This window comes from Sinosporangium siamense, assembly GCF_016863435.1.
Classification (GTDB): Bacteria; Actinomycetota; Actinomycetes; order Streptosporangiales; family Streptosporangiaceae; genus Sinosporangium; species Sinosporangium siamense.
Genome location: NZ_BOOW01000028.1, coordinates 161,811 through 215,337 on the forward strand (window position 1 = coordinate 161,811; position 53,527 = coordinate 215,337).

66 protein-coding genes and 2 pseudogenes (1 of these 68 running past the window's edge) are annotated in these 53,527 nt (G+C 68.6%); 36 read left to right on the top strand and 32 right to left on the bottom strand.

Going from position 1 to position 53,527, the window contains the following annotated elements:
- Positions 1 to 719: 719 nt before the first annotated feature.
- Positions 720 to 863: a hypothetical protein gene (locus tag Ssi02_RS21730; protein WP_204028444.1), complete on the top strand. Its 144-nt coding sequence runs from the start codon at positions 720 to 722 to the stop codon at positions 861 to 863.
- On the opposite strand, the gene Ssi02_RS21735 is transcribed toward Ssi02_RS21730, so the two are convergent.
- On the bottom strand, positions 856 to 1,470 hold the full coding sequence (locus Ssi02_RS21735) for a TetR/AcrR family transcriptional regulator (protein WP_239129305.1): 615 nt from the start codon (positions 1,468 to 1,470) through the stop codon (positions 856 to 858). The two genes, Ssi02_RS21730 and Ssi02_RS21735, sit on opposite strands and share 8 nt — an antisense overlap.
- A 78-nt stretch (positions 1,471 to 1,548) precedes the next feature.
- On the opposite strand from Ssi02_RS21735, the gene Ssi02_RS21740 reads away from it, so the two are divergent.
- On the top strand, positions 1,549 to 2,574 hold the full coding sequence (locus Ssi02_RS21740) for a saccharopine dehydrogenase family protein (protein ID WP_204028446.1): 1,026 nt from the start codon (positions 1,549 to 1,551) through the stop codon (positions 2,572 to 2,574).
- Positions 2,575 to 2,639: 65 nt separating this feature from the next.
- Here the strand turns inward: Ssi02_RS21740 and Ssi02_RS21745 are convergent, their stop codons facing one another.
- Complete coding sequence (locus tag Ssi02_RS21745) at positions 2,640 to 3,065, bottom strand: hypothetical protein (RefSeq protein ID WP_204028448.1); 426 nt, start codon at positions 3,063 to 3,065, stop codon at positions 2,640 to 2,642.
- Positions 3,066 to 3,145: 80 nt separating this feature from the next.
- Here Ssi02_RS21745 and Ssi02_RS21750 point away from each other — a divergent pair, with 80 nt between their 5' ends.
- Positions 3,146 to 3,268 (top strand): lasso RiPP family leader peptide-containing protein, encoded by a 123-nt coding sequence (locus Ssi02_RS21750; RefSeq protein WP_204028452.1) that lies wholly within the window; start codon positions 3,146 to 3,148, stop codon positions 3,266 to 3,268.
- A 717-nt stretch (positions 3,269 to 3,985) separates the two neighbouring features.
- Here the strand turns inward: Ssi02_RS21750 and Ssi02_RS21755 are convergent.
- Positions 3,986 to 4,774, bottom strand: a complete 789-nt coding sequence (locus tag Ssi02_RS21755; RefSeq protein ID WP_204028454.1) for a 2-keto-4-pentenoate hydratase — start codon at positions 4,772 to 4,774, stop codon at positions 3,986 to 3,988.
- Between the two features lie 159 nt (positions 4,775 to 4,933).
- Between Ssi02_RS21755 and Ssi02_RS21760 the strand changes: the two are divergent.
- A pseudogene (locus tag Ssi02_RS21760) lies at positions 4,934 to 5,344 on the top strand (MFS transporter); the annotation flags it as partial.
- Between the two features lie 96 nt (positions 5,345 to 5,440).
- On the opposite strand, the pseudogene Ssi02_RS39865 reads toward Ssi02_RS21760, so the two are convergent.
- The 6 genes and pseudogenes from Ssi02_RS39865 to Ssi02_RS21785 form a co-directional block, all read right to left on the bottom strand.
- Positions 5,441 to 5,566, bottom strand: a pseudogene (locus Ssi02_RS39865) (ABC transporter ATP-binding protein); the annotation flags it as partial.
- Complete coding sequence (locus tag Ssi02_RS21765; protein WP_204028459.1) at positions 5,563 to 5,706, bottom strand: hypothetical protein; 144 nt, start codon at positions 5,704 to 5,706, stop codon at positions 5,563 to 5,565. The gene Ssi02_RS21765 and the pseudogene Ssi02_RS39865, both read right to left, overlap by 4 nt.
- Before the next feature lie 23 nt (positions 5,707 to 5,729).
- Positions 5,730 to 6,341 (bottom strand): hypothetical protein, encoded by a 612-nt coding sequence (locus Ssi02_RS21770; protein WP_204028461.1) that lies wholly within the window; start codon positions 6,339 to 6,341, stop codon positions 5,730 to 5,732.
- A 399-nt stretch (positions 6,342 to 6,740) separates the two neighbouring features.
- Positions 6,741 to 8,150, bottom strand: coding sequence for an MFS transporter (locus tag Ssi02_RS21775; RefSeq protein WP_204028463.1), 1,410 nt, complete (start codon positions 8,148 to 8,150; stop codon positions 6,741 to 6,743).
- 275 nt (positions 8,151 to 8,425) lie between these two features.
- Positions 8,426 to 8,980 carry a TetR/AcrR family transcriptional regulator gene (locus tag Ssi02_RS21780; RefSeq protein ID WP_239129306.1) on the bottom strand — a complete coding sequence of 185 codons (555 nt, stop codon included), beginning with the start codon at positions 8,978 to 8,980 and terminating at the stop codon, positions 8,426 to 8,428.
- A gap of 67 nt (positions 8,981 to 9,047) precedes the next feature.
- The gene (locus Ssi02_RS21785; protein WP_204028467.1) at positions 9,048 to 10,481 is read right to left on the bottom strand and encodes an amidase; all 1,434 of its coding nucleotides are present in this window, start codon (positions 10,479 to 10,481) and stop codon (positions 9,048 to 9,050) included.
- A gap of 162 nt (positions 10,482 to 10,643) precedes the next feature.
- Here Ssi02_RS21785 and Ssi02_RS21790 point away from each other — a divergent pair, with 162 nt between their 5' ends.
- The gene (locus Ssi02_RS21790) at positions 10,644 to 13,694 is read left to right on the top strand and encodes a Tn3 family transposase (RefSeq protein ID WP_204028473.1); all 3,051 of its coding nucleotides are present in this window, start codon (positions 10,644 to 10,646) and stop codon (positions 13,692 to 13,694) included.
- Positions 13,695 to 13,769: 75 nt separating this feature from the next.
- Here the strand turns inward: Ssi02_RS21790 and Ssi02_RS21795 are convergent, their stop codons facing one another.
- Positions 13,770 to 14,003, bottom strand: a complete 234-nt coding sequence (locus Ssi02_RS21795; protein ID WP_204028474.1) for an MmyB family transcriptional regulator — start codon at positions 14,001 to 14,003, stop codon at positions 13,770 to 13,772.
- A 133-nt stretch (positions 14,004 to 14,136) separates the two neighbouring features.
- Here Ssi02_RS21795 and Ssi02_RS21800 point away from each other — a divergent pair, with 133 nt between their 5' ends.
- The 3 genes from Ssi02_RS21800 to Ssi02_RS21810 all read left to right on the top strand — a co-directional run bounded on the left by Ssi02_RS21800 (position 14,137) and on the right by Ssi02_RS21810 (position 15,595).
- The gene (locus tag Ssi02_RS21800; protein ID WP_204028475.1) at positions 14,137 to 14,616 is read left to right on the top strand and encodes a hypothetical protein; all 480 of its coding nucleotides are present in this window, start codon (positions 14,137 to 14,139) and stop codon (positions 14,614 to 14,616) included.
- Positions 14,617 to 14,972: 356 nt separating this feature from the next.
- Complete coding sequence (locus tag Ssi02_RS21805; RefSeq protein WP_204028476.1) at positions 14,973 to 15,308, top strand: hypothetical protein; 336 nt, start codon at positions 14,973 to 14,975, stop codon at positions 15,306 to 15,308.
- The gene (locus tag Ssi02_RS21810) at positions 15,305 to 15,595 is read left to right on the top strand and encodes a hypothetical protein (protein ID WP_204028478.1); all 291 of its coding nucleotides are present in this window, start codon (positions 15,305 to 15,307) and stop codon (positions 15,593 to 15,595) included. The genes Ssi02_RS21805 and Ssi02_RS21810 overlap by 4 nt, the downstream gene beginning before the upstream one ends.
- Positions 15,596 to 16,156: 561 nt before the next feature.
- Here the strand turns inward: Ssi02_RS21810 and Ssi02_RS21815 are convergent.
- A complete protein-coding gene (locus Ssi02_RS21815; protein WP_204028480.1) occupies positions 16,157 to 16,297 on the bottom strand; it encodes a hypothetical protein in 141 nt (46 codons plus the stop codon).
- Between the two features lie 236 nt (positions 16,298 to 16,533).
- Positions 16,534 to 16,785 carry a hypothetical protein gene (locus tag Ssi02_RS21820; RefSeq protein WP_204028482.1) on the bottom strand — a complete coding sequence of 84 codons (252 nt, stop codon included), beginning with the start codon at positions 16,783 to 16,785 and terminating at the stop codon, positions 16,534 to 16,536.
- Positions 16,786 to 17,009: 224 nt separating this feature from the next.
- Between Ssi02_RS21820 and Ssi02_RS21825 the strand changes: the two genes are divergently transcribed.
- From Ssi02_RS21825 to Ssi02_RS21875, 11 genes are all read left to right on the top strand, one after another.
- A complete protein-coding gene (locus Ssi02_RS21825; RefSeq protein WP_204028484.1) occupies positions 17,010 to 17,522 on the top strand; it encodes a methylated-DNA--[protein]-cysteine S-methyltransferase in 513 nt (170 codons plus the stop codon).
- A 49-nt stretch (positions 17,523 to 17,571) separates the two neighbouring features.
- Positions 17,572 to 18,063 carry an RNA polymerase sigma factor gene (locus Ssi02_RS21830; RefSeq protein ID WP_239129309.1) on the top strand — a complete coding sequence of 164 codons (492 nt, stop codon included), beginning with the start codon at positions 17,572 to 17,574 and terminating at the stop codon, positions 18,061 to 18,063.
- Positions 18,060 to 18,677: a methylated-DNA--[protein]-cysteine S-methyltransferase gene (locus Ssi02_RS21835; RefSeq protein WP_239129310.1), complete on the top strand. Its 618-nt coding sequence runs from the start codon at positions 18,060 to 18,062 to the stop codon at positions 18,675 to 18,677. The genes Ssi02_RS21830 and Ssi02_RS21835 overlap by 4 nt, the downstream gene beginning before the upstream one ends.
- Entirely contained in the window at positions 18,674 to 19,411 is a 738-nt protein-coding gene (locus Ssi02_RS21840; RefSeq protein WP_204028488.1) for a 2OG-Fe(II) oxygenase, read from the top strand. The genes Ssi02_RS21835 and Ssi02_RS21840 overlap by 4 nt, the downstream gene beginning before the upstream one ends.
- Positions 19,408 to 19,698 carry an Ada metal-binding domain-containing protein gene (locus tag Ssi02_RS21845; protein WP_204028490.1) on the top strand — a complete coding sequence of 97 codons (291 nt, stop codon included), beginning with the start codon at positions 19,408 to 19,410 and terminating at the stop codon, positions 19,696 to 19,698. The genes Ssi02_RS21840 and Ssi02_RS21845 overlap by 4 nt, the downstream gene beginning before the upstream one ends.
- 11 nt (positions 19,699 to 19,709) lie before the next feature.
- Complete coding sequence (locus Ssi02_RS21850) at positions 19,710 to 20,210, top strand: type 1 periplasmic-binding domain-containing protein (RefSeq protein WP_204028492.1); 501 nt, start codon at positions 19,710 to 19,712, stop codon at positions 20,208 to 20,210.
- The gene (locus Ssi02_RS21855) at positions 20,207 to 20,878 is read left to right on the top strand and encodes an alpha-ketoglutarate-dependent dioxygenase AlkB family protein (protein ID WP_307825741.1); all 672 of its coding nucleotides are present in this window, start codon (positions 20,207 to 20,209) and stop codon (positions 20,876 to 20,878) included. Before Ssi02_RS21850 ends, Ssi02_RS21855 begins: the two co-directional genes overlap by 4 nt.
- A 4-nt stretch (positions 20,879 to 20,882) precedes the next feature.
- A complete protein-coding gene (locus Ssi02_RS21860; RefSeq protein ID WP_204028494.1) occupies positions 20,883 to 21,506 on the top strand; it encodes a DNA-3-methyladenine glycosylase I in 624 nt (207 codons plus the stop codon).
- Between the two features lie 156 nt (positions 21,507 to 21,662).
- Entirely contained in the window at positions 21,663 to 21,992 is a 330-nt protein-coding gene (locus Ssi02_RS21865) for an AlkA N-terminal domain-containing protein (protein WP_204028497.1), read from the top strand.
- Between the two features lie 567 nt (positions 21,993 to 22,559).
- Positions 22,560 to 23,009 (top strand): ester cyclase, encoded by a 450-nt coding sequence (locus tag Ssi02_RS21870; RefSeq protein ID WP_204028499.1) that lies wholly within the window; start codon positions 22,560 to 22,562, stop codon positions 23,007 to 23,009.
- 300 nt (positions 23,010 to 23,309) lie between these two features.
- A complete protein-coding gene (locus Ssi02_RS21875) occupies positions 23,310 to 24,251 on the top strand; it encodes a tyrosine-type recombinase/integrase (protein WP_204028501.1) in 942 nt (313 codons plus the stop codon).
- A gap of 504 nt (positions 24,252 to 24,755) precedes the next feature.
- On the opposite strand, the gene Ssi02_RS21880 is transcribed toward Ssi02_RS21875, so the two are convergent.
- Complete coding sequence (locus tag Ssi02_RS21880; RefSeq protein WP_204028502.1) at positions 24,756 to 25,934, bottom strand: GDSL-type esterase/lipase family protein; 1,179 nt, start codon at positions 25,932 to 25,934, stop codon at positions 24,756 to 24,758.
- Positions 25,935 to 26,017: 83 nt separating this feature from the next.
- Complete coding sequence (locus Ssi02_RS21885) at positions 26,018 to 26,587, bottom strand: TetR/AcrR family transcriptional regulator (RefSeq protein ID WP_204028591.1); 570 nt, start codon at positions 26,585 to 26,587, stop codon at positions 26,018 to 26,020.
- A 371-nt stretch (positions 26,588 to 26,958) separates the two neighbouring features.
- Between Ssi02_RS21885 and Ssi02_RS21890 the strand changes: the two genes are divergently transcribed.
- Positions 26,959 to 28,122: a coiled-coil domain-containing protein gene (locus Ssi02_RS21890; RefSeq protein ID WP_239129311.1), complete on the top strand. Its 1,164-nt coding sequence runs from the start codon at positions 26,959 to 26,961 to the stop codon at positions 28,120 to 28,122.
- Here the strand turns inward: Ssi02_RS21890 and Ssi02_RS21895 are convergent.
- Positions 28,048 to 28,398 (bottom strand): sigma factor, encoded by a 351-nt coding sequence (locus Ssi02_RS21895; protein ID WP_204028504.1) that lies wholly within the window; start codon positions 28,396 to 28,398, stop codon positions 28,048 to 28,050. The two genes, Ssi02_RS21890 and Ssi02_RS21895, sit on opposite strands and share 75 nt — an antisense overlap.
- 455 nt (positions 28,399 to 28,853) lie before the next feature.
- Here Ssi02_RS21895 and Ssi02_RS21900 point away from each other — a divergent pair, with 455 nt between their 5' ends.
- From Ssi02_RS21900 to Ssi02_RS21915, 4 genes are all read left to right on the top strand, one after another.
- A complete protein-coding gene (locus Ssi02_RS21900) occupies positions 28,854 to 29,096 on the top strand; it encodes a hypothetical protein (protein ID WP_204028505.1) in 243 nt (80 codons plus the stop codon).
- A 139-nt stretch (positions 29,097 to 29,235) separates the two neighbouring features.
- Positions 29,236 to 29,709: a SigE family RNA polymerase sigma factor gene (locus Ssi02_RS21905; protein ID WP_275410730.1), complete on the top strand. Its 474-nt coding sequence runs from the start codon at positions 29,236 to 29,238 to the stop codon at positions 29,707 to 29,709.
- Positions 29,706 to 30,884, top strand: coding sequence for a hypothetical protein (locus Ssi02_RS21910; protein WP_204028506.1), 1,179 nt, complete (start codon positions 29,706 to 29,708; stop codon positions 30,882 to 30,884). Before Ssi02_RS21905 ends, Ssi02_RS21910 begins: the two co-directional genes overlap by 4 nt.
- 262 nt (positions 30,885 to 31,146) lie before the next feature.
- Positions 31,147 to 31,602, top strand: coding sequence for a hypothetical protein (locus tag Ssi02_RS21915; RefSeq protein ID WP_204028507.1), 456 nt, complete (start codon positions 31,147 to 31,149; stop codon positions 31,600 to 31,602).
- A 353-nt stretch (positions 31,603 to 31,955) separates the two neighbouring features.
- Here the strand turns inward: Ssi02_RS21915 and Ssi02_RS21920 are convergent, their stop codons facing one another.
- The 3 genes from Ssi02_RS21920 to Ssi02_RS21930 all read right to left on the bottom strand — a co-directional run bounded on the left by Ssi02_RS21920 (position 31,956) and on the right by Ssi02_RS21930 (position 33,743).
- Complete coding sequence (locus tag Ssi02_RS21920) at positions 31,956 to 32,516, bottom strand: GNAT family N-acetyltransferase (protein ID WP_275410731.1); 561 nt, start codon at positions 32,514 to 32,516, stop codon at positions 31,956 to 31,958.
- Positions 32,517 to 32,761: 245 nt separating this feature from the next.
- On the bottom strand, positions 32,762 to 32,902 hold the full coding sequence (locus Ssi02_RS21925) for a hypothetical protein (protein ID WP_204028511.1): 141 nt from the start codon (positions 32,900 to 32,902) through the stop codon (positions 32,762 to 32,764).
- A 454-nt stretch (positions 32,903 to 33,356) separates the two neighbouring features.
- Positions 33,357 to 33,743 carry a helix-turn-helix domain-containing protein gene (locus Ssi02_RS21930; RefSeq protein WP_239129312.1) on the bottom strand — a complete coding sequence of 129 codons (387 nt, stop codon included), beginning with the start codon at positions 33,741 to 33,743 and terminating at the stop codon, positions 33,357 to 33,359.
- A 191-nt stretch (positions 33,744 to 33,934) separates the two neighbouring features.
- Between Ssi02_RS21930 and Ssi02_RS21935 the strand changes: the two genes are divergently transcribed.
- Positions 33,935 to 34,213 (top strand): Rossmann-fold NAD(P)-binding domain-containing protein, encoded by a 279-nt coding sequence (locus Ssi02_RS21935; protein WP_204028513.1) that lies wholly within the window; start codon positions 33,935 to 33,937, stop codon positions 34,211 to 34,213.
- Positions 34,214 to 34,215: 2 nt separating this feature from the next.
- On the opposite strand, the gene Ssi02_RS21940 is transcribed toward Ssi02_RS21935, so the two are convergent.
- The 3 genes from Ssi02_RS21940 to Ssi02_RS21950 all read right to left on the bottom strand — a co-directional run bounded on the left by Ssi02_RS21940 (position 34,216) and on the right by Ssi02_RS21950 (position 36,409).
- Positions 34,216 to 34,857, bottom strand: coding sequence for a LysE family translocator (locus Ssi02_RS21940; RefSeq protein ID WP_204028515.1), 642 nt, complete (start codon positions 34,855 to 34,857; stop codon positions 34,216 to 34,218).
- Positions 34,858 to 34,923: 66 nt separating this feature from the next.
- Positions 34,924 to 36,027, bottom strand: a complete 1,104-nt coding sequence (gene trpS, locus Ssi02_RS21945; RefSeq protein ID WP_239129314.1) for a tryptophan--tRNA ligase — start codon at positions 36,025 to 36,027, stop codon at positions 34,924 to 34,926.
- 241 nt (positions 36,028 to 36,268) lie between these two features.
- Positions 36,269 to 36,409 (bottom strand): carboxymuconolactone decarboxylase family protein, encoded by a 141-nt coding sequence (locus tag Ssi02_RS21950; RefSeq protein ID WP_204028519.1) that lies wholly within the window; start codon positions 36,407 to 36,409, stop codon positions 36,269 to 36,271.
- Between the two features lie 64 nt (positions 36,410 to 36,473).
- Here Ssi02_RS21950 and Ssi02_RS21955 point away from each other — a divergent pair, with 64 nt between their 5' ends.
- Positions 36,474 to 36,749 (top strand): sigma-70 family RNA polymerase sigma factor family protein, encoded by a 276-nt coding sequence (locus Ssi02_RS21955; RefSeq protein WP_204028521.1) that lies wholly within the window; start codon positions 36,474 to 36,476, stop codon positions 36,747 to 36,749.
- A gap of 3 nt (positions 36,750 to 36,752) precedes the next feature.
- On the opposite strand, the gene Ssi02_RS21960 is transcribed toward Ssi02_RS21955, so the two are convergent.
- The 4 genes from Ssi02_RS21960 to Ssi02_RS21975 form a co-directional block, all read right to left on the bottom strand.
- Positions 36,753 to 37,394 (bottom strand): TetR/AcrR family transcriptional regulator, encoded by a 642-nt coding sequence (locus Ssi02_RS21960; RefSeq protein WP_204028523.1) that lies wholly within the window; start codon positions 37,392 to 37,394, stop codon positions 36,753 to 36,755.
- A 166-nt stretch (positions 37,395 to 37,560) separates the two neighbouring features.
- Entirely contained in the window at positions 37,561 to 37,911 is a 351-nt protein-coding gene (locus Ssi02_RS21965) for a DUF3703 domain-containing protein (RefSeq protein ID WP_204028525.1), read from the bottom strand.
- Positions 37,908 to 38,609: a cation efflux transmembrane domain-containing protein gene (locus tag Ssi02_RS21970; RefSeq protein WP_204028527.1), complete on the bottom strand. Its 702-nt coding sequence runs from the start codon at positions 38,607 to 38,609 to the stop codon at positions 37,908 to 37,910. The genes Ssi02_RS21965 and Ssi02_RS21970 overlap by 4 nt, the downstream gene beginning before the upstream one ends.
- The gene (locus tag Ssi02_RS21975) at positions 38,606 to 38,998 is read right to left on the bottom strand and encodes an ArsR/SmtB family transcription factor (protein WP_204028529.1); all 393 of its coding nucleotides are present in this window, start codon (positions 38,996 to 38,998) and stop codon (positions 38,606 to 38,608) included. Before Ssi02_RS21975 ends, Ssi02_RS21970 begins: the two co-directional genes overlap by 4 nt.
- A 335-nt stretch (positions 38,999 to 39,333) precedes the next feature.
- On the opposite strand from Ssi02_RS21975, the gene Ssi02_RS21980 reads away from it, so the two are divergent.
- Together Ssi02_RS21980 and Ssi02_RS21985 are read left to right on the top strand one after the other, a co-directional pair.
- Complete coding sequence (locus tag Ssi02_RS21980) at positions 39,334 to 39,873, top strand: putative immunity protein (RefSeq protein WP_204028531.1); 540 nt, start codon at positions 39,334 to 39,336, stop codon at positions 39,871 to 39,873.
- Between the two features lie 211 nt (positions 39,874 to 40,084).
- Positions 40,085 to 41,023, top strand: coding sequence for an NAD(P)H-binding protein (locus tag Ssi02_RS21985; protein WP_204028533.1), 939 nt, complete (start codon positions 40,085 to 40,087; stop codon positions 41,021 to 41,023).
- 211 nt (positions 41,024 to 41,234) lie between these two features.
- Here the strand turns inward: Ssi02_RS21985 and Ssi02_RS21990 are convergent, their stop codons facing one another.
- A complete protein-coding gene (locus tag Ssi02_RS21990; protein ID WP_204028535.1) occupies positions 41,235 to 41,588 on the bottom strand; it encodes a beta/gamma crystallin domain-containing protein in 354 nt (117 codons plus the stop codon).
- A gap of 417 nt (positions 41,589 to 42,005) precedes the next feature.
- Between Ssi02_RS21990 and Ssi02_RS21995 the strand changes: the two genes are divergently transcribed.
- From Ssi02_RS21995 to Ssi02_RS22015, 5 genes are all read left to right on the top strand, one after another.
- The gene (locus Ssi02_RS21995; protein ID WP_239129330.1) at positions 42,006 to 43,112 is read left to right on the top strand and encodes a sensor histidine kinase; all 1,107 of its coding nucleotides are present in this window, start codon (positions 42,006 to 42,008) and stop codon (positions 43,110 to 43,112) included.
- Entirely contained in the window at positions 43,109 to 43,759 is a 651-nt protein-coding gene (locus Ssi02_RS22000; protein ID WP_204028539.1) for a response regulator, read from the top strand. The genes Ssi02_RS21995 and Ssi02_RS22000 overlap by 4 nt, the downstream gene beginning before the upstream one ends.
- A gap of 410 nt (positions 43,760 to 44,169) precedes the next feature.
- The gene (locus tag Ssi02_RS22005; protein WP_204028541.1) at positions 44,170 to 45,027 is read left to right on the top strand and encodes a LysR family transcriptional regulator; all 858 of its coding nucleotides are present in this window, start codon (positions 44,170 to 44,172) and stop codon (positions 45,025 to 45,027) included.
- Between the two features lie 227 nt (positions 45,028 to 45,254).
- Positions 45,255 to 46,076, top strand: coding sequence for a nuclear transport factor 2 family protein (locus Ssi02_RS22010; RefSeq protein ID WP_204028543.1), 822 nt, complete (start codon positions 45,255 to 45,257; stop codon positions 46,074 to 46,076).
- 9 nt (positions 46,077 to 46,085) lie between these two features.
- Positions 46,086 to 46,499, top strand: coding sequence for a MarR family winged helix-turn-helix transcriptional regulator (locus Ssi02_RS22015; RefSeq protein WP_204028545.1), 414 nt, complete (start codon positions 46,086 to 46,088; stop codon positions 46,497 to 46,499).
- Positions 46,500 to 46,615: 116 nt separating this feature from the next.
- On the opposite strand, the gene Ssi02_RS22020 is transcribed toward Ssi02_RS22015, so the two are convergent.
- The 3 genes from Ssi02_RS22020 to Ssi02_RS22030 all read right to left on the bottom strand — a co-directional run bounded on the left by Ssi02_RS22020 (position 46,616) and on the right by Ssi02_RS22030 (position 48,838).
- The gene (locus tag Ssi02_RS22020) at positions 46,616 to 47,686 is read right to left on the bottom strand and encodes a lipocalin-like domain-containing protein (protein ID WP_204028547.1); all 1,071 of its coding nucleotides are present in this window, start codon (positions 47,684 to 47,686) and stop codon (positions 46,616 to 46,618) included.
- 476 nt (positions 47,687 to 48,162) lie between these two features.
- Positions 48,163 to 48,369 carry a hypothetical protein gene (locus Ssi02_RS22025; RefSeq protein ID WP_204028549.1) on the bottom strand — a complete coding sequence of 69 codons (207 nt, stop codon included), beginning with the start codon at positions 48,367 to 48,369 and terminating at the stop codon, positions 48,163 to 48,165.
- Positions 48,347 to 48,838, bottom strand: a complete 492-nt coding sequence (locus Ssi02_RS22030) for a DUF899 family protein (protein ID WP_239129332.1) — start codon at positions 48,836 to 48,838, stop codon at positions 48,347 to 48,349. Before Ssi02_RS22030 ends, Ssi02_RS22025 begins: the two co-directional genes overlap by 23 nt.
- Here Ssi02_RS22030 and Ssi02_RS22035 point away from each other — a divergent pair.
- The 3 genes from Ssi02_RS22035 (at position 48,830) to Ssi02_RS22045 (ending at position 51,891) form a co-directional block, all read left to right on the top strand.
- On the top strand, positions 48,830 to 49,267 hold the full coding sequence (locus Ssi02_RS22035; RefSeq protein WP_204028551.1) for a winged helix-turn-helix transcriptional regulator: 438 nt from the start codon (positions 48,830 to 48,832) through the stop codon (positions 49,265 to 49,267). The genes Ssi02_RS22030 and Ssi02_RS22035 overlap by 9 nt on opposite strands.
- Positions 49,268 to 49,779: 512 nt before the next feature.
- A complete protein-coding gene (locus tag Ssi02_RS22040; protein ID WP_204028553.1) occupies positions 49,780 to 50,559 on the top strand; it encodes a FadR/GntR family transcriptional regulator in 780 nt (259 codons plus the stop codon).
- Positions 50,560 to 50,886: 327 nt separating this feature from the next.
- Positions 50,887 to 51,891, top strand: coding sequence for a prolipoprotein diacylglyceryl transferase family protein (locus Ssi02_RS22045; RefSeq protein WP_239129334.1), 1,005 nt, complete (start codon positions 50,887 to 50,889; stop codon positions 51,889 to 51,891).
- Here Ssi02_RS22045 and Ssi02_RS22050 read toward each other — a convergent pair.
- From Ssi02_RS22050 to Ssi02_RS22060, 3 genes are all read right to left on the bottom strand, one after another.
- Positions 51,879 to 52,622, bottom strand: a complete 744-nt coding sequence (locus Ssi02_RS22050; protein ID WP_204028555.1) for a sigma factor — start codon at positions 52,620 to 52,622, stop codon at positions 51,879 to 51,881. The two genes, Ssi02_RS22045 and Ssi02_RS22050, sit on opposite strands and share 13 nt — an antisense overlap.
- Positions 52,619 to 52,900: a YciI family protein gene (locus tag Ssi02_RS22055; protein WP_239129336.1), complete on the bottom strand. Its 282-nt coding sequence runs from the start codon at positions 52,898 to 52,900 to the stop codon at positions 52,619 to 52,621. Before Ssi02_RS22055 ends, Ssi02_RS22050 begins: the two co-directional genes overlap by 4 nt.
- Before the next feature lie 175 nt (positions 52,901 to 53,075).
- Positions 53,076 to 53,527 carry the 3' portion of an SRPBCC family protein gene (locus Ssi02_RS22060; RefSeq protein ID WP_204028557.1) on the bottom strand. It continues 10 nt past the right edge of the window, so 452 of the gene's 462 nt are visible here — the last part of the coding sequence; its start codon lies beyond the right edge, outside the window; its stop codon occupies positions 53,076 to 53,078.

Genomic DNA, 53,527 nt, shown 5'->3' on the forward strand with positions numbered 1-53,527 from the left:
GTGACTTTCCGTTCGGATGCGTCCGGTGAGAGCGTTTTCGCAGGTCACGAATTTGCGTGTGGGCTGGCGGGATTGTGATGTGAGGTCCACCGGGCTGCAGTCTGAGTCGGCCGCTAGCGATTGCTGTTGTCGTGAACGCGCCGCGCGACCGATCAGGGGCGCCGGTAAGAACGCTGTCATAGGCCCCAAACGGCGTTGATCTGGGCCCGGCGCTCGGGTCGGTGTCACCAGACGCAAAGTAGAGCGTCCGAGCTGGTCGGAGGGCCCGGACTGCGGGTGGCCGCAGGAGTGGCTACGGCTGTGGACAACCGGGGCGGGGCAGTGGCCGAATCATGGCGAGGGGATGATCTCGGTCACGCCGTCCACGATCTCACGCCGATCTCACATAATTAGCATTATGTGAGATGAAAATTCGGCTGGAGGAGTCCGAAGCTCGCGATGGAGAGCGACCGAGAGCACCACGAGCCCGACTCCGGCGAGCTCGGCGAGTGAGGGGACCTGCCGGAGCACCACGATGCCGATCACCGTTGCCGTGGCGGGGAGTAGCGCCACCAGCAGCGCGTACGTGGAGCGGGCCATGCACGACCAGGCCGACGCGTCGGCGCGAGGAAGCCGCAGCGGACGCGCCGGCCTGCTCGGTATGAGGAAGTGCCGTCACGCCGAGCGCGGGGCGATCATCGCGAGGAACTCGGCAAGCTCTACCTGGCCACCGTCGGGGATTGTTCTCCCACCGGCTGCTCGGCTACGCCATGTCCGAACACCACGATGCCGCGCTGCCCTGCGCCTCACTGCAGATGGCGGCGGCCACCTGCGGTGCCGAGGTGTATGGGGTGATCTTCCACTCGGAAAGCGGATTCAACTGATCGTCGCAACACCCGCGCCTGCCTGAGCTTCGGCGTCGATGCTGCCGACGGTCAGGTCGGTCAGCGCCGCGATGGCCTCGGCGACGGTGGCCCGCCCCCGGTTCAGCTCCGCGGCGATCGCCTCTGCCGCACCCAGCGCGCCGACGCAGCGCAGCCGGAGGGCTTCCTGCGTGAGCCCGGAGTACGGCCGCAGGGCGGTGGCCATCAGGTCCGTGTAGCCGTCGAGCAGTTTGCGCTCGATCGCCTCCATCTCCTGGTTCCCCTTGAGCGCGGCCGAGATAGCGGTCCACTCGGGCATATCGGTGGCGCACGCGAAGTAGGCGGCGCTCAGGACGCGGGCGATCTCACGGGGGACGGCCGGGGCATCACGCAGGGCCTCCTCCGAGGCGGCCCGGTGCCGCTCGTCGAGCCTCCGGTAGAGCGCGATCAGCAGTCCGGGGCGGGTGCCGAAGTGGTCGTAGACGATCGGCCTGCTCACTCCTGCGGCCTCCGCCAGGCTGAGCAGCGTGAGGCTGTCGGTGCCGTGGGCGCGCACGATCGCCATGGCGGTGTCGAGCAGTTGCTCCCGCCTGGCCGACTTGGACAGGCGAGTCGATCCCGTGGTCATCGTCCTCCCTTGCGTTGCCTCCCAGCATAAGCTACAAAATGTAAGTTACAGAATGTAAGTTAACGAAAGGGCATCACCGTGGAGCACTCCGTACTGATCATGGGCGGATCCGGCCAGGCGGGCGCGGGGACCGCAGCCCTCCTGCGCCGGTGGTACCCGGAGCTGCCGCTGACGATCGCGGGCCGCGATCTCGACCGCGCCCGGCGGGTCGCCGACGAGCTCGGCGGCGCGACAGCCGTGACCATCGATCTGCGGCGAGGCGACCTCGGCCTCCAGGAGACCGACGGCTACTCGGCGGTCGTGGCAACGGTGTGGGACAGCCACCTGAACGGACTGCGTTACGCACAGGACCGCGGCCTGCCGTACGTCAGCATCTCCAGCGGCCTGGTCGACATCGGCCCCGAGGTTGTCGCCGCCGGCTTGCGAGCCGGCGCGGCGCCGATCCTGCTGGCCAGCCACTGGTACGCCGGGCTCGTCGTCCTCGCGGTGCTCGGCCTCGCCAGGGAGTTCGACCGGATCGACACCATCGAGGTCAGCGGCGTGCTGGACGAACAGGACAGCGGCGGGCCCGCGGCCACGGTGGACATGGCACGTCTGCTGGCCGCCACCTCGGCGGGGCACGTCCGCCGCGACGGCGTCTTCAGCTGGGTCAGCGGCCCCGACGCACAGGTGGAGGTCACCAGCGTGGACGGCGCCGTGCTGCCCGGCCAGATCGTCCCCATCCTCGACGTGCCGAGCCTGGCCATCGCGACGGGCGCCCCCAACGTCCGCTTCGCGTTCGCGATCGGTGAATCGGCGGGCAGGCGGCGCGGAGGGCCCGCGTCCACGGAGGTCAAGATCGACCTTGAGGGCGTGGACCGCGCGGGCGCACCACTCAGGACGAGCCGCTACCTCCTCCACCCGGAGGGGCAGCGCCCCCTGACGGCGCTCGGGCTCGCCCTCGGCGTCGAACGGCTGCTCGGCCTGCGCGGCGACCCCGTGCCGCCCGGCCTCCACACCCCCGAGGCGTTGATCGACCCCGCCTACGCGGCCGAGCGGATGGCGGAAATCGGCGCCACCTTCACCGACTCCGCCGATCGAGAATCGCGGGCGGCGCGCCCGTGAGACGACCTGATTCATGATGGCGCTGTCAGGCACGGGTCGCCCCGCCGAGCTCGCGGGTGCGGACGTCACTTGAACCGGCCTCGGGGAACATCGGTACAGCGGTTATCGGTGAGAACGATCATGGTCAGGGCGTCAGGGTGCTGACCCGGGTCTCGTACTCGCGTCGGGCCTTGCGCTGGGAAGGAACCGCAGGGCCCCGGCCGCCGTCGAGCGACTGGCAGCGGGCGAGGAGCCGGCGGTGTACGGCGGAGGCGGCGGTGTACGGCGGAGGCGGCGGTAACGCGCAGGGTGTAACCCTGGCCGCGTCGTACGGTGACGCCCTGGTCGAGTGCGGCCCGTTCGGCGGGCTCCAGTTCGGTGGTGCGGAGGAAGTCTGCGATCTTGCCCGGCATGTCGAGGGTGACCGGTAGCTCCAGGGCTTGGGTGCCCTCCTCGGCGGCGGTACGGTCGGGCAGGAGGTCGGCGACGGCGCTGGCCCACCGTCCGGCCATGCGTGACGGTGTTTCTACAGGCAGTCACCCTGCTGCCTGGGCGCGGGCGACCGCGCCACCCCCGTCACTTGGAGGATGAGATGGATCACCCCACGCCGTCCGGGTATGAGGCCCCGCAGCTGAGCCGCGTCGGCTCGTTCGCGAGCAGCTACAGCAAGGACACCAGCGACGACTCCGACGCCGGCCACTACTACACCAGCTGAACCATGGACACCGCCGAGCAGAGCGCCTGGTTCGTGTCCCTGCCCGATGCGGCCACCACGCGGGCGGCTGGTGACCTGCCGGCCCCGCCTAATGTCCGAACTGATCATGACCGTCTAGCCCGGCGATCACATTAACCCGGGCCTTCTGAGCGTGATCGAGCACGGCGGAACTCCCACACCCGAAAACCGCCTCTCCACTTGCCAAGTGGTTCCTCGCGGAGCAACTGGACCAGAAAACGGTCACCAGGAATCGCGCCGTGGATTCAGGGCTAAGGGTGCGATCTAGAAGGTTCCGCCTCAGTTGCCTCCGCACTTGAGTAACTTGTGACCACACTCGTGATCTTCAGCCAGCGGGCGGTCTCGGTTCAATGCCGGGGCTGCCAGTTGGAGTCCTACTCGCAATCATCCTGTCGGTGAAGCCGGAAGTCCTCGGCGAGATCAGGAAGGGAGTGAGTTCGACTATGAAGATCGCCAAGAAGGTGCACGCTCTCATTTCGATCCGCGCCATCCTGGCGGCTGGAGCGATCGGTAGCTCGCCCGCCTCTAATGATCACGGGCGCTCCTCATAGGTTCCCGGAATCTTCACCCAGTGAGCCGATGTGCCCACGCGGGCACACCAACCTGGTGGGACTCGAGCCACTGTAGAAAGCTTCACGCTAGACCACACGGTTCCTGCTGTCGGCAGGAGCTCAACCAAGCCCGTCAGGCGCGAATCGGTCAGCGGCAGGTCACCATGAGCGCGCCCAGGTGGGCGAACTCGGCGGCGACCGGGCGGCCGGGTTCCAGCGGGACAGCGTCGGTCATCCCGCCGGTGAGGACGATCCAGCCCTCCTCCAGGGCCAGCCCTCGCTCGGCGAGGGAGTTCGCGGCGAGCGCGAGCGCCCGCGCCGGATGGCCCTGCATGGCCGCGCCCGTCGCGGTGTCCACCACCGTCCCCGCCACACTCAGCACGCACGCCTCGAGCGCGAGGTCGAGGCCGGCCGGGTCCACTTCCACGTCACCCACCACGAACTGGGCCGACGACGCGTTGTCGGCGACCACGTCGAGGAGGGTGAACCGGAAGTCGCGGTAGCGGCTGTCGATCACTCCGAGGCCCGCGGACACGCTCCGCACCGCCGCCATCGCCGAGGCAGGGGTGACCCCGGGACCCTCCAACCGCCGACCGAGCGTGAAGACGATCTCGGGCTCCACCCGCGGGTGGATGAGGCGCTCGGTCCGCACGTGCGCGCCGGCGTCGAGCACCATGCCGTCGGTGAGCCAGCCGGTCAGCGGGGCGTCCACGCCCATCCGCCGCTGCTTGGCACGCGAAGTGAGTCCCAGCTTTACGCCGACGATCCTCTCGCCTCCGGCGATTCTGGCCGCCACCAGCTCCGACTGCACCTGGTAGGCGGTGCCGAGGTCCAGGCCGGGCCAGTCCTCGGTGATGGGGTGGCGCGCCGTACGGGTCGACTCCGCCGCGCGCAACTCTTCGACGGCCCGAACGACCGTCCATGTGTTCGTCGTCATGGTGACCAAGGTGGACCGGGACGGCCACGGCTTCGACCTGACGTTCCCGCATACCGGAAATCCGGATAGTTGCGTCCGTCACTATCGGTCCTACGGTCACTCCAACCCGCCGTCGTGCCTTGAGGCGGGAGAAACATCCCAGGCTGGAGGAATCCGTCGATGAACAGACAGGAACTCAAGGTCGTCGGCGCGTCGGCCGTCGGCACGGTGTTCGAGTGGTACGACTTCTTCCTCTACGGCGCGCTCGTCCCCGTGATCGGCAGCAGGTTCTTCAGCGACTACGGCACGGCGGCGCAGACCGTGTTCGCGCTGTTGACCTTCGCCGCCGGGTTCATCGTCCGCCCGATCGGCGCGCTGGTGTTCGCCCGGATCACCGACCTGGTCGGCCGCAAGATCGTGTTCCTGATGACGCTCGTGCTGATGGGCGCCTCGACGGTCGCGGTCGGCTTGCTGCCCACCGCGGACGAGATCGGCATCCTGGCCCCCATCCTGCTGGTGACCTGCCGCATCCTGCAGGGACTCGCGGTCAGCGGCGAGTTCGGCGCGGCGATCACCCACGTCTCGGAGTACGCCCCCGCGCGGCAGCGCGCGTACTTCGTCGGCTGGCTCACCGGCACCACGCAGGCCGGCGAGCGCGTGCGCGAGCGTGGACTTGCCCGAACCCGACTCGCCGACCACCGCCACGATGCGCCCGGCCTCCACCGTCAGGTCGGCGCCGTCCACGGCGGGCCGGCCGCGCCCGTACGGCCCGTAGCGGACGCTTAGGCCACGTACGGCCAGCAGGGGTGTCATCGTGTCTCCGATCGCGTACGCAGTACGTGGCCGAGGTGGTTGACCGCGAGCGCCACCGCGGTGACGACGAGACCGGGCACGGTCGTCAGCCACCAGGCCGAGGCGAGGAAGGGGCGTCCCGCGGCGACCAGCGAGCCCATTCGGGCGCCGGGGACGGGGGCTCCTAGACGGCACCGCCAGGGTCACGGTCGGCAGCACCAGACCGGCGAGCCCGTCCTCGGCCCTGGCGGGGAACAGCGGCAACCTGAACGAGAACGCCGGCAACAGCACCAGCTTGAGCCAGAAGGTCGTGACGGACAGCGACAGGCCGGGCAATGCGCCGAGCGAACGGCGCAGCCACATCCACCGGGTGTGCGCGGCCCACCAGGCGATCAAGAAGCCGAGCGGGAGCGCTGGCGGCAGCGCGCCCGCTCGGGCGGCGTTGAAGCGCAGCATCGCGATGTCGCCGAGCGGGCTGGCCCCGAGCGGGTGGGTCGCACCAGTTGCGCAGGCTCTGCCGAGCCTGCTCGGGATGGGCAGCCAGCAGGGCCTGCAGCCGGGTCAGGTCGCGTTGGTTGAGGATGTCGCGCCGCTCGACTTCGGCCTTCAGCTTCGCCCAGTTGGTGAAACCGTAGTCGCGGGCGATCGCCGGCTGGGCGGCGTTCAGCGTCGGATGCTCGGTGATGGCGGCGAGGCGGGAGGTCGCGGCGTCCTCGCCGGCCTGGGCTGCGCGCAGGAGCTCTGTGGCCTGGCGGCGCAGCTGGGCGAGGTCGGGGCGGTCGGGAAGCTGGGGCATGACATCTCCCTGGCGAGCCGGTGGTCCGCATACCAGGCCGAAAGGAGATCGCCTGTGTGCTGATGGCTGTGCTGCGGTGAGGTGGACTCTGTCCTGCCCGCGGACCCGGAGGCGCCCTCCTGCGCCGTGGGCTCCACCCTAGCCGGGAGCGGCCTGCGGCGCAGGGCGTCAGGCGTGAGGTCGTAGTCGGTGCCGGGCAGGCGGGCGAACTCCGCGGCGACCTCCTGCTCGCTCCACCCGCGTGCGACCTCCGCCGCGATGTACCGGATAACGTGCCGGAGTCGCGCAGCGTTCCGGCGGGACTTTGTCCTGGTCGGCGTGCCGCCATGATCGCTTATACGTGAAAATAGACGATTATCACGTACATGCCTTGCCATCGTGGAGCCCTTCGAGCTCATATCACCGGCTCGTGCCGGTGCGGATGATTTCGCGTGGAATGAGACGTAGGGCGGTCGCGGCTGCCATCAGGCACATGCCGATGGCGATGGCGATGGCTGCGAGGGTGCCCCTGTCGGGGTCTGTCGCGACGACCGCTCCGAGTAGTGCGACCCCGATGACGCCGCCTGTCTGCCGGGCCGTGTTCAGGGCACTCGATCCCATGTTCTGGTGCCGGTCGGGGGCGAACGTCATGACGGCGAGCGTCTGGGAGGGTGCGGAGAGCCCCATGCCGATGGAGAAGACGCAGAAGCCGGCTGCGATGAGTGGATACGGTGCGGAGGCGACGGTGAGAGGCGCGAGTCCGATGGCCGAGAGGGTCATTCCGGTGGCCAAGCCGGTACGCGGGCCGAACGCGGTGATGAAACGGGCACCGAGAAAGGTCGAGGCGAGGGTGGCGGCCACGGTCAAGGGGAGGAAGGCCAACCCGGTCTGCAAGGCCGAGTAGCCACGTAGCTGCTGGAAGTTGAACGTGTAGACGATCAGCATCCCGTAGAGCGTGAAGTTGTACGTCGCACCACCGAGCAGGCCGGCGAGCACGGGACGCGCGGCGATGATGGCGGGGGGCAGGAGGACCTGTCGCCCGTCTCGCGCCCAGGAATACTGCGCGGCGACGAACACGACGAGGGCCGCGGTGCCGCCCACGAGAGCCGTGAGCACGGCGGGGTTGAGCCAGCCTGCGACGCTCGACTCCACCAGCGCCCACACCACGGCGGCGAGGCCGACGATCACGAGGGCCTGCCCGCGGATGTCGAACGACACGCGTTGCAGCGGAACCTCAGCCACGTGTCGGGCGACAAGCCAGCCGGTGACGGCGGCGACCGGGATGTTGAGCAGGAAGATGCTCCGCCAGCCGAGAGTGTCGACCAGCAGTCCACCGACGAACGGGCCGATCACGAAGCCGATACCGCCTACGCTCACCCAGACCGAGACCGCTCTGGTGCGTTCGGCCGGCACGGTGAAGATGCGGGTGATCAGGGTCAGCGGTGCCGGGGCAAGGAGCGCTGCTCCCAGACCTTGGCAGGCGCGGCCGAGGACGAGCAGGCCCGTGTTGGGAGCGACAGCGCAGGCGATCGAGGCAACGGCGAACAACCCCAGTCCGGTCAGGTAGGCGCGTCGGGCACCGATCCGATCTCCGAGCCGGCCTGCGGACAGCAGCAGGGCGGCGAATATGAGCGTGTAGGCGTCGATGGCCCACAGTCCGCCGGCCAGGCTTGCGTGCAGGTCAGTACGTATCACTGGGATCGCGACGTTGATGACGTTCGCTTCCATGATGATCAGAGCGGTGCCGAGACAGAGTCCGGTGAGGCCCAGTGTCCGGCTGGTGGCATAAGCAGGTGGTGGTAGCCGATTTTGGGCAGCGTCAGGTGACACGGTCACTCCGATGGAGGTATGGGAAAGCACGCCTTCGTCGGGAGACGACGGCTGTGGCAGGTGCCGGGGTGCTCGGCCGCGCGCCGAAGCCGCCGAAGGTTAATGGGCAGAGAAGGTTCCCGGTGCCTGTGGTGTCGCTAGCCGATGGGGCTATGGCCGAGCCAGTAGCGGCTGGGGCCCCGAGTGCCTACGCCAGCCGGCGTCTTGCGGGCATGGGAAGAGAAGGGCCTTCGAGCTCGTCGAGGGCCCTGGTCGATGGGTGGTGGTGCTTGGGTTCAGTTCGCGCGCGGAGCGCTCGCCCGCAGAAGTGAGAGCACTCCTCTGATGGCGCGGTCGAAGGGCTCCACCGCCTGCGCCGCGCGGGCCAGGGCGTAACCGCCCTGGATGACGGCGGCGATGGCGGAAGCGATCTCGTCGATGTCCAGATCGCCGGCGAATTCACCGGCCGCCACACCTTCGGCGATCGTGCGCCGGAGGTGTTCGTGCAGCACCTCGAAGGCCTCCCGGATCGGTGCGCGCAAGGTGTCGTCGGCCATGACCTCCGGGTCGGCGGTGAGCCGTCCCACGCTGCACCCACGCAACACATCGCGTTCGCGCCCTAGATATCCCGTGATGCGTTCGAGCGCAGTGCCTTCCACGGCGAACGCTTCGGCGATCTGTTGTTGCATCAGTTCCGCACTGCGCTGCTCGGCCGCCAACACCAGGTCCGGCTTGCCATCGAAGTGGTGGTACATGCTGCCCTGACCGACGCCGGAGCGTGCCAGGATCGCGGTCGGACTGGTGCCGACGTATCCACGCTCCCACAGCAGTTGCCGCGTGCCCTCGATCAAGCGCTCCCGAGCGTTCGGTTTCATGGTGCCTCCCAGCAATGCAGTGCGGTGCCTGTCGCGGCCCGTATTACAGGGCCGGATGCCGCAGGTGCCAGTCCGTCTCACGCTGGTAGGCGTGGCCGAGCTGAATCAGTAGTTGTTCCTCGAACGGCCGGCCGACGAACTGGAACCCCAGCGGCATGTCATCCTCGCCGAAACCGCCCGGCAGGGTGATGGTCGGGGCGCCGGCCATGTTGAACGGGGTGACGAAGCGGAGGAAGTCCGTCAGGGCTTCGGGGTCGGCATAGAGCGCCTCCTTCTGCGCAAGCGTGAGGCTCGTGGTCGGCTGCACCGGAGCCAGCAGGACATCCACGTCGCACAGGGTACGCGCCAGTCCGCCGGTGAACGCGAGCCGCTCATGGTGCGCGTGCATCAGCTCGATCGCGGAGACGGTGTGGCCGTGCGTGATGAGCCCGGCGATCGAGCCGGGTGTGTCGGCCGAGCCGTATTCCGAGGCGCGCGAGGGATAGGTCGCCTGGTGGGCGATCGCGGTCTCCACACCGGCGTACCGGGGCCACATGGCATTGATGGTGCTGGTATCAGGAAGGGTGACCTCGACGATCGTCGCGCCGAGGCGGCGCAGTACGGCGATGACATCATCGAGCATGTCGATGGTCGCCTGGTCGACACGGGTCTCGTTGTAGGCGCGGTCCACTCCGATGCGTACCGGCCCGATCGGGGCGCCGAGGCCGGCCAGGTAGTCGGGCACCGGTATGGCGGCCGCGGTCGGGTCATGCGGGTCTGCTCCGGCGATCGCTCCCAGGATTGCGGCCGCGTCCTGCGCTGAGCGTGCCATCGGGCCGACGTGGTCGAGGCTCGCGGCGAGCGCGAAGACGCCGTGCCTGCTTACCCGTCCCCATGTGGGTTTGATGCCGGTGATGCCGTTGGCCGCGGAGGGGTACCGGATCGACCCGCCGGTGTCGGTGCCGAGGGAACCGAAGGCGAGGCCGGCCCCCACCGCGACGCCGGAACCGCTCGAGGAGGCGCCGGACCAGTACTCCGGGTTCCACGGGTTGAGGGGTGGTGTGACGGACGGGTGGTGCTCGGCGAATGCACCTTCGGTGAGCTGCAGCTTGCCGAGCAGAATGGCCCCGGCTTGCGAAAGACGCTGGACCACTGTCGCATCGTAGGTGGGCACATGGCCGGAGTGGATCGTGGTGCCGGCCGCGGTCACGATGCCGGCGGTGAAGCAGAGGTCTTTCACAGCGATCGGCACGCCGTGCAGGGGGCCTCGGTACCGGCCTGCTGCCAGCTCGGCTTCGGCCCTCCTGGCTTGAGCGAGGGCGACGTCCGCCGTCACCGTGGCGTAGCTGCGCAGCACCGGATCGACCTGGTCGATCCGTGCCAGCAGTGCCTCGGTCAACTCCACTGGCGTGAGTTCGCGTGCGCGTAGCTTCGTGGCGACTTCCAGCAGGCTCGCATAGTGCACACGGGGCTCGTGTGCGGTGGAGGTGAGGGTCATGAAGACACCATACATACTAGTATGTACGGTGTCGAGTGCCGATAGCGCTGGACAAGGGGCATGACGAGCATCGGATCGGAAAGTCCCGTTAACGACCTCGCCAGCTAACTATTTGATCTTCTGCTCGCCCATACCACCGCGGCTGCCCTACTTTCGGCGGCTATGCCAGTTGAGTTCCTCAGTGATGGCGAGGCGGCCGTGTACGGCCGGTTCTCGGGTGCTCCCTCCCAGGCGGAGTTGGAGCGGTTCTTCTTCCTTGATGACGTGGACAGGGCGCTGGTCGCCGAACGGCGCGGATCACACCACCGGCTCGGCTTCGCTCTTCAGGTAACGACGGCTCGGTTCGTCGGCCGGTTCCTCCCCGACCCGCTGGACGTGCCCAGCGAGGTGCTGCATTACCTCGCCGACCAGCTCGGGATCGAGGACGTCACGCAGATCGCCCGCTACACCGAGCGGCGCAGCACGCCGTTTGAGCACCAGGAGGTCATCCGCGACGCCTACGCGTTGAAGGACTTCGCCGAGGCGGAAACGGACTTCGTCGCCTGGGCAGATGCCCGCGCCTGGAACACCGGCGACGGCAAGAAGACGATCTTCTATGACGGGGTGACGTGGCTGCGCACCAAGAAGGTCCTGCTCCCAGGCGTGACCACCCTGACCCGGCTGGTAGCCAGGGTGCGCGATGCGGCTACCGACCGGCTCTATGAGACCCTGCATGACGTGCTGTCCCCACGTCAGCGGACGATCCTGCAGATGCTGCTGGAAGTGCCGGACGGCAGGCGTGCCTCCGACCTGGAACGCTGGCGCAAAGGCCCGGCCGTCACCTCGGGCAAGAACCTGGAGAAGGTGCTGGAGCGCGCGGCTGAGATCCTCGGCGTGGGCCTGGGTGCGATGCCGCTGCCGCTGGAGGTGCCGCACCGGCGGATGGTGGATCTGGCCCGCTACGGGATGCAGGCCACGGCCACGACGTTGCGCCGCCACGGTCCGTCCCGCCAGCTCGCCACGCTGCTGGCCACGGGGATCTTCTTGGAGGGCAAGGCGGTCGACGACTGCCTGGAGATGCTGGATCTGCTGGTCACCACCGAGCTGCTGGGCAAGGCCGATACCGCCGCGGGCAAGGAGCGGGCGCGCCAGCATCCCAAGCTGGCCAAGCACTCGGCCACCCTCGCCGCGGCGGTGGAGATGCTGTTGGAGGTCACCGAATACGGCGAGGAGTTGCGGCTGGATCAGGTGTGGGAGGCGATCGACGCCATCGTGCCGCGGCGGGAGCTGCGCGAGGCGGTCGCCGCGGTGACCGAGATGGTGCCGCCGCCCGACGGTGACGCCGACGGCGAGATGCGGGCGCTGCTGGCCTCGCGGATCGCCACCGTGTCCGGGTTTCTCAAGACGCTGACCACGGTGATCGACTTCGGCGCCAACGCCGAGGGCGCGCGGGCGCTGGCGGCGATGAAGCAGTTGCCCCGACTGCTGGACGGCCGCAAGAAGAAGGTCACAGAGGCCGACATCGATCCCGCGCTGGTGAGCGGTTCCTGGAAGCGGCTGGTGTTCAAGAACCTGCCGAACGGCAGCACCGTGGACAAGAACGCCTACAGCATGTGCGTGCTCACGCAGTTCCACCGCCACCTCAAGCGCCGCGACGTCTACGCCGAGACCTCGGCCCGCTGGCGAGACCCGCGCGGCCAGCTCCTGGACGGCGCGCGCTGGCAAGCGGCCAAGGGGCCTGCCCTGGTCGACCTGCAGCTTCCGGAGGATCCCGGCCAGATGCTCGCCGAGCACGCGCTGGTGCTGCACCTGGCGCTCAACGACGTCGCCGGCCGGGCCGGGCGCGACGGGGTGGACGTCAGCGTGGACGCCGAAGGACGGCTGCATGTGGCCAAGCTGACGGCCCTGCCGGAGCCGCCGTCGCTGATCGATTTGCGCAAGCGGGTGCTGGCGATGCTTCCGCGGGTCGACCTGCCGGAGGTGCTGCTGGAGGTGATGGGCCGGGTTCCGGCGTTCGAGGCCGCGTTCACCTCGGCCGCCGGCGGGGTGAGCAAGCTGGCCGACTTCCGCGTTTCGGTCGCGGCCTGTTTGACGGCCCAGGCGCTGAACATCGGCTACGCGCCGGTGGTCAAGGCCGGGACGCCCGTGCTGGAGCGCGGCCGGCTCTCGCATGTGGCGCAGAACTACCTCTCAGCCGAGACCTACACCCTGGCCAACGCCCCGCTCATCGACGAGCAGGGACAGCTCGGCTTCGCCCAGGCGCTCGGCGGCGGGCTGGTCGCGGCGATCGATGGGATGCGGTTCGTGGTCCCGGTGCCCTCCATCTACACCCGGCCGAACAAGAAGTACTTCGGCCGCTCGCGCGGGGTCACCTGGCTCAACATGATCAACGACCGTGGTGTGGGGCTCGGCGCGAAGGTGGTCACCGGCACCGTGCGCGACTCCCTGCACATGATCGACGTGGCGTTCCGGCGTGATGGCGGGCCGCGCCCGGAGGTCCTGGTGACCGACACCGGCTCCTACAGCGACGTCGTCTTCGGGCTGGTCCACCTGCTGGGCATGCAGTACCGGCCGGCGCTGGCCGACATTCCCGACCAGAAGGGCTGGCGCATCCAGGACGCCGACTATGGCAGCCTGTCCCGCTTCGCGCGCGGGAAGATCGACCTGGACAAGATCAGGCGGCATTGGGGCGACATCCTGCGCGTCGTGGTGTCGATCTACACCGGCGAGATCCGCGCCTACGACCTGATGCGCATGATCCAGCGCGACGGCAACCCCACCCCGCTGGGCGAGGCGATCGCGCACTACGGCCGCATCTTCAAGACGCTGCACATCCTCACCTACGCGGTGGAGGAGCCCTACCGGCGCGACATCAAGGGTGTGCGCAATCTGCAGGAGTCCCGGCACGCCCTGGCCGGGAAGATCTTCCACGGCAAGAAGGGTGAGTTGTATCAGCGCTACCACAAGGGCATGGAAGACCAGCTTGGGGCGCTTGGCCTGGTGCTCAACTGCGTCACGCTGTGGAACACCTTCTACATCGACCGGGCCCTCGACCAGCTCAAAGCCGACGACTACCCCCTGGCTGAGGAGAATGTGGCGCGGTTGTCGCCGTTCGTGCGCCAGCATCTCAACGTGATCGGCACGTACTCCTTCGCCCAGCCCGACCTCGGACCCGCCGGTGTCCGCCGGCTCCGTAACCCCGATGAACCGGACTGGGAGGACGAGGGCCTGTAGGCATCGGCTCTCTCGCCCGACCGCAGCCCCGACCATGAGCCCCTCCGCCACGAGCGCCGGAGGCAGGGCCGATGGTCACTCGGTGGCGTGCCGAACTTGGGCGCTGCTCGTAGCCCGGGCGGCGAGAAAGTGCAGGCGGTCGCCGGACGGGGTGACCGGTGCAGCGGAGTAGGCCAGCAAGGTGAGCGGCGTCTCGGCGGGCAATTTGAAGACCTCGTAGTCGAGCTCGAGGACGCCGACAGCGGGGCGGTGAAAACGTCTGGTGCCGTGACCCGCATGAGCCGATTCGTCACCTGGCGAAGATCGCATCTCACGATTCCTTCCGCCCCGGCGTCTTCTCGATGCCGGGGCTCGAACGCCCGGCTCAGCGTGCCCGCGGCCGCCCGCGCCCGGCGGTCGCGGGCATCCTTATCCCGACGACGGGCGCGTGGAAATTGTGCGAATGAGCAGCCGACGAGACCGGCGTTATAGCCTGATCGACTTCGGCCCTGACTCGTACGGGGTTCTCCGGCAGCGAGCGGCCGCCGCCGGTTACCGCTTCCCGAATCTCGCGATCCGTGACACGAGGCTCGCCATGGCGGTCGGAGACCTCCTCCAATCCGCCATGGTCTGCGGCGGAATCGACGTAATGCCGTTCACCATCCGCGACGAGAGCCTCGTCGTGGTGGCCTGCGAAGGCGACGAGCCCGCCGGCATTTCGGCTATTGACCCCACCGGAGACATCCCACGCGACGTCGTGACCTGGGTAGACCCCACCCACGAGCCGTGGGTGGAGCAGGTTCTCAAGATCGAACTGCTGCGCGAGGCCCGGACGGCGGGCATCGACCGGGTGAGTGTCGTGCGTGGCACGGCGACCGAGGCCGTCTATGAGTCCCTCGGCCTGCATGGCGTCCGGGAGATCTCTTCCGATGCGCCGCAGTAGATCACACGTGAGGTTCCCGGGTTGGGTCATGCCGGAGCGCCCTGCTGCGACTGCTCACGGCTGGTTCACGGCACGCCCGCCGCACCCGACCGGCGTGCGCGGTGCCGCGCAGCGGGCGCTCCACGTACCGGGACGGACGGGCACGACAGCTGGGCGCCGTGAATCGCGGTTCGCCGAGCGCGGCGTGCGGGCCGTCCCCATCTCTACCCCGAGGACATGTCGTGCACGCTCTTGTGTGAACATCCGCGCGGGCTTGCTGCGTCTGGCGTGAGCGTCGCGTGCCACGTCGAGTTCTGCCGGATCTCACGTGTCGTCTCGACCGAGCGTCTTCGCACCACCATGAGGGAGGGACTCAGATGAACAGTCGACATGTCATGGCCGACACCGGCTTCGGGTCGATCACCGTGCCCGCCAAGGACGAGGCGATCAAGCGGCTGTCCGTCTGGGACCACATCCGCCGGCCCGAGCAGGACACGTTCGGTCCGGAAACGGTCGCCTCTACCGACATGCCCCGAACGACGCGGCCGAGCAGTTGCGGGACCACCTCGCTGGCAAGCACGCGCGAGAGCCGGTGTGTCCGGGCACCCGCCTCGCCAGGCGGTGACGTCCGATCTCACGATCATGGGATCGCGAGCGTCTGCCTGAGCGCAGACAAAGAGCAGACCTGCATGCAGATGGGGCAAATGCGATGAACCAGGAACGAGACCAGCAAGATCCAGAATCGGCGTCGTGGCTTGATGAACACTATTCGTTGTCGGCGGACCGGATGTTTGCCCTCGACGAAGTGGCGGCCGCAGCACTGATTCCTACGGCTCCCGGCGTCGTGTGGAGGGCGGCTGTCGTCGCTACGTTCGGGACCGACGCCACTGGGAAGGCCGTCACGTACCTGCAGTATCTCCAGGATGTCGAGGGGCGAGTAGCGGAACGCGACATCATGCGGACCTTGATCCGCATGATGCGTAGCCGCATCGGAATCTAGGTGTGATGCCCGTTCAAAGATCGCCTGCCTTATGGATCTTCGGCGGCCGTGGATCACGCGGTCGGAATGCTGTCCAGCTGCTGGATACCGCGAGGCCGTCGTCGAGGTGGAATTTCTCGACGATCTGGCCGTCCATGACCTGGAGAATGGGTCATGTCCGTGAAGCGCATGGTCTTGCCGGACGCTGCCGGGGCGGAGGCGATGGGCAGGGTCGGTGAAGTCGGAATGGCCGGTGTGCGTATCGCCGCTCTCCCACCGGCCCTCGACGAAATCGACCTCGGCGGTCAGGCCGGTGGTGTGAGAGAGGTAAGGCGACAAGAGGTATTGCCCCGTGGGGTTGGGGACGCGGCTGGCCCTTCAGCGCGGTGTGCCCGCGATGGTGGCTGCAGGGTGTTAGCCCCATACCGAAGGCGTCGCGTCGTTCGTGCTCGGTGCGATTGGGCCGGGCGTATGCCCGTTCGTCGAACAGGGTTTGGTTGAAGCGTCCGTTTTCCCGTTGGTTGGGGGCTCGGCGGGTGGTGAAGCGGAGGTTGACCAGCTCCAGCTCGTCGATGATCGGCCTCAACGTGGCCAGGGCAGCGTGGTCCCGCCCGCCTCGGCCCGGTCCCGATGCCGCCGGGACCGGTGATCCCCAGCCGGGCCGAGGCGGGCGGGGTTCTGTCCGACGATCAGTCCGCCGAGGTCGGGGAGGACCTGCTCCATGGTGCTCCCGCGTCCTGGCCGGCGACCGACTGCGCGTCTTGGACGCCGGACACGCCACACTGGCCCGGGCATCGCCGGGCGGTCAGAAGACGCGCCATGCCCGCGGTCTATGCCGGGTGCCTGCATGAGACGTGGGAAGGGGCTGCGGATGTCGATGAGAATGGTGTGGCTCATGCGGCCAGAGGCCGGAAGCGGCCGAGGCGGCGTCGACGCGCTTACGGGCCATCTTCGGTGCCTCAGGCCTCGCGGGGAGGTGGATGATCTGTCTTGGCCGCAGTCGCGTCGTCGCCCGGGTCCGCGCCGCGATAGGGGATGTCGGTGCCGTAGTAGGTGATGCCTTCGGCCGGCATGAGGAACCAGTGGCGCTCGACGCAGCGCAGCTTGAGAAGCAGAACCTCATCGACAGGGCTCTCCCACTCGATGGAAGCCATATTGCCGCATTCCGGGCAGGTGAGAAGTGTGAGCCCGCTGTCGGACGGCCACGTCATGATGTGCACCCCTCAGACGAGCTCGGGCGGCTGGTCGATGAGCAAACGCATCCCGGCGGCCCGATGTGAGATCCGTGCCCGGCTGGGTCAGATCGTGCGGGTCAGGTGCGGGAGCCGCAGCGGGAACGGCCGCACCGACCACGGCCCGGTGGCGGAGCGGATCTCACGTTCTGCGGACGACGTCCGTTTACCGGGTGAGAGATGTCAGGAGAGGGGAGACGCAGATGAATACCCGACATGCCGTGATCGAGACATACCTGGGCCCGATCACGGTCGTCGCCAAGGCCGCGGCGATCAGCGGGCTGTACTACGAGCATCATGTCCGCCGCCCCTCGCAGGAGATGTTCGGCCCCGAGGTCGGTGACGGGACGGATCCGCTGCTGAACGAGGCTGTGGGCCAGCTGTGCGACTACCTGGCGGGGCGGCGCAGGGACTTCGATCTCCCGTTGGAGGCCGAGGGTGACGCGTTCCAGCGGGCCGTGTGGGACCTCGTGAAGAGCATCCAGTGCGGGGACACCACCACCTACGGCCGAATCGCGGAGCAGGTCGGAGACCGTGCTCTCGCGCAGAAGGTCGGGCAGGCCGTGGGTGCGAACCCGCTGTGCATCTTCGTCCCGTGCCACCGCGTCGTCGGCTCCACCGGCGCTCTGACCGGGTACGCCGGCGGGCTCAACCGCAAGCAGGTGCTGCTGGCACTCGAGGAGCCGTCCGCGGGCGAGACCGGGAGGTTGTTTTGACCGGGAATCTCACGTTTGCCGCCGCATATACGTCTTCCATGGGATGGGCATGAAACAACCGTTCGAGAGCGTGGTGGCACAGCATGGCGCCACCGTGCTGCGCGTCTGCCGGGTCATTCTCGGCCCGCATGACGCCGAAGACGCGTGGTCGGAGACCTTCCTGGCCGCCATGCGCGCCTATCCCGATCTGCCGGAGATGGCGAATGTGGAGGCGTGGCTGGTGACGATCGCGCATCGCAAGGCGATCGACGTGCTGCGGGCCGCGAAGCGGAACCCCCTGCCCGTCGACGAGGTACCGCAAGCGCCGGGGCAGGACGACGCGGTGGATGTCGAGGCCGTCGGCCTGTGGTCGGTGGTGAAGGAACTGCCCAGCAAGCAGCGCCAGGCCATCGCCTACCGATACGTGGCGGGGCTGGCCTACGCCGAGATCGCGGAGATCCTCGGCGGCACCGCCGACGCGGCCAGGAGAGCCGCCGCCGACGGGCTGAAGAATCTCAGGAGACACTATCCGGGCGCCATCTCGAAAGGAGCATCGTCGTGAGCGACGTGCGCAACGATGACGACCTGGCCGTCCTGCTGTCGACTGCCGTGGACGCCGATACCCTCAGCCGTCTCCACCGCCGTCTGGAGCAGGCCGCGGAGCGGGCGGACCTGATCGATGTCGCGTACACGACCATCGACTCACCCGTCGGCAGGCTGCTGCTCGCCGCCACCCCGAAGGGATTGGTCCGGGTCGCCTTCGACGGCGAGGACCACGACCGGGTTCTGGAAACCCTCAGCCAGAAGATCAGCCCGCGGATCCTGCGTGCGCCTCAGCGGCTGGAGGAGACGGCTCGCGAGATCGACGAATACTTCGCCCGCCGCCGTCAGGTCTTCGACGTGCCACTGGATTTGTCCCTGTCGCACGGGTTCCGGCGGCTGGTGCAGACACACCTGCCCGAGATCGCCTACGGGCAGACCCGCAGCTACCGGGACATGGCCGAGCTCGTCGGCAACCCCAGGGCCGTCCGCGCCGTGGGCACCGCCTGCGCGACCAACCCGCTGCCGATCGTCGTCCCCTGCCACCGCGTGCTGCGCACCGACGGCACCCTCGGCGGCTACATCGGCGGACTCGACGCCAAGACCACGCTGCTGGACCTGGAGGCCGCCGCATGAGCACGACAGCAACGGGGAAGGCGACGGACCGCTGGCACCGGCGGGTCGCCTCCGGCGACTGGGAGGCGATCACCGTGGAGGTCAACGAGTACGGCGGCGCGCTGCTGCCGCAGCTGCTGACCCCCCAGGAGAGCGCGGAGATCAGGGAACTGTACGAGCAGGACCACCTTTTCCGCAGCACCGTCGACATGGGCCGCCACCGCTTCGGCGCGGGCCAGTACCGCTACTTCAACACGCCCTACCCCGAGCCTGTCGAGCAGCTCAAGCAGGCGCTCTACCCCCGGCTGCTGCCCATCGCCCGCGACTGGTGGGCCAAGCTCGGCCGGCCCGCGCCGTGGCCCGACTCCCTGCAGGAGTGGCTGCAGATGTGCCACGACGCCGGCCAGACGAAGTCCACCGCGATCCTGCTGCGCTACGCCGAGAAGGACTGGAACGCCCTGCACCGTGACCTGTACGGCGACCTGGTGTTCCCGCTCCAGGTCGTGATCAACCTCAACGAGCCCGGCGTGGATCACACGGGCGGCGAGTTCCTGCTCCTGGAGCAGCGCCCGCGCGCCCAGTCCAGGGGCACCTCCACCCTGCTGCCGCACGGTCACGGCTACCTGTTCACCACCCGCGACCGGCCCGTTCGCTCGGCCCGCGGATGGTCGGCCGCACCGGTACGGCACGGCGTGTCCGCCATCCGGTCCGGCGAACGCCACACCCTGGCCCTCGTCTTCCACGACGCCGCATGAGTGACGCGACCAGGACGTACACCCTGCTGGGAGCGGACGGCCTCCCCTACCAGTCAGCGGTCAAGGGACTGTGGGGCGGCCACCGCTGCTCGAAGATCTACGGCCGGCTCGACTGCCCCGCCGCCCTGCGCGCCATCGCCGACGGCGGCTACGTGCGGCACCGGGTCTTCTTCGCCGACGAGGCCACCGCGATCGCGGCCGGGTTCCGTCCCTGCGGGGCCTGCTGCCGCGACCGCTTCCAGCAATGGAAGAGCTCCCAGCAGGAGGACCGGCCATCGACTTCCTGACCAGCCCCCTGTTGAAGAGGCCTGCCGGCCACGACGCCGACGTCATGATCACGGACGCCGAGACCGAGGCCCTTATCCGGCTGGCCCGCGACCGCCGCGCCCAAACCATCGCGATCGGCTCCGGCCGTACCCCGCGCGCGCTGGAGAGCGCCCGGCTGATCGAAGCGGTCTGGGAGCGTACGGGAGGCACCATCCTCACCATGATCACCTGGCCCGAGATCGGCGCTTCCTGGCTGCGCCACGCCTCCCGGTTCGCCGACGCCGACCCTGACCTGTGGGTGATGACGGGCGCCGCGACCGGCTGGGCGCAGATGACCCGCCGCCTGCTGTGGTCGACACCGTGGCGCCCCGAGCGCACCCTGGCGACCGCCGCGATAGGCGATCCGCGCACCCTCGCGCTCGTCGGCCTGATCAACCTGAACGGCTTGGCCGGCACGACCGCCCACGGCACGACCTGGCGCGTCGAGGACGACACCTTCCACTATCCCGCCCGCACGCAGGAGGGACCGTGACAGCACTGTTCACCGCGCAGTTCCCCGGCCGCGACGCCAGGGAGATCATGCCCGGCGCCGTCCATGTCCCGGACTGGCTGACCCTGCGGCAGCAGCGATGGATCACCGGCCAGTTCCACACGTGGGCGCAGGGCCCGGTGCCCCTGCGTGCCGCGATGGTCCGAGGCCACCGGATGTCCGTGCGCACCGTGTGTCTGGGCTGGCACTGGCAGCCCTACCGGTACACACGAGCGGCCACCGACGTCAACGGGGCCCGCGTGCTGCCGTTCCCCGATTGGATGATCCGTCTGGGACGCGATGCCCTCCAGGCCACCGGCCACGCCCCGGACGTCGTTCGCGCCTACGATCCGGACACCGCTCTGGTGAACTTCTACGACACCGACGCCCGCCTGGGGATGCACCAGGACAAGGACGAGAACTCCCGAGCCCCGGTCGTCTCGCTGTCCATCGGCGACACCTGCACCTTCCGCTTCGGCAACACCGAAAGCCGCGGCCGGCCGTACACCGACCTGATGCTGGCCTCCGGCGACCTGTTCGTCTTCGGCGGGCCCGCCCGCCTGGCCTACCACGGTGTCACCAAGGTGCATCCAGATACCGCCCCCGCGGGGTGCGGTATCAGCAACGGCCGGATCAACATCACGATGCGCATGACAGGGCTGGACGGGTGACCACATGACGCAACAAGCCGGCCCCACGCTCTCCGACCCTGGGGTGGTCGTCGGAGAGGACGGACTCGCCCGGCCCGCCTGGGCCGCCGTCGACCCCCTGCTGCGCGACTACTACGACTGCGAGTGGGGCATGCCGGTCACCGACGAGCGCGGCGTCTACGAACGCGTCAGCCTCGAAGGGTTCCAGGCGGGCTTGTCCTGGGCGACGATCCTGCGCAAACGGCCCGCGTTCCGGGTGGCGTTCGACGACTTCGACCCGAACGTGATCGCCACCTACACCGACGCGGATGTCGAACGGCTGATGGCCGACGCCGGTATCGTGCGCAACCGGCGCAAGATCCTGGCCACCATCGCCAACGCCCGCGCCACCATCAGGCTGCGCGAGAACGAGGGGCTGCCCGGCCTGGTGTGGTCCTTCCAGCCCGAGAGCACCCCCCGCCCCCGGACCTTCGCGGAGATCCCCACGAAGTCCGCGGAGTCCATCGCGCTGTCGAAGGAACTGCGCCGGCGCGGCTTCGCCTTCGTCGGCCCGACCACCATGTACGCCCTCATGGAGGCGATCGGTATCGTCGACACCCACCTGCTGGACTCGCACCGGCGCGGCAGCTCGGGCATCTGGCCCTCGTGACCCTCCTCCTCCGCCGGGCCCCAAAGGGAACATCTGCTGCGAGGCCGCGTTGCGGATGCTGGCCGCCCAAGCAATCCCGCGAGCCGAACACGTCGACGTCCCGGGCCGCAGCCACACCCGGCTGCTGCACCACGCCGGCGCACCCGTACGGGAGAGGTGACCTTCGCCGAGGACGTGGTCGCCGCCGAATCCCGTGACCAGACGCCTCACCCCGACGGCATGGCGGCCGCGATCCGCCGGTGGCCGGACCTCGACTCCGACATCGCCCGGATCGAGGGCGAACTCGCCGCCGACCCGCTGATCCGCCCGCTGGTCGAACGCCGGCCGGCGTCCGGCTCCTCGGCTACCCCCGACGAATGCGAAGCGGTCATCGCGACGGTCGCCGGCCAGCAAGCCTCCCTCGCCGCGGCCCGCACCTGTAAGGCCAGACGTGTCGCCGCCGACGGAAGGACGGCAGCCGGGCTGAGGGCCCTGCCCGCACCGTGAGAACTCGCGGCGGTCCCCGACACCGAACTCCAGGCGACCGTCGGGCTCACCGGTGCACGCACCCGCACCCTCCGCGCCGTCGCCGAGCGGTGGGCGGACGGGTTCACCCTCGCGCACCTCACCACCGACCAGGCCCGCGGAGCCCCACTCTCGCGCTCCCCGGCATCGACATTCCTGCGTAATGCCCCGCGCGCAGGGCACCGACCCATGATCGTCCAAGCGGCACCACGACACAGACCAACGAGGAACCGCTCGGCCTGAACCCCGTCGAGACAGCCGCCCGGCCGAAGCCCGGCCCCGCGTGCGGGCTTCTCCCCTCCCTTCTCTGCCGGACGGCCCGGCGGTCCTGCTGCGGGCGCCTCCCGACCGCGACAGGAACCAGTCCCGGCATGCCCCCAGCAGTAGTGCGCCTTGAACCCGAAGAACAAGCGCACGCCCGCACGGCCGGCCTTCGGTTCGATCCCGGAAGGCTCTATCTCCCATCTCACATTTCGAACCCGGCGAACGTCTTCGGAACGTCATCACGCCGCAGGCGAACCGCTGACAACAACAGAAAGAGACAGACCCATGTCGCTTGAAGAGAACAAGGCCATCGTCGGCCGCTGGTTCACCGAGTTCTGGGGCAAGGACTTCAACCCCGGCATCATCGACGAGCTCGCCGCACCGGACATCCGCTTCGAGTACTCACTGCACAAGCCGATGAGCGGGCGCGAGGAGGTTCGCGCCTTTGCGACCAACTTCCGCACCGCGTTCCCGGACCTCAACTTCTGGGGCACCGCCGACCTCATCGCCGAGGGCGACTACGTCGTCGGACAGTGGGAGGGCGGCGGCACGCACACCGGACCGATCGTCTTCGACGACCTGCCCATCGGCTCCGTCCCGGCAGCGTCGGGCAAGACGCTCCGTTTCACCGGTAAGACGGTCCTCAAGGTCCAGAACGGCCTCATCGTCGAAGAACTCGGACTCGACGACGGCGTGACGGTCCTCCAGCAGCTCGGCATCATTCCCACCGCCTGAGCTGAACAGCCACGGTGAGCCACCTCGGCGTCGAGGCCACCGGCGACGTAGTAGCCGACCCCCTTGATCGCCCTGCTGGTCGCTGAAATAGGGTCGGCGGCTCATTGAGCCGCCGACCTTACCGAGACCAGGACGTGGCTACCGCCCGAAGGCCTCCGGCTGAAGTACGTGATAACAGCCTATTATCACGTACATGAGCGACCACGGCACCGCGGCGACCAGGCGAACGCCTTGCCGGGACGCTGCGCGACTCCGGCACGTTATCCAGTACATCGCCGACGGCGCAACGCGGCGGCCGGCATGAGCGCCGCGCCGAAGGTGACCGCCCTGCGCGGCGGGAACGTCTCGCTCGCCGCGGCCGCCGACGCCTTCCTGGCCACCCCGCGCGCCGCCAACGCCAACACCCACCGCGCCTACGCCTCGGCCATCGACCGCGTCATCGTCCTGCTCGTCCGAGATCGGACCCTCGCCGACGTCGCCGACGCCGAGATCGGCGCCGCGCTCGCCGAGCTGTGGGGCCGATGCGCGCCGGCGACCTGGAACCGCAACCGCGCCGCCATCGCCTCCTGGCTGACCTGGTGCCAGACCAGGAAACACTGGGCCGCCCCGTCGGTCCCGGCCGAGGCCGAACGCCGCAAGGAGAACGCCGACGAGACCCGCGCGGTCGCCAAGACCACCGTCCACCGGCTACTGTCACGCCGCGACATCCCCCTGCGCGAGAAGACGCTGTGGCGGATGCTCTACGAAACGGCGGCCAGAGCGGCTGAGATCCTGGCGCTGAACGTCGAGGACCTCGACCTTGAGCATCGCCGCGCCCCGGTTCGGTCCAAGGGCGGCTCGATCGAGTGGGTGTACTGGGACAGCGGCACCGCCCACCTGCTGCCCCGTCTGCTCCGGCTCCCGGACGGCAGCGCGCGCACGCGCGGCCCGCTGTTCCTGTCCGAACGCCGCCCCGTCCCCGCCCGCCGCCCGGCGGCTGCCGACATCTGCCCGCACACGGGCCGCGCCCGCCTGGGCTACGACCGCGCCCGCGTCCTTCTGGAGAAGTACGCCGGGCTCGATCTGCACCAGCTGCGCCACAGCGCCGCCACCCACCTCGGCGAGGCCGAGGTCCCGCTGCAGCTCATTATGGGCAAGACCCGGCACAAGAACCCCCGCACCGCCATGCGCTACGTCAAACCCGGCGCCGAGGCCATCGCCAAGGTCACCGAAGTTCTGGCGCCCCGCCGTCGTACGCACTGATCAACTCTTGCACTCAGCCTTCCCGAAGGCATGGTCGCTCTTCGTGGTGCCCGACACTCCTACATGCGAAAACACGATCGCGAGGGACATCCGAACGGAAAGTCACGCTAAGTCGTCCGCTGGCGCTCCACTAACGGGATTTTCCGTTCGGATGCTCGTCATGCCCCGACAAGGAAAGGCCGGCACGTCGTCCCGCCGGTCCAAGACGGCGACCGCACCGCCCCCGGGCTTCAGGCCAAGTCCCGCCATCAAGACCTTGGCCGCCTCGGCCATGTTGCGGGCGAACCGGTCGAACTTCGGCCACGGTAAAACACACTGTCGGGCCACACCGCCGCCCACGCCTGATCGGCCCGGCACGGTTGCGGTGCGTGGTGCCGGAAAGAAACCCCGGTCGATGTAGATCCGGCCCTCGGACGCGCCGAGCGCCACCGACTGCCCGGTCTGGATGGTCGGTGGAGCAGCGCCGGCAGGCATGGTCTCCTCGTCGGCCGGGGCTGTACGGGGTCAGCCGGTCTTGGCGGCGAAGGGGCCGTTGTTCTCGAACACGAGCCTGGCGAAGTTCTCGCCGATGCGGCGGTGTCCTTCGGGGCTGGGATGGATCGCGTCCGGCAGCGGGAACTCGGCGTGGTCGCTCTCGCCGTAGAGGTCGAGTCCGTCGAGGTAGTGGAGGTTCGGGTCCTCGACGGCCCTCTGCTTGCCGATGCCGGCGAGTACGTCGCGGATGATCGTGAGCGTCAGCCGTCCGGCGGCGGTTTCAGCCTGATCACCGGTGGCCTTGAACCGGAGGGTTCCGCTTTCGAGGTCCGGCATAAGAGGGCCGGGGGTGTTTTCGTGGGTCGGGCACAGGAGCGGCGACACGAGGAGCAGGGGTGTCGTCGGGTGGTCCTCGCGGATGGTGTCGAGGAAGCCGTGGATGGCGGGGGAGAAGGCTCGCAGGCGCATGGCGTCGCTGTTGACGACGTTGATGCCGAGCTTGACGCTGATCAGGTCGGCTGGGGTGTCCCGCATCGCACGCGCGGTGAACGGGTCCACCAGTGCGCTGCCGCCGAATCCGAGGTTGATCAGTTCCACGCCGCCCGTGGACGCGGCCAGGGCGGGCCAGATGGTGCTCGGGAAGACGGCGTTCGAGCCGTGGCTGATGGAACTGCCGTGGTGCAGCCACACCCGGCGTCCGTTGTCCGGGGCCGGCTCGACGGGGGCGTCGGTGCGCAGGGCGATCACCTCGGTGATCTCCGAGTGCGGAAGCCAGATCTCGATGTCCTTCTCGCCCGCGGGGAGGTCGGTGAAGTGGGCGGTGCCCGCCGGTCCCTCGGTGAACTCCGCGGTCTGCGTTTGCATGTCGGTGATCGTGCGGAGGTTTCCGCCGTTCACGGTGGCCTGGGCGGTGAGCCGGCCGTCGACCAGCAGGTCGTACACGCCGTCCGGCGGGGGCGGGAAGCCCAGGTAGACACGCTTGGTGGGCAGCGTGTCCAGTTCGACGACGGTGGCGCGGGTGCGGAAGGCCAGCCGGACACCGGAGGGCTGGGCCTCGGCCACGGCCAGCCGGTCGTCCGGGATCTGGCGGCGCGCCCAGGCGGGCAGCCGGTGCGGCAGCAGACCGTGCGCGGTCTCTTCCACTTCAAGATGTCCGCGCAGGAAGCCCGCGGTGACGGGGGTGGTGATCCACTTCTGTTCGGTGCTCATTGCCTCAAGCCGTTGGTTCTGGGTGGAGGTTGGGGGAGTCGGGGCGCTACGCGGGAACCGTTCGAAGAGTGGCGCACCCCTGGTCAGGGGGTGGCCCGCCTCCGCAGCGCGGCGTCGAGGGAGTCCAGGGTCCAGGCCCAGGAATCCTGCGAGGCGACGTCCGTGTGACTGAAGCCGCCGGCCGCTTCCAGGCTGACGTAACCGTGGAAGACGCTGCCCAGCATGCGGACCGCGTGTGTCTGGTCCGGTTCTGCCAGGTCGTAGCCGCGCAGAATCGCGCGTGCCATCTGCGCGTGCCGGACGCCGGCGCTGGCTGCGGCCGTCTGCGGGTCGAGCCGGAACCGGGCTGCGTCGTACCGGCCTGGGTGCGCTCGGGCATAGTCCCGGTAGGCGTTCGCGAAGGCCGTCAGGGCGTCTTTGCCCGCACGTCCGGCCACGGCGTGGGCGACCCGGTCGGCGAGTTCCTCCAACGCGAACAGCGCGATCCGGGTCTTGAGCTCGTGGGAGTTCTTCAGGTGCGAGTACAGGCTCGCGACCTTCACGTCGAAGTGCCGGGCGAGCGCCGACAGAGTCACCTGGTCGAAACCGGCTTCATCGGCGAGTTCCGCACCGGCGCGCGTGAGCCGCTCCGGGCTCAGTCCTGCCCGAACCACAACCATCACCTACTCTCATTTTTCCTATATCAAGCGTGTATCTGCCTATAGCCTATAGGCAACACGGAAGGGTGCACGTCGTGCGCCGCGACGGCAGGGCGGGCCGGGGCGGACGGAGCCGCACGGTCCCGCATCACGGTTCGCATAGGCGGGGCCTTTGCGCTGACGAACCCCCAGGTCGACTAGGCGACCATTCGCGCAACCAGCCCACCCAGAGGGTGTAGCAAGATCCACACTCTGTGTAACTTGCGGGAATCTGCAATCTCGTGAGTTACTTTGACCTTCCGGCACGCAACAGATCAGCTTTATTGAATTTGAATTTCTAGAAATTCAATAATGCTAAGATCGCCTCTGTGGCTGAGGAGACGGAGATGACGACGCGACCCTGCGTGCACTGCGGGGCGCCGATCGAGCGGAGGCCCGGGCGGGGCAGGCCGAAGGCCTACTGTCCGGAGGGGGACTGCCAGGCCGCCGCCAAGCGGGATCGCGAGATGCGGCGGGCGACGCCGGGGCTGACCGGCACCCTGGCGCGGGCGGAGGATTTCTACGAGCGCATGGAAAAGGGGCTTGCCGCCGCGATCGAGCCGCTCGCGCTGGTGCTGGCCGAGGAGCTCAGCCCGGCCGGGGTCGAGGCGAAGCTGAGTGCGATGCAGGCCGACGCGCACACCCGGGTCGCCATCGCGCGGGCCGAGCGTGAGCAGGCCTTCGAGCAGGTGCGGCTGTCGCGTGAGGCGGCCGAGGCCGCACGCGAGGAGGCCGAGCGCATGCGGGGGCAGGTCGAGGAGGCGGGGGTCGAGCGGGACACGGCGCTCGCCGACGCGGAGCGGGCACGTGAGCAGGCGCTCGCGGCGTTGCGTGAGGCGGCCTCGACGCAGCGGCAGTCCAGGCAGACGGCGGAGGAGGCGCTGCGCCGGGCCGACGCCGCCGAGCGGTCGAGGGTGCAGGCGGTGGGGGAGATGACCGTACGGCTGGAGGCCGCCTTGGCCGAAAGCGAGGAGTCGGCCGGGCGAGCGGCCGAGGCTCAGGCGACCGCTGAGCAGGCGGCGGCCGAGCGTGACAAGGCGATCGCCGAGGCCACGCTGGCGGGGCGCATGCGGGTGGAGGCCGAGCAGGCGGCGGCCGGGTCCATCGCCCGTGCCCAGGCGGCGGAGGCGGAACGTGACCGCGCCTTGAGCAGGGCCGTCGCGGCCGAGCAGGCGCGTGAGCAGGCCGTCGCCGAGCGGGCCGAGGCGCGGGCTCGCGAGGCGGAAGCCGTACGGCAGGCCGAGAGAAGTGAGAACGCGGCGGCTGAGCGGATCGCGGCTGCCGAGCAGGAGGCGGCGCGGCGCATCGAAGGTGAGCGCGGGCTCCGCGCGGAGGCGGAGCGGGGGACCGCCGCGGCCGTCGCCGAGCGCGATCGGCTCACCATGGAACTGGCCTTGGAGCAGGCACGCGGCGCCGACCTGCGCGCACAGATCGAGTCACTGCGAGCCGAGGCGTCGGGGCTGCGGGAGCGGGCGGTCGCGGCGGAGCTGCGAGTTGCCCAAGGGGATTAGGCCGGCGCGGTCCGGCCGGCCCCCTGGACCGCCGCCCCGCGTCTCCCGGTCGCCGGCGAACCTGCCGACGATCGCCCGTCGCCGGTGGACCATGCGGCACCCGTTCACCACGGCAGTCCGCAGGTAGGGCAGCACCCGATCATGGTCGACCAATCGGCTCCACCGGCGATGGAGCGCCGCGAATGCGTCCTGGACGACGTCCTCGGCGGTCTCCTGGCTCCCTACCAGCAAGAACGCCAAACGGACCAGGCCAAGCCGGTGGGCGAACTCGGCCACTGCGGCGTCAGCCGATCTGGGTGCGGGTGCCGGCCCGGTCGAGGGCGACGACGATGAAGCCGTCCCCCGGGGGGTGTTCGGGTGGGGCGTGCCGGGTCAAGGGTCCGGCGGCGGCGGCCGGCATCCACGTTACGGTGAGGCGATCTCCGCTGTGCGGTGGCGCCGTGTCCCTATGAGCGGTCCTCCGTCGCCACCCGTCCCGGTGACACCACCCCCCGGATCATCGGAGCGACAGGGGCGAGCAGTCATGCCGGGTCGGGTGACCTGGCTCCCCGACTCTCATCGGGGACGATCAAAAAGGTAACGGGAGTCGCGCCGCCGTCCGGACCGCGCTGGCCGATCTGCTGCCCGACCAACCGATCCCGCTCCCGTGATCGCCCTGATTCGTAGTTGAGGAATCCAGGAGCAGCGGTTGGCGCTGATAATGATCATGAATCTTCCCCCGGGTGCAGAGATTGATCATTTCCGGTGAGGTTCCGGCCATCGTGGCGACAGCCGGCAAAGCGGCTGTTCTCATGCGCGCCGAGTTACAGAATCGCGATCACACGCGCACACTCTCTTCGGAGAACTCAGTGATCGTCCGTTACCGCTTCACAGGCTTTGCGCCAGAACCGCACCGCACCTACGGAGACAGGCAGCCAGGGAACAGCCAAGCCGAGGCCGGGCCGGATGGATACCTGCCCATCAAGGACTTGTGAAGAATGTCACTTTGGCCTTGCCGAGCAACCTGGACGGTGGGTTGTGCATGGAAGAGGTATGCCATCTGAGATTCAAATAGTGGTCGCGAAACCACCGCCACCGGGACGGCCGCCGGCTGAAAGCGCGGGTGATGCCGTCGTGGCCGAAATGTTCTCGGCTCACCGGCTCAGCCTGGTCCGTTTGGCGTTCTTGCTGGTAGGGAGCCAGGAGACCGCCGAGGACGTCGTCCAGGACGCATTCGCCGCGCTCCACAGTCGGTGGAGCCGATTGGTCGACCATGATCGGGTGCTGCCCTACCTGCGGATGGCCGTGGTGAACGGGTGCCGCATGGTCCATCGGCGGCGGGCGATCGTCGGCAGGTTCGCCCGTGACCGGGAGACACCGTTTTGGTCGGCGGAGGCCGCCATCCTGCTAGGCGAGACGCGCCGGGAGGTGTTCCTGGCCGTGCATGCGCTGCCACGCCGCCAGCGCGAGGCCGTGGTACTGCGCTATTACCTCGACCTGTCGGAGGCGGAGATCTCCGAGGCCATGGGAGTCAGCCGCGGAACGGTGAAGTCGACCATTTCCCGAGCCCTTAAGGCACTCACCGCGAAACTGGAGGGGAACCGATGAGCCCACGGATCGAAGATCGACTCCGCGATGCCTTCGCCGTCGGCGCCGAACTGGTCCGCGCCGAGACTTTGCGCCCGGCCGAAGAGAGCGTGCGGGCGAAAGTCATCGCGCCGCGGCGCGGATTCGTCCTGGCCATCCCGCTGGCGGCCGCCCTTGGCGTCGCCGTCATAGGCGCGGTCGTCGTTACGGTGGCCGGGATACACGCTCCGGCTCCGGCCGGGCCCGCGGCCAAGACCCTCTCGGGCCCGCGTTTTCTGCTGGCCGCCCACAACGACGGGGTGACGGTCCGCGACGCGCAAACCGGGAAGATCACAGGCCGGGTCGAATTGCCCCGAACCCCCGAGGGGATCCGTCGAGAACCCGGTGGATACCTGCTGGCCGGGACCGGCGAAGGCACGACGTTCTACGTCGCCCAGAGCGTGACATCCCGCCAGACACAGGTGAGCATCACCTGGTTTCATCGGGTGCGGGTCGATGAGCGGGGAAGAGTGGCCGAACTGGCCCGCGATGTGATCCCCGCGGTGACCGGCACGACCGCGAGTTCCCTCGCCGTCACCGGTGACGGCACTCAGCTGGCCTACAGCCTCGACGGCAAGGTGTGCGGCAAGGACAAGACGTTGCGTTTTTGTCCCGGAGCACAGCTGACGGTCGTCGACTTGCCCGCGGGGACGAGACGCACCTGGACAACGAACGCCGCGGAACAGATCAGGAACCTCTCATGGGCGGCTGATCGCCGCGTGCTCGGTTTCGTGGTGAAATCCGAGGCCCGGGTCCTGGACACCGCCGCCGCCGGCACCACGCTCGCAGGGAGCCGCGTCGTGGCTCCAGGGCAGGAGGCCAAGACTTCGGCGATCAGTCCGGATGGCCGAAGCATGCTGATCGGCCGCACCCATCTGTCGGACGGCCGGCAACCGCATCGCTACACCATTGATGAGTACTCCGTCACAGATGGCCGCAAGATTCGCACGCTGCTCAGTGCGGACCGCCACGGCAAGACCATCGCCTGGTGGAACCTGATCCGCTATGACGCTACCGGACGCCACCTGCTGGTCGTGGGAAACTTCTACCCGCTGAGCAGGCTGGACGACGGACGGGTCACCCCCTTGCTCTACCACGGGCCTTCAGATCCGCATCTCTCGAACTCCCCGCCGCCGGCGATAGAAGCGGCCTGGTGAATGACTGCCAGGTGGCCCTCCACTCGGGTCCGCACGATGAGGCCCAAAGTAGCTCTGGGTAATTGCGAGTTAATGTCCACGAAGCTTCGGCAATGAAAGTAAGTCTTACGATCAGCCGGTGAGCTGGCCAGCTCGAACGGGTTGGCCAGCTGCCGCACATCATGATTTGTGTAATAGGAAGGCGCCGTGGGTGACTGACGATCAGCGACATGGCCGTCGACAGCGGGACCGCTCGTATGTGACCCGGCTTACAGGGATCGTGGTGAGTGTCCTGGCGGTTGGAGGGGGATTCGGTGCGGCGACCTCCCTCGTCAACGCCATCTCCCACAGCTTCGCCGATCTTGAAAGCCGCGCCTACACCACCAGCGGGTGGTCAGGTGCGGAAATCGTGAGCGTGCTGCTCGACTCCGGCTGGGCCTGGGCGGGTTTGGCGGTGGCAGCGGGGTGGCCGGTCACGCGCACCGAAGAGAGTCGGCCCGTGGCACTGGCGCAAGGCGCCGCCGCCGGTGTGCTGGCCCTGCTTGTGGCCACGGCCGCCTACAGCATCGTGGACACCATCCGTAGCGGCGGGCAGCCCCTTTGGTATGAATCCAAATTCGTGTGGTGGTTCGCCAGCGTCATCTTCGGAGGGCCTTTGGCGGGGGCGGCCGGAATACGCCAGAAACACCCCGCGCTCCCATTCCCTTACCGCTGTGCGATCGTTCACGTCCACGGATGATCTCGCGCGTCTGCACGGTGGTGCGGTCGTCCGTGGACGCTTCCCGCGGACGAGGACGAGGGCTGTCCAGCCCTTCGCGGGGGAGCTGCGCCGACGCAGCAAGATAGGCAATCGGGGCCCCTGATCGCGTCCGCGGCCGCCAGGAGATCCGGCCGGATCGCGGCGTTCAGGGGGCCGCGCTGCGGAACAAGATGGAACACAAGTCGGACTTACCGATCCGGGGACGGATCGGCCACGCCGGGCGCGGGCGTCGACCAAGCCGCGACGCATCAGGTTTCTAACGCCAATTTCTGCACTCAGCCTCCTGGAAGGCCGACCAGCCCCTCAATATCCCAGGTCAACCAGTGTCGGGCTCATTGCAGCTCGCCGGGCAGCAAGCTGAACATCACCGAGTCACGGCGCCCGCCCTTGAAGCGCACATGCGAGCGCAGCACTCCCTCACGCACGAACCCGCACCGTGTGGCTACGCGTTGGGAAGCGACGTTGTCGGGCGCGCATGTCAGCTCCAGGCGGGCAAGGTGGATGTGGTCGAACGCCCAACGCGCCAGCAGACGCAGTGTGCGAGTGGCGACCCCTCGCCCGCGTGCGTGCGGTGCCAGCCAATAGCCGATCGCCGCACGCGCCTGGCCAAGGTCTACGTCATATATCGAAGCCCCGCCCAAGATCAGGCCCGAGTCGACCGTATCGGCTACGGCGAGGTTGAGTTCCTCCCCGCAAAGCCGTGCCTCCTCCTCCTCGTCGAAGCGCCTCTGCACATGCCTTTCGGCGAAGGGCTCGACGAGCGGCCAGGAGAAACGCAGACACAGTGGGTCGCAGAAGCCGGCAAACCGCTGCGGCACATCGGACCTTCGCCAAGGACGCAACGCGACGACCGCATCGGTGAGTGGAGGATCCGGAAACAGCAACGCTGACACACCCCAGAAGTTACAACGAAGTCCGCCTCTTTGATCAAGCGGTCTCGGGGGTCAGAGAACAGCGGAACGAAAAGTCCCGTCATGGCTGTCTGCCGAAGTGAGAGGGCAAGCGCGCCGGACCAGTTGAGGTGACGGTGCTTGGAATCACCGACGATGGTGAGTCGCTGGTTGCCGGGTGATCGCCAGTGGCGGGTTCGGATGAGTTCGGGAGGCCATCTTCCCCGCGGCGTCCCAGCCGGTGTGGTTCAGGCTGTGCCCTCGCTCCTGGCCGCGTTGTGCAGGTGGGTGCGCAGCGTGCCGCGCAGTTGCGCGAGCGGTATGCGTGCACCGAGCCGGTGCAGGAACTCCTGGACGTCCCAGGTGATCAGGGCGCCTTGGCGGGACAAATACAGGCCGACGCGGTTGATGCGGTAGAGGTCGTCGTAGTCGAGCAGCAGGTAGCCGGCGAGTTGGTAGATCTCCTCGCGGCCCAGCTGCCGCGGGTTGCGGGTGGCTTTCCCACTCCCGACGCACCCGAACCGCCCTCCACCCGACCGCCTCCGACACCAACACGATCAAGCAGAAACCCAGGCCAATCAGCTCCATTCACCCACCCGTGACGACCACGAACCGCAATCGTGATGTTTCACATAGCTACTTTGGGGCTGGGGCCACGTTCGGGAGCGGAGGGCCCACTAGGAGGATCTTTTGTGGAAGTACCCTCTTCCATGTACAACCCACCGTCCAGGTTGCTCCGTACGGCCAAAGTGGCATTCTGCATACGTAACTCAACGGGCAGCTATCCATCCGACCCGGCCTCGACCTGGCTGTTCCCTGGCCACCATGCTCTGTAGGTGAATCTCATGACCTGTCGCGAAACGCCCTGCGGTAGGCGCCCGGTGTTGTGCCCACGATGGTGAGGAACCGTCTGCGGAGGTTGGTGGCCGAGGAGAGGCCGACGCGGCGGGCAACGGCGTCCAGCGGGAGGTCGGAGGATGCCAGCAGGTCCCGGGCCGTGGCGATCCGCTGGGCTAGTAGCCACTGCCCGGGGCTGGTGCCGAGTTGATCGGCGAAGCGCCGGGCCAGGGTGCGTGGCGAGATGCCCGCGTGCGCGGCCAGGCTCTCGACGGTCACCGGTTCGCCGAGTCGCTCGTTGATCCACTCCAGCAGCGGCGCGAGCGTTGCGGGTTCCTTCATCCACGCCCCCGCAGGCAGCTCACACGTCCCGCAGACGACGACGGGCTGCACGTTGTTCCTCTTCTACCCCGAGGGTTAGCGCCGGTTTTCGGTCAGAGCCGGGTGCGTTCGTCTACCACCATGTCGGCCTAAGCGCCACCGGCTCCCTGAACGAGTTCGGGGAAAAGAATCGTATGACGATGACCAGGACCTGTCAGGGTTTGCCGTTAGCGTGCTCCCCATGAGTGACGACGCCAAGGGGGGTGCGGTCTTCACCCAGAACGAGAAGACCGCGGCTCGCCGTGCTGGCCGAGGTGCTCGGGCGTTACCTGCGCTTTCACGCGCAGTCCGACGAGGAGGCCAGGGCCGACATGGCGCGATGTGTGTCGGAGAGGTACATCGAGGCGTTCTTCAGCTTCTACAGCGCCGGAACCCTCGACGAGTCCCTGATCTATCCCACCGTGGAGGAGGCGACGGGCGCACCGCCACGGACCTTCCGCCAGTGGGCCGCCGCCCACCGCGCCGCCTTCTCCCAGGTGTAGCGTCAGCGGCTCTCGGTCACCATGCGCACTCCCAAGGCGACGAGGACCGTGCCGCTGACCGCTTCCAGCCGGCGCCGGATCGCCGGGCGGCGGAACCACGCCCCGGCCCGGCCCACCACGGCCGCGAGCGCCAGATACAGGACGATCTCGATCGCCACCTGGATCACGGCGAGCAATGCGGTCGTGGCGAACAGCGGCCGGTCGGCGGGCACGAACTGGGGATAGAAGGCGATCATGAAAGCGGCGGCCTTCGGGTTGGCCAGCATCACTACCGCCCCTTCGCCGAACGCCTTCCACCAGGACAACGACGGGCCGGGCTCTGGCTCCTCGGCCGGCGCCTCCGGGCTCCGGTCGCGCCACGCCGTGCGCCAGGCCTTGAACCCGAGGTACAGCAGAAAGCCTCCTCCCAGCACACGCAGGATCAGGTAGGCGATCTCCGAGGCGGCCACCAGTGCGGCGAGCCCGGTGGCGGCGAGTAACGCCCATAAGTACAGGCCTGCCTCCAGACCCAGCACCGTGGGCACCGCGCCGGAGAAACCGTGCAGGGCGGCGCGGCGCAGGATCAGCGCCATCGCCGGGCCCGGTGAGGCGGAGATCAGCACCACGGCGAGGGCGAAGGCAGGCAGCGAGAAAATGAGATCCATGCGGCTCATCATGATTGTCTGCATATCGCCTGTTCAACGCATTTCCCGTGGCAAATCGCAAAAAAATTAGTAGTTACTGTTCATGGCGGACCGTACCTGGGTGAGCGTGGCGTCGGCGACGGCGTTGGCCCGCTCATTGCCGTCTCGCAAGATCTGCCGGAGATAGGTGCGGTCTCGTCCATATTCCGCGCGGCGCGCACGTATCGGTGCGAGATGGTCGTTGACCGCCTCGGTGACGGTCCTCTTCAGCGCGGCGGCCCCGCCGGAGCCGATGCCGGCGGCGACCTCCTGCGCGGTGCGGCCCTGACAGAGGGCGGCCAGCAGGACGAGGGAGGAGACCTCGGGGCGGTTCGCCGGGTCATAGGTGATGTGCCGCTCGGAGTCGGTCTTCGCTCCCCGGATCAACCGTGCGGTCTCGTCGGCGTCGGCGGCCAGGGTGACGGCGTTGCCCCGGCTCTTGCTCATCTTGACGCCGTCGGTCCCAAGCAACAGCGGCGCGTTCGACAGCAGGACCTCCGGTTCGGGGAACACCGGCGTGGCGCCGCCGTACCGATCGTTGAAGCGGCGGGCGACGGTACGGGTCAGTTCGAGGTGGGGGAGCTGGTCCTGGCCGGCCGGTACGAGGTTGGCCTTGCAGAACAGGATGTCGGCGGCCTGGTGGGCGGGGTAGGTGAACATCAGGCCGCTGACCGAGGACTGCCGTGAATGGGCGATCTCGTCCTTGACCGTGGGGTTGCGGCTCAGCTCGGCGACGGAGACCAGGCTGAGAAACGGCAGGAGCAACTGATTGAGGGCGGGCACCGCGCTATGCGCGAAGATCGTGCTGCGGGCCGGGTCCACGCCGATGGCAAGGTAATCCAGGACGAGATCCTCGACGTACTCCGGCAAATTTTCGGCTGCGTCACGATCGGTCAGGACCTGGTAGTCCGCGATGATGACGAACGTCTCCACCCCGAGGTTCTGGAGACGAACCCGGTTGTGCAGGGTGCCGAAATAGTGGCCCAGGTGGAGCCGCCCGGTCGGGCGATCCCCGGTCAGAATGCGAAACCGTCCGGGATCCCGCTGAATAAGGGTTTCGAGTACGGCACTGCGTGCTCGCGCGGTGGCTGTGCCTGAAGTCTCGGCTGCGGCTTCACCGGCGAGGGTGGCGATATCCGGGATTGTGGTCACGATTGTCTCCTGGTCGGTCGGGGCCGACGTCAGGACGGCTCCCCCCGGTCCGGGAAACACAAAAAGGGCCGTCCATTTGAACGGCCCGGTCATGCTGATAAATGGCCGCTTCTACGAGAAGCGCCACCAGTTCCGGCACGACGAACAATGCATGCCACAAGTATAAGGGCCCCTCAGCGGGTCCGTGCAACCGGGGACCGGGGCGTCATTCCTCGCGGGAAAGGATGACGCCCCGCTCTGTTCACCAGGTCTTGCCGGCCTGCTCCCTGTTCGTACGGTTGATCCGGTTGAAGAAGTTGGTCAGCGCGATGTTCAAGGTGATCGAGGACAGCTGCTTCTCGTCCAAGTGGGCGGCGGCGGCATCCCAGATCTCGTCGGTCACACCGGCTCCGCCGTCCTGGATCCGGGCGGCGGCCCGCCTCGGGGACTTCGAGGGGTTGCTGCGAGTGCTCGACCCCGAGGTGAGGTTGACCATCGAATCGGCCGGCGGTGTGGCCGTCACGCTCGGCGCCACCGAGGTGGCCACCGGAGCGCGCCTGGGCGCCAATGCGGCGGTGGGCGGGCGCGCGGTGCTCGTCAACGGCCTGCCGGGGATCATGTCGTGGCTCGAGGACGGCACGCCGGTCTCGGTGGCCGCGTTCATTGTCGCCGGCGGCCGGATCATCGGCATCACCATCGTGATCGACCCGGCCAGGCTGGCGTCGCTGGACCTGCCCGGCTGATCCTCAAGCCGCCGCAGCCCCCTCCGGGTCCGCGGCCGGGTCCGGTGTGCCCGCCCCGTGCAGGAAGAGGTCGACGACGTCGCATGCCCGCCGGCCGGCGGGGGGCAGGGAGGCGCGCTCGACCGGCGGCATCGCGACATCCTCGGGCATGGGCTGAAGCGTGCCGGCGAGCTCCATGAACGCCGTCGCCAGGAAACCGGGATCGGCAGCCTGCAGCTCGCCACTCTCCACCGCCCGGGCCATCAGCTCGGTGACCGGCGCGATCAGGCGCTGCACGTAGGCATGCGAGACCTCGGCCCGCTGCGCCTCGTCAAGGTGGCGGGTGGCGTAGTAGATCTGATCGCCGAGCGGAGAGTTGCAGGTGCCCAGCGCATATGTGCCGGCGAGGGCGAGCAGCCGGTCACGCAGGCCGCCCTCGGTCTCCAGAGCGCCGCGTAGCGTGGCGGAGGTCTCCTCGATGTAGTGGTGGGCCACCTCCAGGAACAGCCCCAGCTTCCCGCCGGGGAAGTGGTAATAGAGGCTGGCCTGCTTCACGTTCACGTTCTTGGCTATCTCGTCGAGAGAGACACCGAGATAGCCGTGCACGGTGAGGAGCCGGGCGAACTCGTCACGAGCGCGGGCACGGGTGCCGACTTGTCGGGGCATGACGGTTCAGACTCCAGTGTGGGTGCGGCGGAGGAGGGCCGGGCGGACCGCGATGGCGCCAAGAGCGAGGATAGCGGCGGTGATGACGGCGCCGGGAAGCACGTCCTGCACTCTCCAGGGCGAAATCAGCAGTCCGCGCCTCGCCTCCAGCGGCGGGCTCTACGGATCAGGCGGTCTGCAGCAGTTCGGCGAGGTCGGCGGGCATCGGCATGGGCTCGGTAAGGCCCACGCCGGCGCGGCCGGTGTTGCCCTCGGGGTAACGCCCCAGGGCGCTGCCGGGTGCGGCCACGATGATCCGTACGACCTGCCCGAACGCTTCGCGCCGATCGCGTTGCCGTACGGCGAGAGCGAACATGGCGATGTGATTGCGGGTGTGCGGCCAGGGCCAGGGCTGGGAGATGATGTGCGCGCGCTCCAGATGCCGCCAGCGCGCCTCGGGGTCGGCCGCGGTGCGGGCGGCGCGCATCTCGGCGCAATAGGCGGCGCGGACACGGATGGGCATGGGGCGGCCGGTCATCGGGGGTTCTCCTCAGTGGTCGAGCAGCAGGTTGTGCCGGCTGTGCCGTACGGCGCGGATGGTTCGGCGGCGTCGGGGAGCGTGCAGCAGGTGTCGCCGCGCCAGGCGTCGCGGCCTTCCTTGACCGCGACGGCGGCGATGATCAGCGCGGCGATCGGGTCGGCCCACGACCAGCCGAACATGCCGTTGAGCGCCAGCCCCGCGAGCAGCACGCCCGACAGATAGGTGCACAGCAGCGTCTGCTTGGAGTCGGCCACCGCGGAGGCGGAGCCGAGTTCGCGGCCGGTGCGGCGCTGTGCATAGGACAGGAACGGCATGACGACCAGGGACAGGGCCGCCAGGATGAGGCCGGGCGTGGAGGGGGCGGCCTCACCGGAGCCGAGCAGGGCGCGCACGGCGTCGACGGTGACGTAGGCGGCCAGCCCGAAGAAGGACAGCGCGATGACGTGGAGCGCGGCCTTCTCGCGGCGTTCGTGGTCGGCGGCGGAGAACTGCCAGGCCACGGCGGCGGCGGAGGCGACCTCGACCACCGAGTCCAGGCCGAAGCCGATGAGTGCCGCCGAGGACGCGGCGGCCCCGGCGGTGATGGCGACCGCCGCCTCGACGACGTTGTAGGCGATGGTGCCGGCGACCAGCAGCCGGATCCTGCGCCGCAGCACCACCCTGCGGGCCGGGGCGGCCGGGTGCAGTGTGATCACGACACCATGCCCTCTTGCGGGCCGAGGGCCTCCGGGCCGTGGATGGGGCACAGGGCCACGGCGTGGCCGGTGGCGGCCAGCAGTTGCTCGGCCGAGGCCATCAGGTCGATCAGCTCGGGCCGGGTCAGTGAGTAGAAGGACTGGCGTCCCTCGGGGCGGTAGTCGATCAGGCCGCAGTCGCGCAGGCAGGCCAGGTGCTTGGAGACCGTGGACTGGGCGAGCCCGAGCTCGCCGGTCAGATCCACCACGCGCGCCTCACCCCGGGCCAGGCGCTGCACGATGCGCAATCGGGTCTCGTCGGCCAGGGAGTGGAACAGCGCCGCCGCGGGGGAGACCCCGGCGGTGATGTCCGCACTGACGCAGCGTCCGCCTCCTGAATCAATCGCCATATGGCGATGATAGCGCGATTTGCTTATGCAATGACAGCCCTCCGTACGGCGGAAGCCATACCGGTGGCCGTTCGAAGGGGTCCGCGTCAGGTGGCCGCCAGGTGACCAATCACGGGAGCATGCGGGCGGAGCGGCGACCAACCCTCGCCGTTGACGCGGGAGGAATCGCACGGCGGCGAATCCCCGAGTGCCGCCTGGTGAACGGCATCGCCGCGGATTTCCGTACGTTTTGAAGGTTCGTCTCCATCGAACAGCAGAGAGCATCGCCAAACTTTAAAGTCCGATCTTCAACGATAAAGTTGAAGTGTCTGTGCCCCTAATCGAAGGACGGCGCCATGGCGGATGACTCCTTGACGATCGAACTCAGCCTGGCCGAACTTCGCGAGGTAACCGGCTACGCGGTGGCGTGCGCCAGGCCCGCGCTGGCGCTCTACGAGCGTGAACGCCCTGACGACCCGCGCCCACGGGCCGCCATCGATGCCGCACAGGTGTTCGCGGACGGAGCCGCGCGGACCAAGGTGCTGCGCGACAACGCGTGGGCCGCACACCGCGCGGCCCAGGAAACCCGCGACGCGGGACAGGCCGTGGCGAGCGCCGCCGCCCGCGCCGCCGCCCACACCTGCGGCGCGGCCTTCCTCCATCCCCTGGCGAAGGCCACCCAGGTCAGACACATCCTCGGATCGGCCGCCTATGCAGCACTGGCATTCGAGCTCTCCGCCGGAGACGACCCCACCGTCGGAGCCGGCCACATCACGCAGTTGCATCCCCTCGCGCACCCCGTCGTGGTGAACGTCCTGCGGCGCTACCCGGCCGCCCCAGCCGGCGGCGGGCGACTCGGAGAACTAATCCGCCGGCTGGACACGGCACTCCGCTGACCTGCGGCAATCTCCCGTCGGCGTGCTTTCCGCAGCATGACTGCCACGTCGAGCGGCTCGTTGACGGCGGGTTACGTAGAATTCAGGTGAGGGCCGTGGGTGCTGCGCGGCACCGCCCACGGTTTCCTCCGTCGGCACGCGGACGCATTCGCCGCCGACATCGACGAGTCCCCGGGACATCTGAGACATCAGACGAACGGAGGAGGATCCGATGCCCGATGCGCCCCTCCACCTGGTGACCGCCGCCGCCGGAGGCGGAGTCGGCGGTGTGGCCCGTCTCGTCGTCGAGCGGCTGCTGGCCCGCGGCCAGGCCGTGCTCGCGACCGTGCATCATGAGGACGAGCGGGCCGAGCAGCTACGAGCCCTTGGCGCCGACGTGATCGCCGGTGACCTGACCGACCCTCGCCACGTCGCCGCCGCCCTCGATCAAGTGGGCAGGGTGTTCTTCAGCATGGGGGTGTCGGAGCGATACCTCGAGGCCACCACCGTGCTGGTGCTCGCGGCCCGCGGCCTGCCCGGCATCGAGGTGCTGGTGAACATGTCGCAGATGACGGTCTCGCAGATGACGCCGGCCGGCAGCGGGGAGTCCCGGCAGCAGCGGCTGCACTTCCTGGCCGAGCACGTCATCGACTGGTCGGGCGTGCCGGCCGTGCACATCCGGCCCACCGTCTTCCTGGAGAACCCGCTGTTCAACCAGCTCGCCGCGGCCACCGTACGGCAGCGCGACGCGCTGGCTTTGCCGTTCGGCGACGGCCGCACCTCGCCGGTGGCCGCGCGCGACGTGGCGGACGCCGTCACCGCCGTTCTGCTCTCACCCGGCGCGCACCTCGGTGGTGTGTATGAGCTGACGGGGCCCGAGGCGCTGGACCTGCGGCAGCTCGCGGAAGCGTACGGCAGAGGCCTTGGACGGCATATCGCCGCCGAGCGCATAGCACTGGCCCAGTGGGCCGACCGGCTCGCGCAATCGGGGCTGAACCCCCACGTCCAGCAGCATTTGTCCACCATGGCCCGGCTGCACCAGGAGAACCGCTACGACCGCTCCACCGGCGACGTCGAGCGGCTGACCGGGCACCGGGCCATGAGCGTCGAGGAATATGTGCGCGGACATCTGAACCGGTTCACCGCGCAGGCGAGTGCCGACCCGGCTTAGGCGTCCGTGACTGGTCGGCACCACCACGCAATGCCGCCTGGCACATATCCAGTTCGCCGCGTGGCGGTGTCATTCCTTGCCAGGCAGGGGACGGCGGACAATGGCCTGGGCCCCCATCTGGGCGCCGCGGGCGTCGCGGTAGGCGCGAAACGCGCCCGTGCCCCGCCGCCGGTCACGCCTGCGGGGGCGTGACCGGCGGCGGGTCAACGTGTCACAGGATCTGGATGGCGACGACCTTCGGAGGGCGGTTGGGGAAGCTGATGTCGCGCCAGCGATCGATCCTCACCGAGTCGCCGTTGGCGTCGTAGTAGATCACGTCGTTGTTGCCTGTGGAGATCCGGTCGACCCACCAGCCGCCGAAGTTGGTCTTCCCGCGGTTGGCGTAGCAGTCGACGCTGTGGCGGCCGTTGAGGTGCGACCAGATCTTCAGGAAGTTCTCGCCGCCAACGCATTGGATGTGGTCGATGGCGAAGGCCGTGCCGCCCGGCATGGCGATGGTGAAGGCGGCGGCTGCCGCGAGCGCCACGGCCGCGGAACGGGCGTTCTTCTTGCTCTTCGAGATCACGGACTCTCCTCCTGCGGAGACCGGCGCACACGGCCCCGGCCCTGTTGGTGACGTCACGTCCTGACGGAACGGTGCATCGCCGGGCCAACGACCGGCTGACTACGTTCCGGAGTTGCTCGATAACCCAAAGTAACATCACTCCTGCGGTGGTGCCTCTCCCCAATCAGAGGAGGAACGGATCCGCCCACCGCCAGGTGTAGTGCTCGGGTAGGTGGCAGCGGCACTCCTCAAGCACGGCGGAGACCTGTTCACCTCCACCGCTCACCAGCTTCTGATGCCCGGTTCATACGGTGGTGGCGCAGGCCTGTGGGCCGCGGCACCGGCCTTCCGGCAGCGGACGATATGACGGCGTGGTGGGCTGGAACAGTACTTTCGGCTGGTACAGCTCAGCGGGGTGCACTCCCTAGCCTGATGGCCGTGCATGTTCCCGATCGGCTCAAGGCGGCGGCTGACGTCGGGCTGGGTGGCGTGTTCGCGGGGGCCGTCGCCTTCCAGGCGTGGGAGGTCGCCGGGAGCTGGGGGCACGGCTACTGGTTGTCCGGCGCGCTCGTCGGCGCGGTGGTGTGCGTGCTCGCGCTGGTACGGCACCGCAACCCGCTGTGGACCGCGGCGGCCGGCCTGACCGTCGCCGGGCTCGCCGTCCCCATAGCCCACCTTCTCGGCCTGCCCGCCGAACCCGGCCCCGCCGCCTCCCTCGGCCTCGCGGTGCTCACCGGCTCCGCGGTCCGGACACTGCCCGTCCGCGCGGCAGGCGCCGTGGCCGCCGCGGGGCCGGCCGTGGTGGCGGGGAGTTTCGTGGCGGGCAACGGCTCCGGTGTGCCGGTGCTGGCCGGGGTCGCCTGGCTCGGCGGGATGGCGTCAGGGCTCGGCCGTCGCCTGCTGACCGCCCGTCGCCGGGCGGCGGCCGAGCGGCTGCGCCGCGCCGAACGCCTCGAACTCGCCAGGGAACTGCACGACGTCGTCGCCCACCACGTCACCAGCATTGTGCTCCAGGCCCAGGCGGGCCGGCTCGTCACCCGCAAGCACCCGGATAGAGCACCCGCATCCTTCGCCGACATCGAGACCGCGGGCTCGGAGGCCCTGGCCGCGACCCGCCGCCTGGTCGGCCTCCTGCGCGACACCACCCCGGTCCCGGACGGTCGTGTACGGCTCAGCGAGCTAATCGAGGGCTTCGAAAGCCACGGCAGGCGGGCGCGGCTGCGGCTGGACGCCGATCCGTCGAGCTGGCCGCCCGAGGTGAGCGGCACCGTCTACCGGGTCGTACGCGAGTCGCTGACCAACGTTCTGCGGCACGCCGGAAACTCCCGCCTTGTCACCATCGGCGTCACCCAGGAGAGGGACACCGTCACGGTGGTCGTCGAGGACGACGCCCCGCAGACCGCCGCCCACCAGGCCGGATACGGGCTCAACGGCATGCGCGAACGCCTCGACGCCCTCGGCGGCTCCCTGTCCGCGGGCCCCCGTCCCGAATACGGCTGGTCCATACGCGCCACCATCCCCATGGGCAGGAGGGGACGGCGGTGAGCATCCGGGTGCTGCTGGCCGACGACCAGGCGATGATCCGGGCCAGCCTGCGGATCATCCTTGAGGATCAACCCGACATCGCGGTGGTGGCCGAGGCGGGCGACGGTGTCGAGGCGATCGAGCAGGCCCGCCGTACCCGCCCCGACGTGTGCCTTGTGGACGTGCAAATGCCGCGCCTCGACGGGATCGAGGTGGCCCGCGCATTGGCCGAGACCCGGCAGAAGGTGGTCATGGTCACCACCTTCGACCTTGACGAATACGTCTACGGGGCGTTGCGCTGCGGCGCCGCCGGGTTCGTGCTGAAGGACGCGGGCCCGAGCCTGCTGGTCGAGGCGGTGCGAGCCGCGTACGCGGGTGACGCGCTCATCTCGCCGTCGATCACGTTGCGGCTGCTGCGCCGCCTCGCCGCCGCCGAGGCTCGGGGCGGGATCCATCCGTCCGCGCGGCTTCTCACTGCGCGGGAGGTGGAGGTCGCCCGGGCGATCGCCCGGGGACACACCAACCAGCAGATCGCCGACGAGTTGTTCCTCGCACTGAGCACGGTGAAGGGACACGCGTCGGGCATCCAGGCCAAACTCGGGCTGCGCAACCGGATCGAGATCGCGGCGTGGGCGTGGGAGAGCCGCCTGATGGGCCCGGCTGAATAGCCACAACAAGCTTCCCCCGGCGATCTGCAGCCTGGACAGAGCCTGATCGATGCGAACTGCCGGTAGTTGTCGCTGGTGTCCACGTGGGTGACCCCCGCGTCCAGCGCCGCGTTGATCGCCGCCTCTCCTTGCCGGTCGTCGACGGATCCGTAGACGCCAGGGGAGACCACCATCGCGCCGAAGCCGATCGGCGACACCGACAATTTGGCGAGTTCACGATTTCTCATGGCATGGATCATCGGGCCCGTGCCGTACGGCGGTCCAAGACCTGTCGCCATAACCGTTGGCTATGGCCTCGCATGGCTCCGCCGTACGGCACAGCCACGTGAGCGCGTGATCGACAAGCGGGAGTTAGGCTCTGGGCGATGGGCGACATGACGGCACTTGAGAGACGCGGATAGCGGTTTGTCGTGGATGTGAACCTGCGGGAGCTCCGCTACTTCGTGGCCGTGGCCGAGGAGCTCAACGTCACCCGGGCCGCTCAGCGGCTGTTCGTGTCGCAGCCGGCGTTGTCCAAGCAACTGCGGACGCTGGAACGCCGACTGGGATTCGCGTTGTTCGACCGGGTTCATGCGGGAATGGCGCTGACAGAGCAGGGCGAGACGCTGCTGCCGTTCGCCCGCGAAACGCTGACGCGGTGGGACTCCGGGGTCGAGGCGGCGCGGGCGTCGGCACTGAGCGGCACGCTCGTCGTCGGCCTGCAGACGGCTGTCGGCCGGGGCATCCAGCAGGCGGCGCTACGCGGTTTCAGAGCCGCGATGCCCGGCTGGAAGGTATCGCTGCACCTCAACTGGACGGACCCGAGCGGCGGGCTCACCGACGGCGGGTCCGACGTCGCCTTCCTCTGGCTGCCCACACTCCCGGGCCTGGCCACCCGGGTGCTGGCGGTGGAGCGCCGGTTCGTCGCGATGGCCGAGTGGCATCCGCTGGCGTCCGAGGCCGAGATCCCGTTCACGGCGCTACGTGACGAGCCGTTCGTAGCGCTGCCGCGCACCGCCGGGGCGCTGCGCGACTTCTGGCTCGGCATGGACGCCAGGGACGATCCCCCGGTCGTCGTGGCGACGGCGAGCACGCCGGACGAGACATTCGAGGCGATCAGCGGCGGCTGCGGCGTGGCGCTGCTCGCGGAGGGCAACACCGCGCTCTACAGCCGGCCCGGCCTGGCCTACCGGCCGGTGACCGGGCTGCCCCCGGCGGAGCTGGCGATCGCCTGGCGCGAGGGCGACAGCCGCCCCCAGGTGCGGGCTTTTCTCGACGCCTTGCCTTAGTTGCCGCGACGCGGGCGCGCCGCCACATGGAGGCGGGCAGGCCCCGGTTCGAAACCGACCGTTAAGAGCGCGACAAACTCGCCGGACGATTCCTCGACGCCTTCCGGGACGGGGACGTCGACAGTCTGGCCGAGCTACTGGCCGCCGACGTCCAGCTGGTCGGCGACAGTGGCGGCAAGGCCCCGCAGTGGGCCGACCGCTTCCTTGGTGCCGAAGAGGTGGCCCGGGTGCTCGCCGCGTTCATCCCGTTGTTCATGCGGATCGGCGGCACGGTGGAGCCGCACCAGGTGAACGGCCAGCCAGGCGCGATCTTCCGCGACCGTGACGGCAAGGTCCTCAACACCTGGGCGCTCGACATCCTCGACGGACAGATCCAGACGATCCGTACGGTGAACAACCCCGACAAGCTCGGACACCTGGGACCTGTGGCGGACGCCTGGCGCGCCGTAAGACCTGAACCCATCCGGGGGCAACGACTCCGACCAACCGGCGACGTCGGCGGTGGCGGTCCGACCGTGACCCGGTTGCCGAGCTCGGCCCTCCTCAATGGGTCGGGCGGGAATGCGGTCGGCCACAATCTGGTCAACGGGATGGTCATGAAGAACGCCGTGCCCAGTAACACCAGCACCCGCTACAGCGGCGTCTACAGGGGAGCCGCCATCGGGCTAGCGCGGCACCGGATGTACGAGCCGACCGGGTTGGACATCCGAGCCATCAGCATTGACGAGCTCATCGCCGAGGGTCCCACTCGCGTGGTAGTGGCCACGAACAGTGGCACCGATATCCACGGCAAGCCGTGGAGGATGACCGTTCTCGAGCTGGTCGACGTGACGAACGGAAAGATCACCAGAAAGCGTTCGTTCTACCAGAACACCGCTCCTGCGGGATATCTCACTCGAACGCGAGGCGGCACTGGCGCAGAAGGCCGGCGGAGGGCCGGGTTGACGACCTGCCGGCCGAGCTCAACCCCGACGACCCCGCCTTTTGCATCCTGTGACGGCACACTCGACACCAGGAAAGTAGTTTGTAATACAAAATATGGCGAGTAGCGTAGGCACATGACTTCCGACGCCCTCGTGGATGCCCTCGTGCGCAGCACCTTCGAGGTGGCGGGCGTGCTCACCCGCATCGGAGCCGAGCGCGACCTCTCACTCACCCAGCTGCGGGTCCTCGGCATCCTCCGCGACCGCCGCCCGCGCATGACCGAGCTCGCGGCGTTCCTCGGCCTGGACAAATCAACCCTGTCCGGCCTCATCGACCGTGCCGAACGCCGAGGGCTGGTGGCCAGGGGCAAAAACCCCCAAGACCTCCGTGTCGTCGATGTGTTCCTCACCCCCGCCGGCCTGGAACTGGCGGAGCAGGTGTACGGCGAAGTCCGACGCGCACTGGCACCCGCGATCAACCGGCTCGACCCGCAAGACCGCGATCGGCTCGTCCAGCTGCTGCACACTGCCCTGCACTCTCCCGGCTGAGGCGGTCTCCCAAAGGTTCACCCCGGGATCGGTGTTCGATCCCGGGGTGATGCCGTATCGCGTCAGCCGAGGACGGCTTTCGCCGCGGTGATCAGGGGTTTTACTCCCCGGTCATCTCATTTCCACTCGCCGGTCATCTCGACGTAGTTCTCACCGCGGACCTTCTTGCCCTTGTACTTGCCGGTGAAAGCCACCGTGGCCTCCAGGTAGCCGCTCCCGTCGGGAGTTTCGATCTCCTGGTCCGGATTCCCGGTGACCTGCACGTCGAGCTCGGAGTGCAGGGAGGGGATGCGGATGCGCCAACGCGTGGGATAGGTCTGGCCGGTGGCCGGGCTGGTCCACCGCCGGGAGACGCCCGGCGCGAGCGGCTCCACGTCGACCACTTCGTAGGAGCCGTCGGGGCGGAGGACCGTCGCCCAGCTGTCCTTGGATTTGGTGCCGACGGTGTCCCAGAGGGCGACCTTGTCGCCGTTGGGCATGCTGAAGTTCATCCACGTCCACCGTGTCAGCGACGGCGGCATCTCACCCCATTGCCTGTCCAGCCAGGAGGTGCCTGCGATCTTGTGTTTCTTGCCGTCGAGGACGAGTGTTCCGGACGTGCGCATCTCCGGGAGGGCGAACTGGTAGTTCGGCACGCCGTCGACCAGGTGGAAAACGCCGGTCGAGGCGTAGTTCATGGCGGGGCCGGTGGGCGCCAGCTGGACATCGAGAGAACCCCAGGGCGTCTCGACCTGCACCGACTGGCGGGCGGAGTCACCCGTCCAGCTGAACCCCGGCGCCTTGATGTCGAGCTTGCCCTGGCTCCACCGGTAGTCCTTCGGTTCGACCATCGCGGCGTAGTCCTTGTACCACCCGGTGGTCTTGTTGATCACCGAGAACGTCCAGCGGTAGGCGGCCTGGTCCCTGTTCGGGATGATGCGCGTGTGGACCTGAAGACCGAAATCCTGACCGTTGGCCTTCACCGAACTGGTGAAGTAAATCGAGTCGAACCAGGTCGACTGGGGCCCGGGCACGTGCCGTCCCAGGTCGGCCGCAGGATCGACCACGCCAGGGATCCCCGAGGTGGCAGAGCGGGCGGCCGGTGTCCCGGACTGCGAAGCCGCCTGGGCCGAAGAGGCGGCGAACGTGCAGAGCGCCAAAGCCATGACCAGGACTACGGTTCGGCCCTTGGCCGGGATTGCGGGCATGCGGATTTCTCCTTGCGTCAGGGGTGAACGAGACCGTCGCTCAGTTACCGGAGCCGACCGGCAAAGCCGCAGATGATCACCATTGCTGCGGAGTCGCTCCTGGCAGGCGCATTGGTTTGCAGTACCAACAACTGGATAATGGTTGGTAATGCAAACAATGTCAAGTGCGGCGCCGCGTGTCGAGCTCGCTGCAATCACGTGGTGATCAAGCGGCCAGGAGGGCGATGCCGCATAGGCAGCCACGGTCAGGGCGTTCGGGGCGGCTTCCGACTTGTACGGCACGACACGTGCAGCCGCTGAACGGCTCGCCGGGGGGCTTGGGGTTCGCCGGCCGCCGAGGGCGCTGAGTCAGCGGACCCGATCGTCGCACGTCTCATCCGTTGGATTTTCGGCGATTGCCATTGGACCGCGATGGCCAGACCTTAGGCGAAGAGGTACACGCCGACCGTCGCGCCGTTCATGCCCGTGACGTCCTGTCAGAACGGCACGATGTAGGTCAGTGCCGCGTGCAGCGACGTGAACACCACCAGATCCAGGCCCAGTACGGCGAGCACTCGCGGGGCGAAGGCGTACTTGGCCTGGCCGGCGGAGCCGCCGCCAGGCCAAGCCGGCTCGGTGATCGGACGACGCCCGCCGTCCGCTGCTATGGGAGCGTCGTGGTCACTGTGGGTCGTGTGCCCCACCGATGACGGCGGGATCGTATTCGTCGTGGCGGCGCAGCCAGCTCATGGAAGGGCCGTCGCCGCGACCGGGCGGTTGTTCCCAGTCCTCCTGACGGCCACGGGCGGTGAGGTCGAGCCAGTTGTAGGTGCCGTTGAGCAGATCGATGCCGCGTCCATAGCAGGAATAGGTGTGGAGACGCGATCGCCGCGGCGCAGGGAAGGCACTCACGCCCATCTCCTCGCCGGTGTACCCCTCCCAGCCCGGGTTTTCTCGCACCAGCTGGGCGTAGTTCTTGTAGTTCCATTCGACCGGCGTGATCGACGCGTCGAAGCTGACGTGAAAGTCGTAGTTGAAGTTGCTGCCGAGCGATGAGTACCACGGCACCGCCCAGCCCATTCGCCGCTTGTAGCGCTCGAGCTTGTCCAGCGGCGCTCGCGAGACGGCGGCCAATGAAGTGTCGCGGGCGTGCAGGTGGTTGAGGTGGCCCACGTTGTCGATCCAGAACGAGCAGGCCGGGCAGGCTTCGTCGGCATCGGTCCCGAGCGGATCTCATCCAACATCCTCGCCGACCGGCTCGCCGTGCTTGTCGAGCACGGGCTGCTCACCAAGGCCGAGGATCCCTCGCACAAGCAGAAGGTCATCTACAGCCTGACCGAGCCGGCGATCCAGCTGGTGCCCGTCTTCGCCCAGCTCGGCGCCTGGGGAACCCGACACCTCCCGGTGGCCGAGGAATACGCCGCCCGCGGCGAGGTGATCGCCGGCGGCGGTCCGCCGGCCTTGGCGGCGTTCATGGACGAACTCCGTGAAATCCACCTCGGACCTGAGGCCCGCCGGCAACCAGCACCGGGCGGCCCCACCATCGCGGCGCAAATGGATGCCGCCTACGCAGCCGCACTCGACCACGCAGCCGGCACCTAACCGAGTCGACCAGCACATCGGGGCATACCGAAGCCTGAGCCCGTCGATCGAGCGGCTGCTCCTCAACGCCGTTGCCGGCGCGCCGAGTCCGGTCTGACACAACCCGCCCGCACCTTCCCGTGACGGCGCTTCCAGCGCCACACGATCCAGGCGGAAGAAGGGAGCGGATGGCCCCGTCAGGGGTGTCGGGCTGTGCCGTACATTCGGGTGGGTGTGGCGGGAGTGGCCGATGGTGGGCCCGTGACCTGTCGGTTCGCGGGTGTACGACTCGACGACGTTGACCATCTTTGGTAAATTGGCTTTGCCGCTTGCATGGTAAGCCGGAAAATCGGCAGCCGCGCTTCCCCGTCTGTCGGCGGCGCCATACAAGTTCGTCACGGACCGGAAGTCCGCTCGGAACGAGGGGGGCTCGTGGACGTGGAGTTCTCGCCGGGCCACACTGCGTGCGGAGTGCCGTCGGCGGCGGCGGCCGGGGGAGGGCGCGCGGCGTCCGCGGGCGGGAGGGCCTCCAGATGAAGAGCGGCACCACGGGACGTGGCCGCCCCGGTCCCGTCGACCTCGGTCCGGTCCGCCCGGTGACGGTGAGCAGGTTGTCGGAGCTGGTGGCCGAGCAGATCCGCGACTTCATCGTGAGCGAGGACCTCGCCGAGAACATCAGGCTTCCCTCCGAGCGCGATCTCGCCGCCCGTTTTGGTGCAAGCCGTCCCACTGTGAGCCAGGCGTTGCGCACCCTGTCGCTCATGGGGCTGGTCGAGATCCGTCCGGGTTCGGGGGCCTATGTCGTGCACCGTCCCGACCGCATCATCACCGCCTCGGTCAGCCTCATGCTGGACCTCGACCGGGAGTCGGTCGCGGATCTGGCCGAGCTGCGGCTGTGGCTGGAGTCGATCGGTGTCCAGGAGGCCATACGGCGTGAGCCCGCCGGCGGCCTCGACGAGGTCCGGGTGGCGTTCAACCGGCTGAAGGAGAGTGTGGGGAGCAGCACGTCGGCGTGGATAGCGGCCGACACCGTCTTCCACGCCGCGGTGGTGAGACGCTCGGGCAATCCCTTCCTCACCTCGATCTACGAGAGCGTGCATCTGGCGGTGATCCGCTACGAGCACGACCCGTGGATTCAGACCGAGCGTGTCCCCGCCTGGCTCAAGCCCAACGTGGCGGGCAAGCTGATCGCCATTCACGAGCCGATCATGAACGCGCTTGAGGAGGGGGACGAGGAGGCGGCGCTGGCCGCGGTGCGCCACCACCACGAGGTGATGATGGAGCACGTGAAGCGGCGCCACAGCCCGCGCTGACCCCCCTCGGGACCACGAGGGCGGCAGATGCCCGTCGCGGTGAACATGTAGCGGTGGAACAGGCTCGACTTCACGGGCAGGCCGCAGCCCCATCCCATCGACGAAGCGCTTGAGGATCTGTACGGCATGGCGATGTACGGCTGAGCGTGCCGGAGAAAGTCGCCTTCACCAAGCCCACAGGCATGCCGAGACGAGGTGGCAGTAGGTCGGCCGGGGGCACATGACTGAGCAGGTAAGTTCTGCGCGGACTCGGTTGGTCCAGGGGCCGGGTGGCGGGGATCCGGGGCTCCGCCACCCGGCCCTGCGGCCTTTCGGCAGATTGTTTATGTGTCGGCCGACGACCTGGCGGTAGTGTTCACTCCCGTGACACTTGCCAGCATTCCGAGCCCCGAAACCGCGGTCTGGTATTTGAACCTCGGGTTCGTCGAGATTCCGCTCCGGGCTTATACGCTGTGCATGATTGCCGGCATCGTTGTCGCCGGCATTGTCACGGACAGGCGGATGCGCAGCCGCGGCGCGCCTGCGCAGGCCGCTCTCGATATCGCCGTGTGGGCGGTGCCATTCGGCATCGCGGGCGCCCGCCTTTATCACGTCGTCTCCACTCCGGATAAATACTGGGGCGCCGGCGGTGAGGGCATTGTGGGCGCCCTCAAGGTCTGGGAAGGCGGCTTGAGCATCTGGGGTGCCGTTCTCGGCGGTGCGCTGGGCGCCTGGATCGCCTGCAGGAAAATGCAGTTGAGCTACTCGCTCCTCGCCGCCTCCATCGCCGTGGGTCTTCCGCTCGGCCAGGTGGTCGCCCGCCTGGGCAACTGGTTCAACAACGAGCTCTACGGTGGCAGGACCGACCTGCCGTGGGGCCTTGAAGTGCACGTGATGTCCGGCGGCAGTGCGGCGGTCGGCCCCGGCGGCAGGCCCGTTCTGCTGGAGGGGCTTTATCACCCCACATTCCTCTACGAGATGGTGTGGAACCTCGGTGTGGCCGGTTTGGTCTACTGGCTCGACCGCAAATACAAGTTCGGCAAAGGCCGCGCCTTCGCGCTTTATGTGATGGCTTACACCGCGGGCCGCGCCTGGATCGAGACCATACGCACGGACGAGGCCTTGGTCTTCTTCGGCCAGCGGCTCAACGTCTGGGTCGCGATTCTGATTTTCCTGTGCGCCCTGGCCTATTTTGTGCTGCGCAAGGGAGTGCAGGAGTTCCTCATCCCGAACCCCGACGGCAAGGGATTCCTGACCGTCACCGAGAAAGAGTTCCTCGCGTACAAAGCGGATGAGCACCCGGCCAAGGCCGACGACGCCGCCCCTGCGGACGGACTAGGTCAGAGCCGCTGAATGCCGGCAGGCCACACGCGGAGGCCGTCGTGTCCGCGTAGCGGGACAGTGAGCACAGCCGGCAGATAACGCCTGGTTGTGCGCACCTCGGACCAAGCGCGCGATAGGCATGTGCCGGACCACGATCGACTGCCCGGCTCATGCCGTACGGCACGAGCCCCGCAGGCCACCCCCAGGAACGTCAGGTAGATCACGTTCAGTACTGCGTCGAGCGCGGCCGGCGGTTCGGCCGGTGCCGGCATGCGGAACGGGATCCCGGCCGCCGCGATCCGCTTCTTGGCCCGCGTGATCCGGGCCGCCATGGCCGGCTCCGAGACCAGGAACGTGCTCGCGATGTCGGGCGTCGCTACGCCGCTGACCAGCCGCAACGTGAGCGCGACCCGCCCCTCGGGGGTCAGCGCGGGATGGCAGCACAGGAACACCAGCCGCAGCCGGTCGTCGTATGCCACCGGCCCCGCTTCCTCGGGCTCCACTAGCAGGTGCAGCTTCGAGCGCAGGGTGTCGGCGCGCCGCAAGGCCCGCAGCGCGTTGCGGCGGGCCGCGACGGTCAGCCAGGCACCCGGCCGTTCCGGCACGCCGCCGCGCTCCCAGTCGTCCAGCGCCGCGATGTAGGCGTCCTGGACACACTCCTCGGCCAGGTCGAGATCACGGGTGATCCGTACGGTCGCGGCGATGAGCGCGGCCCACTCGCGGCGATGCGCCCAGGCCACCGCCTCCTCGGCCGGGGTCACTGCAGCGGCCGCACCTCGACGGCGCCGTCCATGATCGGCAGCAGCCTGCCGACGGCCACCGCCTGGTCGAGGTCCTTGGCCTCCACCACGAAGAAGCCGGCGATGACCTCCTTGGTCTCCAGGAACGGGCCGTCGGTCACCAGGCCGCCCTTGCGGATCGTGCGCGCGGTCGGGCTGGGCTGCGTGGCGTGCTCGTGGAGCACCTTCACCCCCATCACGGCGATCTCGTCACCGGCGGCGATGTTGGCCTCCATGACCTCGGGCGGGATGTCGGCCACGCCACCTGGGGTTTCCTTCTCGTAGATCAGGATCGCGTATTAGGGCATGGTCACCCTCCTAATCAGGTGTGTGCGCACCTCCCGAGCTGCCTTCGAGAAAGGTTACCGATCCCCGCACGACGCCGCCCGCCGCCCGCCGTACCCGTGTCCGGGTCAGGGGCGGCGGCCGACGCGATCAGCGGGGTTCGAGGCCGCGGAGGACCTCGTCGATGCGGCGCAGGACCGTGGAGCGCCAGCCGCTGCCCATGAAGTCGCGGGCGCGCTGCTGGAGCGGGTTGTCGGGGTCGAAGCCCGCGTGGGTGAGGAAGATCCGGGTGCCGCGGCCCTCGGGCGCCAGAGTCCAGGTGATGGTCCAGTCGGCGTTGCCGGGGCTGCCGGGATCGGCGTCGCGCCAGCCGACGCGCAGCATGCGCTCGGGCTCGAAGGCCAGCACCTCGGCCTGGATGGTGCCGGAGAAGCCCGTGGCGGGGATGGCTTTGGCCTGCATGGTGTAGCGGTGGCCGACCTGCAGGCGGAAGTCGCCGGGCATCAGCCACCGGGCGATCAGGTCTGGCTCGGTCAGCGCCCGCCACACCTTCGCCGGTGGATGGGCCAGGAACTGGTCGACCCGGACGGTCGTCAGATCGT

Excerpts from the sequence above, each read along its gene's own strand:
- Ssi02_RS21860 (WP_204028494.1), top strand. The coding sequence starts at position 20,883 with ATGACGCAACAAGCCGGCCCCACGCTCTCCGACCCTGGGGTGGTCGTC.
- Ssi02_RS22040 (WP_204028553.1), top strand. The coding sequence starts at position 49,780 with ATGAAGAGCGGCACCACGGGACGTGGCCGCCCCGGTCCCGTCGACCTC.
- Ssi02_RS21940 (WP_204028515.1), bottom strand. The coding sequence starts at position 34,857 with ATGGATCTCATTTTCTCGCTGCCTGCCTTCGCCCTCGCCGTGGTGCTG.
- Ssi02_RS21875 (WP_204028501.1), top strand. The coding sequence starts at position 23,310 with ATGAGCGCCGCGCCGAAGGTGACCGCCCTGCGCGGCGGGAACGTCTCG.
- Ssi02_RS21980 (WP_204028531.1), top strand. The coding sequence starts at position 39,334 with ATGGCGGATGACTCCTTGACGATCGAACTCAGCCTGGCCGAACTTCGC.
- Ssi02_RS21910 (WP_204028506.1), top strand. The coding sequence starts at position 29,706 with ATGAGCCCACGGATCGAAGATCGACTCCGCGATGCCTTCGCCGTCGGC.
- Ssi02_RS21750 (WP_204028452.1), top strand. The coding sequence starts at position 3,146 with ATGGATCACCCCACGCCGTCCGGGTATGAGGCCCCGCAGCTGAGCCGC.
- Ssi02_RS21790 (WP_204028473.1), top strand. The coding sequence starts at position 10,644 with ATGCCAGTTGAGTTCCTCAGTGATGGCGAGGCGGCCGTGTACGGCCGG.
- Ssi02_RS21825 (WP_204028484.1), top strand. The coding sequence starts at position 17,010 with ATGAATACCCGACATGCCGTGATCGAGACATACCTGGGCCCGATCACG.
- Ssi02_RS21870 (WP_204028499.1), top strand. The coding sequence starts at position 22,560 with ATGTCGCTTGAAGAGAACAAGGCCATCGTCGGCCGCTGGTTCACCGAG.
- Ssi02_RS21785 (WP_204028467.1), bottom strand. The coding sequence starts at position 10,481 with ATGACCCTCACCTCCACCGCACACGAGCCCCGTGTGCACTATGCGAGC.
- Ssi02_RS21805 (WP_204028476.1), top strand. The coding sequence starts at position 14,973 with ATGAACAGTCGACATGTCATGGCCGACACCGGCTTCGGGTCGATCACC.
- Ssi02_RS22015 (WP_204028545.1), top strand. The coding sequence starts at position 46,086 with ATGACTTCCGACGCCCTCGTGGATGCCCTCGTGCGCAGCACCTTCGAG.
- Ssi02_RS21890 (WP_239129311.1), top strand. The coding sequence starts at position 26,959 with ATGACGACGCGACCCTGCGTGCACTGCGGGGCGCCGATCGAGCGGAGG.
- Ssi02_RS21965 (WP_204028525.1), bottom strand. The coding sequence starts at position 37,911 with ATGACCGGCCGCCCCATGCCCATCCGTGTCCGCGCCGCCTATTGCGCC.
- Ssi02_RS21815 (WP_204028480.1), bottom strand. The coding sequence starts at position 16,297 with ATGGAGCAGGTCCTCCCCGACCTCGGCGGACTGATCGTCGGACAGAAC.
- Ssi02_RS21880 (WP_204028502.1), bottom strand. The coding sequence starts at position 25,934 with ATGAGCACCGAACAGAAGTGGATCACCACCCCCGTCACCGCGGGCTTC.
- Ssi02_RS21735 (WP_239129305.1), bottom strand. The coding sequence starts at position 1,470 with ATGACCACGGGATCGACTCGCCTGTCCAAGTCGGCCAGGCGGGAGCAA.
- Ssi02_RS21810 (WP_204028478.1), top strand. The coding sequence starts at position 15,305 with ATGAACCAGGAACGAGACCAGCAAGATCCAGAATCGGCGTCGTGGCTT.
- Ssi02_RS21985 (WP_204028533.1), top strand. The coding sequence starts at position 40,085 with ATGCCCGATGCGCCCCTCCACCTGGTGACCGCCGCCGCCGGAGGCGGA.
- Ssi02_RS21840 (WP_204028488.1), top strand. The coding sequence starts at position 18,674 with ATGAGCACGACAGCAACGGGGAAGGCGACGGACCGCTGGCACCGGCGG.
- Ssi02_RS21765 (WP_204028459.1), bottom strand. The coding sequence starts at position 5,706 with ATGGGCTCGCTGGTCGCCGCGGGACGCCCCTTCCTCGCCTCGGCCTGG.
- Ssi02_RS22020 (WP_204028547.1), bottom strand. The coding sequence starts at position 47,686 with ATGCCCGCAATCCCGGCCAAGGGCCGAACCGTAGTCCTGGTCATGGCT.
- Ssi02_RS21845 (WP_204028490.1), top strand. The coding sequence starts at position 19,408 with ATGAGTGACGCGACCAGGACGTACACCCTGCTGGGAGCGGACGGCCTC.
- Ssi02_RS21745 (WP_204028448.1), bottom strand. The coding sequence starts at position 3,065 with ATGGCCGGACGGTGGGCCAGCGCCGTCGCCGACCTCCTGCCCGACCGT.
- Ssi02_RS21975 (WP_204028529.1), bottom strand. The coding sequence starts at position 38,998 with ATGGCGATTGATTCAGGAGGCGGACGCTGCGTCAGTGCGGACATCACC.
- Ssi02_RS21820 (WP_204028482.1), bottom strand. The coding sequence starts at position 16,785 with ATGACGTGGCCGTCCGACAGCGGGCTCACACTTCTCACCTGCCCGGAA.
- Ssi02_RS21960 (WP_204028523.1), bottom strand. The coding sequence starts at position 37,394 with ATGCCCCGACAAGTCGGCACCCGTGCCCGCGCTCGTGACGAGTTCGCC.
- Ssi02_RS21755 (WP_204028454.1), bottom strand. The coding sequence starts at position 4,774 with ATGACGACGAACACATGGACGGTCGTTCGGGCCGTCGAAGAGTTGCGC.
- Ssi02_RS21795 (WP_204028474.1), bottom strand. The coding sequence starts at position 14,003 with ATGCGATCTTCGCCAGGTGACGAATCGGCTCATGCGGGTCACGGCACC.
- Ssi02_RS21800 (WP_204028475.1), top strand. The coding sequence starts at position 14,137 with ATGAGCAGCCGACGAGACCGGCGTTATAGCCTGATCGACTTCGGCCCT.
- Ssi02_RS21830 (WP_239129309.1), top strand. The coding sequence starts at position 17,572 with ATGAAACAACCGTTCGAGAGCGTGGTGGCACAGCATGGCGCCACCGTG.
- Ssi02_RS21770 (WP_204028461.1), bottom strand. The coding sequence starts at position 6,341 with ATGCCCCAGCTTCCCGACCGCCCCGACCTCGCCCAGCTGCGCCGCCAG.